Origin of the sequence: Parafilimonas sp., assembly GCF_051953455.1 — a bacterium.
In the GTDB taxonomy this organism is placed as follows: Bacteria; Bacteroidota; Bacteroidia; order Chitinophagales; family Chitinophagaceae; genus Parafilimonas.
This window is the reverse complement of sequence record NZ_JBQCIT010000008.1, coordinates 57,672-115,342: the sequence shown is the minus strand read 5'-3', so window position 1 is coordinate 115,342 and position 57,671 is coordinate 57,672. Positions and strand designations below refer to the sequence as shown.

The following is a 57,671-nucleotide window of genomic DNA, read 5'->3' as shown; positions in this document are numbered from 1 at the left end:
GTGGCCATTTTACGCGGCATGCCACCGGCAGAAATAACAAACATTGCAAACGCCTTATATAATGGTGGTATCCGCCTGCTGGAAATTACTTTAAATTCAGAAAATACTTTGCCTGCCATTGAACAGTTAAACCATGAATTCAAAAACAAAATGCTTATTGGCGCAGGCACTGTAATTGATGAAAAGGATGCGAACAATGCTATTGCGGCAGGCGCTGCATTTCTTATTTCGCCATCACTTGATACGCAGGTAATTAAAGCAGCAAAAGATGCAGGCATCGTAAGCATTCCCGGTGCATTTACTCCCACAGAAATTGTGGCTGCACATAAAAACGGTGCAGATATCATTAAAATATTTCCCTGTCTTAATGCAGATTATGTGAAGAATATTTTAGCGCCGCTCAATTTTATAAAGGTTATGCCAACCGGCGGCATTGATGCATCAAACATTCAAACGTTTGCTAAAACCGGCGCGGTGGCTTTTGGTATAGGAAGCGCTTTGGTGAGCAGTAAAGCCACGGTTAATAAAGCATATCTTGAAACGATAATGGCAAAAGCAAAACAACTGGTTGCAGCATTGCAGGCTTAAATGTGCTGTTATGCTTTGCATAACATGATTGTTTATTTGGTTACCGGCAGTTGTATTTTCATTTAGCTGCCGTTGCGTCGCAACACTTGTACAGTTAAAACATTATTCAGCAATAAATCAGGTTCAAATAAATATGCAAATTTTCTTAAGCTGCGATTGGGGAACAAGTTCATTCCGGCTGCGTTTAATTGATGCAGCAACAAAAACAGTATTGGCTGAAACGCTTACGCAGCAAGGCATTTCAGCGACTTACGATGCATGGAAAGCGCAACAAAGAACCGACAGACTTTCGTTTTACAGCAACTATATAAATGAGCAAATTCAACAGCTCGCTCAACAAGCAGGCAAATCTTTAAGCAATATACCTTTAATAATTGCAGGCATGGCATCTTCTGCTATCGGCATGAAAGAATTGCCTTATAAAAAGATTCCGTTCGTTATTCATCCGCAAAATTTATTAACTGATATTATTGCAGGCTCACCATCTTTTCCGCATAAAACAATACTGGTTTCAGGCGCCTGCTCTTCAGCAGATGTAATGCGCGGCGAAGAAACAATCCTTGCAGGCTGCTCCATAAATTCATCATTCAATAAACAATTATTTATATTACCAGGCACACACTCCAAACATATACTGGTAGAAAATAAAATGCTGGCGGAAATTAAAACCTATATGACCGGCGAGTTGTTTCAACTGCTTTCCACAAAAAGTATTTTATCAAATTCGGTTGAACAGGAAAATACAAATACAAAGGCCAATGATATTTTTTTAAAGGGCGTTAGCGATGCAACTGCATCATCTTTCTTAAATAATATTTTTCATGTCCGCATCAATACTTTGTTCAATACAATGGACAAAAAAGAAAACTATTATTATTTAAGCGGCTTGCTTATAGGCGAGGAATTAAAACAGGTTTTAAACGAAAATGTGGAATTAGTAACCATTGTTTCATCGGGAAATTTATTACAGTTATACCATGCAGCCCTATCAGCATTAAATAAAAATTTCACGCTATTAACGGAAGATGCTGACAAGGCATTAATAAATGCGCAAACGGTTTTATTTAATCACTATCAATAAATTTAAAGTTGAAATTGCTATTATGAAAAGATTTATACCTGCATTGCTGCTGTATATTTTAATTAACGCATGCAGCGAAAACACACGTCAGTCATCTGCCCAAAATCCGGATATGGCAATTGGAAAAATAGAAATTTACGATGCGGCTGCCCTGCAGGCAATTGACAGCAATGCGGCCATTGAAATAATTGCCAAAGGTTATACCTGGAGCGAAGGCCCTGTTTGGGTTCCGGCTAAACAAATGCTGCTGTTTTCCGATGTGATTGAGAATAAAATTTATCAATGGAAAGAAGGCGATACGGCAACATTATATTTAACACCTTCTGGTTATACGGGTTCTGTAAAACGCATTGGCGGAGAAGATGGTTCAAATGGTTTAACCCTGGATAAAAATGGCAATTTATTATTATGCCAGTCGGGCAACCGGCAGGTTGTGAAATTGAATTCAGGCTTAGATGCGCCGCAGCCTGCATTTACCGTGCTTGCAGCCGGCTATAACGGCAAAAAATTCAACAGCCCGAATGATCTTGTTACAGACAGCCATAACAATATTTATTTTACCGACCCGGTTTATGGTTTGCCACAACGTGATAATGACTCAACAAGAGAATTAAATTTTGAAGGCGTTTACAAAATTATGGCTGATGGCAAATTATCTTTATTAATTGATACCATTAAAAAACCAAACGGCATTGCATTATCCAACGATGAGAAAACTTTATACGTTGCCAGCAGTGATGATGAACACCCGCGATGGTACGCATACGATCTTGATGAAAATGGAGACATTAAAAACGGCCGTATTTTACTGGATGCGACTGTAATGAAAGCAAAGGCAACCGTAAAACAAGGCTCAGATGGTTTCAAAATAGATAAATATGGAAATATTTTCAGTGCGGGGCCGGATGGCATTAATATTATTTCCCCCCGAGGGAAATTGATTGGTTTAATTAAAGTATATAGCAGGCAAACATCCAATTGCGCTTTCAATGAAACAAAGGATATTTTATTTGTAACCGCTGACGATGTGGTAATGAAAATAAAATTGCACGATTAAAAGCGTTCGAACCTAGAGCGAAAAAATTTGATTCCTGGACTTGGCAGATTATATAGCTGCGAATCCCGAAGCCAATAAGCCTTTACTTTTTATATCGGTTGCATATTTCCGCGTCTGTTAAACAGCATGCCAAAGCAGTCAAAAACTTTAATTTTTCTTGTGATAAAGGCGTAAATTTGCGGTCTCAAAAAATAAAATAGTTATGAGTACAGTTAAAGTTGCCATAAATGGATTTGGCAGAATTGGCCGTCTGGTTTATCGCCAGATTTACAATATGGATGGAATAGATGTAGTTGCAATCAACGATCTTACAAGCCCGAAAGTATTGGCTCATTTATTAAAATACGACAGTGCACAGGGTGGTTTTGGTAAAGAAGTGAAGGCGACCGACAATTCAATTATAGTGGAAGGTGATGAAATTAAAATATATGCACAAAAAGACCCTTCACAAATTCCCTGGGGCGATCATGATGTAGATGTAGTATTGGAATGCACCGGCTTTTTTGCTGATAAAACAAAAGCAGAAGCCCATTTGAAAGCAGGTGCAAAACGCGTTGTAATTTCTGCGCCTGCTACAGGCGATCTTAAAACAATTGTATTTAATGTTAACCACGATATTCTCGATGGTTCTGAAAAAATTATAAGCTGTGCATCCTGCACCACCAACTGCCTTGCGCCAATGGCAAAAGTGCTTGATGATACTTACGGCATTGTAATGGGCTTAATGACAACCATTCACGCTTATACAAATGACCAGAATACACAAGATGCTCCCCATGCTAAAGGCGATTTGAGAAGGGCAAGGGCTGCTGCACATAATATTGTTCCCAACAGCACCGGCGCTGCAAAAGCCATCGGCCTGGTTTTACCCAACTTAAAAGGCAAACTTGACGGAACTGCACAGCGTGTACCGGTTCTTACAGGATCAGTAACCGAGCTTACAACAATTCTTGGTAAAAAAGTTACCGTAGAAGAAGTTAACGCTGCCATGCAAGCTGCAGCCAATGAAAGTTATGGCTATACGGAAGATGAAATTGTAAGCAGCGATATTATTGGCATGCATTATGGTTCTTTGTTTGACGCAACACAAACAAAAGTGTTAACTATAGGCGATCAGCAGTTAGTAAAAACTGTAAGCTGGTATGATAATGAAATGAGTTATGTAAGCCAGTTAGTGCGCACCGTAAAATATTTTGCAGGATTAATTTCCAAATAACTGCAGAAACAAAATATAAAAAAGCCATCGTTTTTCTTCGGTGGCTTTTTTATGCAGTTAATACAAATTTTGTGTTGGGAGATTAATGTTATAAGAATATTTTTGCCGTCCATTTTCGGGATGTAGCGCAGCCCGGTAGCGCGCTTCGTTCGGGACGAAGAGGCCGCTGGTTCGAATCCAGTCATCCCGACGAACCATTTTATTAACTTTTAATTAAAGCCCGCAAAATCAATAAGTTGCGGGCTTTATATTTTTTACGATTTACCCCATTTTAGCCCATTTCTCATCATTTTAGTCATAGGTTTTATGAGTGAAACAATGAGAAATTTTTGCGCTTTTTGAACGCTATTTTTGAAGGGTGAACATCTTTTTGACACATTTCACATTGTTTTTCCAGGTAGTACTGAGGAGTAAGAAAACTTTTTAAACCTAAAAATTGTGTTGTATGAAGACTACCCAAACATTTTGCGTGCGTTTTATCGCCATCTGGAAAAAAGGTAATACTGAAGAAGCCTTTATTGTGGCAAGAATTACTATTTCCAAAAAAGTAATGGATATTTCTTTAAAGAAAACAATATCTGTTGCTTTATGGGATTCAAAAAGGGAATGTATTATTAGCAGAACACCCGAAGCCAAACAAATCAATAAGTTTATTGACGATACCCGTTACCGGTTGATGAAATGTTACCAGCAACTATTGTTGGAACATAAAGTTGTGTCCCCTGCCATTAGGGAACTTTATCGCGGCGAAACAAAAGTTGAAAACACCTTGCTCGGACTGATTAGCTCAGGCATATAAACCCTAAAGCAATAAGCGTTAATAATTGCCTGTCTTCGTATCAGAACAGTAGATGCAAAAAATACCTGCAGGGTTGGGTTGTAAAACGGTCAAAACAAACATTTAACCAAGAATGAAAACTTCAAATTATCAACAGAATTCAAAGTTATCGTTGCCGCAAAATTTTGCATGGCAAAATACCTGGTATTAATTGCTGTTCTTTTTTCTTTTACAGAAAGCTATGGCCAAACAAATACCATCATCTCAACACATTTGGATACGCTGCCGGACTCGGCCTGTTTAAAGAAAAACAAGACTTTTAAAATAACCGGCTATACTGCTGCTTATGCTGCCGGCACTTTTCTTTGCTATAAGTACCTGGACACCGACATCAGGAAGCTGGCACAATCCAACCAAAACAAAACGGTGACTTCGGTTGCAACAGCCTACCAGCGGCTCGGAACCGGTGCTTCCAATATCATAATCACTGCAGCAACGGGTATTACTTCAGTAATTATTAAAAATAAAAAACTCGAAAAGACAACTATATTACTTATTGGCGGGCATGTAATAAATGACCTGCTAACCAACCAGGCAAAAATCACCTTTCAAAGACATCGCCCGAATACCGGCGACCCTTATAATACATTTGACTGGCGTGGAAGCCCCAAAACAAATACATCGTTCTTTTCTGCACACACTTCTAACGCATTTGTAACCGCTACAGCTTTTGCAACTTGCTTTAAAGATACCAAATGGGTGCCGGTAGCTGCCTATTCCGCTGCTGGATTAGTTGGCCTGTGCAGGATATACAACAATGCCCATTGGGCATCGGATGTACTTGCTGGTGCAGCCTGCGGTTTCGCCAGTGTAAAGGCCATGAATGGAATATATAAGCTGGCATCAAAACATTTTTCTTTTATTCCTGAGGTTTATCATGGCCATTATAACATTACTGCTTTATACTGCCTGGAGTAACGGTTGAGTTACTCTTCAATATAAAATTATTGACTCCGCCACTGAAAAAGCCAATTTATTTGACGGGTACTTTATTTAGTCTGATCTTCTCTTTCAAAACCCTGGTTATAAAAAAATCTGCGAAAATACCAGACAGGCCTGCCATACCAAACTTTACTATTTTTTGTATTAAGATTTGAGATGTATTCATATCCTGGAGATAGATTCGGTAATTTATTTTGTTGCTTCCAATGTAAAAAAGGCTTTAGCAGAAAACCAAACCAGGTTGCTAATACAGCCATGCCAACCAGCCTTCGCCACGAGGTTTGTGTAGTGTTGATGCCTGCAGATGACTGTAATAAAGGCAATTCAGTATACCTGAAAACGGGGTTTAATAAAATCTGCGTTCCGTCCTTATAATTGGCGGTGATACGTGCATAAGGCTCACTTTTCCCAAGCGTAAATAACACCGTATTGGTGTTGCAGGCCCTATACAGCAAATGTCCGTTTTTGCCGGATACTGTTATTTCATTCGCAGCCATACTGAAACGGGCCTGTATAGAATTTCCCTTCAGCATGAACTGTTGCAATGAAGGCATCTTACTATCATCACCTTTTCTTTCGTTTCTCATCACATCTTTACCAACGGCTACTGCATAGCAATTACCTTTGCGTAAAGATTGCAGCACATTGCTTTCGCTTAACGCGGGCACATTTACCCACGTACATATTCTCCCAACCTTAGCGCTGTCAAAAATGTTATGACAATCATCATCACCTACTATAAATACTGGCCTGCCGGCAGATAATGCAGCATCCCATAAAGCAGAAGCATTACCAGAAGGATGAAGCACCTCCATGCATGAATAGCCTGTGAGATATTTGAAATCTGTCAGGCTGTAATTTCCTCTTAACAGTGGATGGTTAATAATCAGTAATCCATTGGGTGATGTGTTATGCAGGCAATAAATTATATGCTGCTTATTATTTAAGGTTTGCGGGAAGAAATAATCTTTCCAGCAAACAGTATTTGCACCAAGAACAAGCTGGTGACTTTTTAATATATTATAACCATGTTCATAACTGCTGATATAATTAGGCAGGTACTGATGCGTTGTATCAATACGTTGATAGTTGGAAATAGCATGAATGATATAGTGAAGATTATTGTATTTGTTATAAATGTCGTTGGATGATCCTTTGCCGTTTGTAATGCCATCCCAGCAATTATCGTGTGCATGAAAATTGCATTTTATCCACTTGTTTCCAATAGCACCAGCATAAGGATTGTAAATCGAATCACCGCTAAACGGCGTTATACTATTGAAAGTATATGCCGGGCAAAAAAGGTATTGATCAATGATCAAAAAAATAATAACCGAAAGCAAACCCAGCCATATAATTTTGAAAGCTTTCATCCTTAAAACATGTTACTGCCTCGTGACAGGTTTAACCATAATAAGGCAGTATTAAATCAATTACTTAAAATGTAGTATTACATCAATTCCGGTTATATTAAGGTGATTGCAGTACAGGTTTATGATAAGATGCTACTTTCAAAAAAAAGGTTGGGTGTCGTGTTAATTTTATTACACCTGTTGTTTATAGACAGTTTTAAATAAGTAAAACAGGAAAATAATAGCCGTACTAACGCAATGTCATATGGATATGTTCGGCAGAACCTCTTTGGCTTCTTCCAATGCAGGCGGCAGTTATGGCTGTAGATAGATGTGTTGTACAAATCTTTATAAGCTCATTGAATATCTTTCCCCTTATATATTATTCTTATAGAGGTTGGCAATACAATTAACAACAATGGCAAGGCAATAATGAAACCGCCAATGACGGCAATTGCCAATGGCTGATGCATTTGCGCACCTGTGCCAATACCCAATGCTATCGGCATTAATGCAATGATGGCGCCCAGCGCTGTCATCAGTTTGGGGCGAAGCCGCGTTGATACGGCATAAATAACAGCCTGATCAATATTTTTATTTTCAGCATAGCTTTCCCTGAACTGTAAAAAGGTAAATATGGCGTTTTCACCAATAATGCCAACAATCATAATCAACCCTGTATAGCTACCCACATTCAGTGGCGTGCCTGTACAGTACAAACCCATAAAGCTTCCGGCAATACCCAATACAGCAATTAACAAAATAGCCAGTGCAATGCGATAATCCCTAAACATAAACAGTATTACGCCAAACACCAGCAGGCTCGATGTGATAAGAATAATGAGCAGTTCGTGAAAAGATTGCTGCTGATTGGCGTAGGCGCCTCCAAATTCAATACTGTAGCCTTGTGGCAATGCCACCTGCTGTGAAACCTTCTGCTGTATTTCTTTAATGGCGCTTCCGAGATCGCGATTATCAAGCCTTGCTTCAACAACGCCCATGTTCTGCAAATCCTCCCTTTGTATTTCTGCCTGTCCTTGTAATAACTGAACATTTACCAGCGATGAAACAGGTTTTAGCTGGCCACCCGGTAAAAATATCTGGGTTTGTTTTAAATCATCAACCGTTCTTGTCCTGCTGCCGGGATACATAATGCGCACATTGGTTTGCTGGTTTTTATCATATACACTGCCTGCAATATTTCCTTCGAGTGCGGTTTGTAGCTGTGATTGCAAATCCTGTGCAGTAATGCCATACTGAGCAAGATTGATATAATCCGGAACGACGTTAATAGACGGGCCGGCTATGGTAATACCATCAAATACATCTGCCGTGCCCTGCACACTCTCAACTATAGAAGCTACCTGTTTAGAAAGCTGATGCAACCTGCTTTCATCATTGCCAAAAATTTTTATTTCTATTGGCTGAACAGATGTCATTAAATCGCCCAGCATATCACCAATCACCTGCCCAAAGTCCACACGCAAGGCCGGTTGGGTGCTTTCAATACGCTGGCGTATTTCTGCAGAAACTTCATCGGTACTTCTTGTTCTGTCCTTTTTTAACTGGATTAAATAATCGCCGGTATTGGGTTCTGTAATAAAAAAACCCATCTGCGTTCCTGTTCGCCTGGAATAAGCCTGCACTTCGGGTATTTTTACGATCTCTCTTTCTATGGCCCGGAGCATACGGTCTGTTTCTTCCAATGATGTGCCGGGTGGCGATGTATAATCCAATACAATGCTCCCTTCATCCATATCCGGCAAAAAGCCCGTTTGAAGATTGGGATAAATAAGAATGATTCCCACGATCAATACAGCAACAAATGCAAAACTGATATAGGAATGGTGTATAAAGAAGCCGACCCATTTTTGTCTGTGAACTGTATGCTCTCTAACACTATGCTGTTTGCGTGGTTTATGCCTCGAAAGCAAAAGATAGATAACAGGCAATGCCAGCCAGGTTACAAAGAATGAGCACACCAGCGTGATGAGCATGGTGTTTGTGAGTACGGTAAAATAAGCGCCTGCAACGCCGCTCATTAATTTAAAGGGAAGAAAGATGACGATGGTGCTCAATGAAGAACCAATCATGGCCGGCAATAGATATTTTATGGCTTTTTGTACCAATACCAGCGATGATTCCGCAGGGTACTCTTCATGTGTGCGGTGTATTTGTTCTACCACTACAATGGCATCATCTATAATTAAGCCAATGGCGGCGGCAATTGCACCGAGCGTCATAATATTTAAAGTTTGCCCCGTTGCATACAGCACTATCATCGTTAGCAGTAGCGTAACAGGAATTGTAAGCAGAATAACACTGCTTGCTTTAAACGAGCGCAAAAAAATGATGGCAACAACCATAGCAAATGCAAGCCCGATCCATAAACTATCGGTAACGCTTTTAACAGCATTGTTTACAAAATCAGCCTGTATATAATAGGGCTTTATTGTAACATCTTTTGGTAAAATCTTTTGCAGCGTTGCTACCTGCTGCTTCATCTGGTCCGACACATCAATCAGGTTTGCGTTCGGTTGTTTAATAACTGCAAGCAACAGGCTTTCCTGCCCGTTGGCATTGATCTTTACATATTCTTTTGCCTCCCCGATGGTTATATCAGCAATATCTTTTAACAATGTGATGCGCTTGTTGTTATTGCTGACAACAATGTTTTGCAGTTGATCAAGTGAGCTTACTGAAGCATCAGTAACCGTGAGGTACATCTGCCTGTAGTCATCCAGGTAGCCATTGCTTTGTATAATATTGTTCTGCCCGATGGCAGCGCTTACAGAAGCCGGGGTAATACCCAACGCATTCATCTTTTGCTGGTTAAGCGTAACATCATATTCCTTGGTTTTACCGCCTATTACACGCACTTCCGAAACACCTTGCACCCTTGATAAATAGGGTTTGACAGTGTACATAGCCAGCATCTTCATTTCGATGGGCGTGCGGCTATGGCTTTCCAGTGAGTAACCCATTACCGGCAGAATGGAAGGGTTCATCCGCTCCACCTTAATATTTACGCCGGGCGGCAATGTATTTGTGATTTCACTGATCTTAGATTGGATGCGTTGTTGTGCCAGGTCGACATCAGCATTCCAGTTTAAAAATGCCGACAATTCACAACTGCCACGGCTGGTTGTGCTGCGGATGGTTTGCAGACCAGGCACCTGCTTGATAACATTTTCGAGCTGGCGTGTAACGGTGATCATCATCTTATCTACAGGCTGCTGTCCTGCATCTGCAATGATCTTTATTTTGGGAAAGGTGATTTCAGGAAACAAAGCGGTTTGCATTTTTGAATAGGCAAACACGCCACCCAGTAAAATAATTACAATAATTACTGTAACCGGGTTTTTGTATGTAACGAAAAAATTTTTCATTATTAAACTCGTAACACCTTGTTATGCTAATGTTCAATATGTTCTACCTTAACCTTTGCAGTATCGCCTAACCCGTAATTTCCTGTAAGCACGATCTTATCGCTGTCATTTAAAACAGGTTCAATAATTTGTATAGCATTACTACTTTCAATCCCTTTCTTAATAATTGTTTTAACTGCTATGCTATCATTCATCAATTTCATTATATAGAATTCAGTTTGCTCTTCATTGCTCAGTACAGCAGGTTTCTCCAGCAACACGGCATTGTTTGCCTGTTGTTTTATAATATGCACTTTGGCAACAAGGTTTTCCGGAATAAGTTGATTGGCTTTTGTTTTAATAATATATCGTTGTGTTTGTGCTACTGAATCCACGTAAGGCAATACCGAATGCACATAGCCATCAAGCACGGTACTGTCTGCAAGGTGTAATTGCAGATGTTTATTCTGTTGTATAAAACGTTTCAGCTCATAAGGCAGGTCGAGTAAAAACACAAAGCTTGACTGATCTGTTATTTCTGCGAGTTGTTCATCATCCTGTACATAATTCCCTTTGGTATAGCTCAATTGCGAGACATAACCATTTATAGGTGATCTCACATTTATAACGCCTTCAAAATGCAGGGATGAATCCAGGCTGTTGATGGTATTGCCCAGGGCAACAGCTTCCTTTGTTTTAATAGTGAATAATGTTTGCCCTCTTGTTACATAATCACCAAGCTTTATGTTTGATGTTTGAAGATATCCTACTGCATTCGACTTTATGAAGGTCTTTAATAAAAATGCAGCAGTAGCATTCAGTTCCACAGTTTGATTAATGCCGCCATGCGTTGGATGCGTAACGGTAACCGGCGTTACAACGGCATCCGGCATTATATTCTCTTCATCGGCATTGCTACCTTGATTGTTGCAGGAAGAAATAATTCCTGTAACAATGATGAGCCATAAAAAGATTGTATACTTATTCATTATCTGTTCCAGTAGTTTATTTGCGTGATAATTTGAAATTGCTGTATAATATTTTGCGTGATGGTGTTTTGCGCATTTAAATAATTGCTGATGGCAATAATATAGTCTGCAATGCGTGCATCTCCTGTTATTAAAAGCTTGCGGTTGGCATCAATCAAAGCGCGGGCATATTTCACCTGGTCATTCGTTTCGCTGATTATCTGGCTGATTGTTTGTAACTGCTGTGAAAGCTGCGCTACCTGCTGCCGGTATTGGGCAGAAAAGAAATCGCGGTTGGCAGCCCGTGTTTGCTCGCGAATATTTAAACGCTGGTATTCTAATTTTTTTTGATGGCCATCATAAATAGGAACAATAAGGTTAATGCCAGCACCAAAGCCAAAATTTTTATAGAGCAAATAAGTTAGTGATGAAACATATCCCGCATCGGCAGTAACAGAAAGCTTTGGCTTATAAGCAAGACCAACCTGCTGTTCTTCATTCTTCAGTAATAGACTGTCGGTTGTAAACTTCTGATAAAAAACGGATGTATTGTACTCCGGTAATTGCTGCAGCGTTATATGCGGGGAGTCTAAAGGCGTAAAGATTGTGTCAACACGGCCACACAAATAATTCAGCATCGCATAGTCGTTTTGATACAATTGCTTTGCCTGCATAATGGCCAGGTGTTGTTGCCGCAGCGTAACCAGGAAAGTAAGATAGTCTGTTTGTTTATATATGCCGGATTGTGTGAGCCTTTTCAGAATGGAATCTTCTGTTGAAAGTAAGCTGTACATCTCGTTATTAAAATTATACTGCCGCCAGCTTCCATACGCGGCAATATAGGCAGCGGTAACTGTTCGCCGCAGGTCCTGCTCCGTTATTTTGCCGGCAATAGATAAAGAATCGTTCAATAGCAGGATACCATTGAACTGTATCTTTAAATTTTTCTTACCTGCGAATGTTTTGGTGGCGCTGATCTGTTCATTAAAGCTCCGGATATTGGTGATAATTTCATCGTACCCGTATCCGTGCATAACAGGAGTGTAGTAATTATTGCTGATGCCGTTTACCTGTGGTTTGTACTGAGCAAGAATTTGCAGGCTGTCAATTTTGTTGAGCAGCATAATATTGCCAATTTCTTTTAACAGGGGGCTGTTGCGTACAGCCTCATGTATAAAAAAGTCAAGATTTTTTTGCTGCGCTTTTGAAAAAACGGGATATGAAAAAAGTAGAAGGAGGAGAAACCGTCGCAAGTATTTTTTTATCATTTCGATTGCCCTCAGATAATATATCTGCAACAACAAAAGAAACTATGGAATTTGAAGAAAAATTGAACTTTAAAAACTTATGCTGAATATATGCTGGTCTGGTTCCTTAAAATTATACGTACAGGTAAATCCTGAAGCCTGGCATATCTGGTAGATAATAGACAACCCCAGGCCGTGGCTTTCAGATGTGCTATTTTGCTTCGCAAATCTTTTAAACAGGGCATCCTTGTTCAAAGCATGGTTGGCGCCGGTATTTGTGATTGTAAGCCTGCTTTCTACTAGATAAATTAATATGGTTCCCTGTTGAATATTATACTTTGTGGCATTGCTCAAAAGGTTATTCAGTAAAATATCCAGTAAATAAAAATTACCATGGATCATGCAGTTTGAAATACCGCAGTCTATCACAATATTCCTCCCTTTCCACAATTCATCAAACTGGTTTATTTTGCTTTCGAGTAATTCCTTCAGGTCAAAGTCTGCTTTTTCATTGAACTGATTATTTTCAATTTTTGCCAGCAGCAATAAAGATTGACTAAGCTTGCTTAAACCCTGCAGTGCTGTATAGGCATTTTGTATATACTTACTGTCTGCCTCCGAAAAGTTTTCATTTTGAATAAGCATATCAAGCTTTGACCGGATTACTGCAATGGGCGTTTGCATTTCATGGGAAGCATTTTCCGTAAACTCTTTTAATGTTTGATAATCCCGCTGGGCTTTAGTCATCGCATTTGCGGATACCTTATTAAGGTAGTTAAATTCATCAATAGCAGTTTCTTTAAAATGTATTGCCTGTGTTTCACTTAAATTGAAGTTTTGCATGGATTGCAGTGTTTCATAAAAAGGTTGCCATAACCTTCGTAAGACAAACCTGTTTATAAAAAAGGTTGTTATAAGTATAAGCAGGATAAGTGTAATAGTGATAATAATGATGGAGTGGATCAGATCATCTGTACCCGCCAGTGACTTGCTTACACTTACCAGGAACCATCTGCCATTTACATTGACATTAAATTTTATAATCCGTTGAATTTCTTTTTCTTGTTCAGCAGTGCTATAAGCCTCTTTTGTATAAATACTTTTTCCAATAAAAACAGGAGAGGCCACCTGTTCATAGGTTGTATATTGATCCCGTACTTCGATGATGCCCGGCAAATGTTTGTTTCGGGCTACATAAGTAAGTATTTCATTTTTTTCAATCTTCAAATCCTCATCAATCTGGCTGATTACTACGTACCGCAGCAAAACAGCAAATGCAATGCAACCGATCAGAAAAATAATTACCGTAGAGATTACGTTAATGCGGTTATATTTTGTAAACAGCTTCATTGCAGTTTATTTAGACAGGCTGAATTTATACCCCATCCCATATACAGATTTAATATAATCCTGTGTTCCCCGCTGTAACATTTTTCTGCGCAGGTTTTTAATATGGGTATAAATGAAATCATAGTTGTCGGCAAGGTCCATATCGTCGCCCCATAAATGTTCGGCAATTGCGGATTTGCTGATCACTTTGTTTTTATTACTGATAAAATATAATAACAGGTCAAATTCCTTTTTGGTAAGTTCTAATACATTTCCTTCTATAAAAACCTGCCTTGCGTCCAGGTTTATGTTTACTGAATCAAAGCTGATGGTATTATTACCATAAAATGATTTTCTTCGAATGATGGCAGCTACCCTGGCAGCCAATTCCGGAAGATGGAAAGGTTTGGTTAAATAGTCGTCGGCGCCGGACTTCAATCCCAGGAGTTTATCATCCAGTGAATTTTTGGCTGAGATAATGATTACGCCGTCTGTTTTATTATTCGCTTTTAATTCTTTCAATATATCTATCCCGCTTCCACCCGGAATAGTTATATCGAGTATGATACAGGCATAATCATACAAAGAAATTTTTTCCATGGCGGTATTAAAATCGAAGGCGGCCTCGGTAACAAATTTTTCAGTGCCCAGGTAATCACACATACTTGCAGATAATTGCTGCTCATCTTCTATTATTAAAATTTTCATGTCACAGGCTTTTGAGATTACAAAAGTTCAAATCATTTTTAAGTCTTTTCTTAAAAAGCAGATAAAAAAAGCTCAATTGGCTAAGTTAACTTTCGTATCTCCTGCTGTTTGAATTTATTTAAAAATATTCAGGCTTTCATTATACACCGGGCTTTGCATACCCAGGAAATTTAAGACACTGTGAAATACATAATTTTGAGATACTGTTTTTAAAGGCTTGAGCTGTTTAGAATTATCGGACGTCCAAACTATAAAAGGGATCTCATATTGTTCCCTGGGCGCAATGCTTAAAGGCAATCCATGCATGTATAGATTTTTTTCTCCTAACGATTCTCCATGGTCTGACACAAAAATCATTGCACTTTTATACTCTTTTAACTGTTTTAAATCTTCAATTATATTGTGTAAAATATAATCAGTATAAATAATCGTATTGTCATAGGCATTGATCAGTTCCTGATGAGAACAATTTCCCAATTCAACACTATTACAAACGGGTTTAAAAGTCTCAAACGCCGGTGGGTATTTCTTGCTATAGGTGGGCCCATGGCTTGTGCTTGTGTGCAGCACAATTAATATTTTATTTTTTTTACTGGCTAATATTTGCTCCTTCAGGCCAGCCAAAAGAATTTCATCGTAATTACAGTTATCGCCTTTACATGCTGATCTTAAAAAATCTTTGTTTTGATAATTTTGAATGTGAACCGGAGGTTCTCCCCAGTTTGTAGTTCTCCAAACAACTGCTACATTATTTCTATATAAATAATTTGGCAAGATTTCATACAGATCATCGGTACGGGCATGCTCTAAAATACATTTTAGGCCTGCGGTGGTATATGTTGCACAGGAAGTAGCGTCAAAATGAAATACGTTTTGGGTTTTGGAAAGCAGCGGGTTTGTATTTCTGTCATAACCATACAAAGAAAAATTTTGTTTTCTTGCAGACTCTCCTATGACTAAAACAACAACCGATTTTGCGCTGTCTTTTATGGTGGCAGCCGGTAATAAGATTTCTTTTTTATTTTTCTGGTGTTTATGAATATAAAAGAGTGAAGTATTGACCGTATAAGACCAGGGCATTGCAAGACCGCCTAATTGTTTTGAATTTTTATCAATCCATAGCCAATTATCCGCATTGGCAAATACCATAATGATGATAAATAGTAAAGCCGGCAAAGAGGTGAATAAGAATTTTTTCAACGGTACGTTTATTATTTTCACTTTAATTATGTAAATGCCGGGAATGACCCCAAGCAGAATTGTATATATTATCAATTTAACAGAGAAAAAACTGCTGGCTTCTTCATATTTCGTATTAAGTACATTGCCAATCATACTTTCATCTATTATAACATTGTAGGTATTAATAAAGTAGACGGCAATTGCATTGATAATAAAGAATAAGACCAATAAAGATTTTCCAACAAAACGGGAGAGAAAAAATACCAGGTGAAAAGTAAATGCGTTTGCAACTATCATTAAGATAACCAAGCTGGCTATAATAATTACGCCATTCAAACTTTTATAATCAACATGATTAAAGACAAAAGTGTAAAATGGAAGATGAAAGAATAAAAAACTTAAAAAGCTCATCAATAAAGCAAACTGTGTTAAGTTTAAAGTATAAAGCCGCGTTAACTTCAAGCTATTTTTTAGCATACGTATTAATGATTTTATACAGCGAAACAACCAGGCTGGCAAATGATAAATCATAGGTTACCAGGTTTTCATTAAGTATTTTGTTGACTAATGCAATGCCACATACCAGGAGCAATAAAATAAATACCGGATAACTTTTCTTATTATTGACCCAGGTGAAAATTTTATACTGCCGGCTGATAAAGATGCCTGTAATACCCGCAATATATCCAACGATACAGCCTGTAATAACATCAACCGGATAATGTGCCCCTACAGCTACTCTGGTAAAGGCAACTATTAATCCCATAATAATTACGGAAAAGAACCAGATGAACTTATATTCCAACTTTCCGGGCATGAATGCAAACAGCAGGATGGTAAGTATAGTAAAGATTGTAATCGAGTGCCCCGAAGGCAAACTGTTGAACCCGGATAATTTTTTTCCGATGATAATAATACTATTATTATCAAACACTGCTGCAGGCCTTGGTACTACAAATATCGTTTTTAGTGTACTGGAGAGCAGGAAAGAAACCAGCAAACCTGGTATTAAAGATTCCCAGATTTTTGGAGCATACACAATGAGAATGCTTAAAAACGATAAAGAAATTAAAGCGTCTCCAAATTGGGTAAGATTAAACTGGAGGGTTGGATATTGCCCCAGATTATGGTTAATATAATAGAAGCTATCTTTTTGAACCTGTATATATCCATTAACACACAAAGCATCCCGGCTATACAGCAATAAAACAATTGCAGTTAACAAAAATATAGGTATAAAAAAAAGAGATGCGCTGAGCCTTGAATAATTATTAATAACGTTTTTGTTCATCACCTCTTTTTATTTATAGTTTATTATCCTCTTATCGGAAGCAGCAGGGGGTAAACCACATAGAGCAACGGGGATGGAAGCCTGGTGGTTATGTCAAAGCCAAACTGATGTAAGTGCCCTTAAAAGATAAATTGAATTGAAACCGGCATCTTTTTTTGCGCGCAGGGAAAGTAAAATAGCTCTCGTGGAAAATGAATGCTCTAAAGTTGTAAGTAGTGCAGAAATCCCACCTTTGGTAAATTTAGTTAATATCTTCCAGCTACCCATATTTTGCTCATTAAAAACCCGTAAAGTACAAGGGCAATTTTGGAGAAATTTTGAACTTCAAATTATACTATCGGCTGATGGAGGAAAATTGCCCTTCTTCCTGTATGAGCTTCATCGGTATGATTTTTCCGTTTCCTTTATTGCGATAGCTTTACCGTAAGTGCTGCTGAATTGCTTTTAAGGCAGTGTAAATTGATTACAAAAACTCCAAATTATGTTTGTTGCATTAATCGCAGTTGATGGGGTATCACCTCTTCTTCCCTGTACCGCATATGAAGGCCAGGCATGCCCGCCATCTTTTGTAAGGTAAAGTTGAACAAGGGTTTTGCCGTCGCTATCATTCCAACTGCTTACTTCATATTGCTCATACTGTATTTTCACGGGATCTTTCTTACAGTTGTTCCGGGTTACCCAATAGTTAATACCGTCCATTGCGGGTGGAAAATCATAGCCCCCAATACCTATACCTCCGGCGAAAGGCACTTTCGTATCCGGCATAGCGTGGATATGCAGGATGGGAACAATTCCTTGCTTAGACACATCTTTAGGCGCCACCATATCACCGCTTACAATACCCACCGCAGCTATTTTATCAGGCAGTTCAGAAGCAAGCCGGTAAGCCATCATACCCCCGTTCGACATACCGGTTACATACACTTTCTTTTTGTTCACCTTAAAGCGATTGCTAATGTTGTCAATAAGCGTACTGATAAATTTAACATCGTTCACATTGGTGTACATGGCATAATCGCAGCAGCTACCGGCATTCCATGTGCGTATTTGAAACAGGCCTATGCCATCTTGCTTTTCTACCCCATCCGGAAAAATAGTTATAAATCCTTCTTCGTTGCCTTTCTGTTCAAATCCGTATGCTTTCTCAAACTGTTCTGCATTACCGCCTGTACCATGCAACCCTATAACAAGTGGCCGGGCAGTATCCTTTTGGTAATAGTCCTCCGGGAGCTTTACAATGTATGTTCTGCGAATGCCGTCAATAACAACCTGCTCGGCAAAACGAAATTGAGCAGGCTGTGGCTGGGTACTGTCTTTGCCACAAGAGAGAAGCAGCAAGCAAAAAAATGTATTGATGAAATTGATCATAATCTTCATACTATTCTATTTATTGTTGATAAACAACACAAAGAAAATTACAGATGTAAAGACGCAGAAAGATAAACACAGCGAAGCAGGAAAATAAGGGATTGAGGCAGGTTGGTTAGTAATAACAGGAGTAAAAAGCCACTCTTCCCAACAAAAAAATTTAATTATTAATAGCTACAGCAACCTACATGGAATACTCCTTCATAAAGTACAGGAAGGTGGCAAAAATGAACAGTGAAACGGCGCGCCTGAATTACTATGTTGTTGTTGGATAAAAGACCAGTTGTGCTACCAATGTGGTTTTCCTGCCTGCCGCAGCCTGTTAAGGCTAGAAACTCCATTTTATTCTAACATACGCCTGGTGCGATATTGCCTGAAATGTATCTTGTACATCGGAGAAGAAAGATTGCCATATTAGGTCTATATCAAGATTAGTGGCAATATTGTATTGCAGCATAGGAAAGAGGATAAGCAGGTTGGTACCTGGCGCATACACTGTACTAAAAGTTGCGCTAAACAAAGGTGTAAACTGCTTTGAGGTAGTAATTATCACATTCCATTTAGTGGGCATCGGATGCTCAGGAGAAAATTTTAAATTTATTTCATTCCAGTTATTTACCGGTTTGTTTAAACCATGTCCTGCGATTAAGAATCCAACATTTACATACCACCCATTCTTAAACATATAATCCATTTGCGTAGAAATATTTGCAATGGAAGCCGTGTCTTTTGGTAAAATAAAGTATTGCATCTCACCTTTGAAACCTACATTGTTGATACTTCCGGCCCAACCTGCCCCTATTGTAGAATAGTCTCTGTACCATCCAGTAATTATTTGCATATCATAACCCCACTTATTAAGTGAATAGCGCAGCGCAGCAACAGAGCCATTGTTATTTCCTGTATAGGTATAAGCTGCTTCTATATTCGAGAAACTATTGAATAAATACTGCAGCTTTGCACCATCTGCACCGGGACGTTCCTCATAATCAAAATCGAGGAAGTTATAGGTATTGAAAATATCATTAGGGTTCCAGGTTGTTGTCACACCCCAGTTAATACGCTGCCGGCCTACACGCACATTCCATTTGGTGGTATAATAATTAACATACAAACGCTCCACATTGGTATGCATAACGAATGAGCGAGTGTTAATCCAGGCCCTTTGTAAATTCAACCATTCATTGCTATTCCTGAGTAAGGATGCATAGCTGGTAACAGACCTGACTTCACTGCCCCAGATCAGACGGTTACGAAGTTCTGCAACAGCAGTCAATTTATCAGAAGGCTTCCACTTTAAATTAAGCCGGTTATGGAATAGAACGCTGTAAGTATTTTCTTTAAAACTTTTATTGAATACGAATGTCTCCAGGTTCTTAATATAGCCATTCCATTCCAGTTTCTTTTCCGCTTCTTTCTTTTCTACCCCTACAGAATCTTGTGAAAAATTGAAACAGGGAATCAGCAAACATGATATAACCAGTAGTTTTTTTAACATGTTGGCGACATTTGGTTATGCGCTACATTAACATCAACGACTGCTGTATCAGACGCCACTTTTCCATCCACCAGCGTAATCACCCTTCTTGCCCGCTCAATCACTCTTGGATCATGCGTAGAGAACAAAAAGGTCATATTTTCTTCTGCATTCAGTTTAGCCATGATGTCTAATAAATTAGCGGCTGACTGGCTATCCAGGTTGGCGGTAGGTTCATCTGCCAGTACAAACTGTGGCATAGAAGCTAATGCCCGCGCTATTGCCACCCGCTGTTGCTGTCCACCTGATAGTTTTGCCGGCCGTACGTTCATCTTGTCTTCAAGCCCTATTTGCTTAAATAGCTGCGCCACTCTCTTCTCTCTTTCATCCTTTTTATCTCCCTGCAATTGCATAATGAATTCGGCGTTTTCTTTTGCGGTAAGCACTGGAATCAAATTGAACGACTGGAAAACAAAACCAATGTTCTTTAACCGGAAATTGATTAATCGGTTGGCCGAAAGCTTAGTTATATCTACATCATTGATAATGATATTTCCTTCAGTAGGTTTATCTAATCCGCCAATCATATTAAGAAGTGTAGTTTTTCCAGAACCAGAGGGCCCCACCAATGCTGTAAACTCACCCTTTTCTATATGCAGGTGCACATTGTTGACCGCATACACCGGTATAGCGTCCGGGTTATATACTTTGCTTACATTGTGTGCATCTATAACAGTGGCGTTCATAAATAAGTTTTTAATTTAAGTGATACAACAAACAGGTCATCTTCTCAAGGCGTCTGCGGGTTGTAGCCGCAATGCTTTGATAGTGGGGAACACAGCTGCCAGCAATGCGGTTAATATTACAATTATTAGTATAGTTAAAATCTTTTCAAAAGGAAACTCCGGATAAATCACACTCTCAAATCCGAAGCTGGACATAGCCTCCTTTGAATACCTGGATATATTAATTCCATTCTTAGAGAAATATTCGGTACCTACCCACGCCATTGCAAATCCAAGTGGTGTTCCCGCCAGGGTTAGAAAAATAGTTTCGCATAAGATCAGTGCCGTTAATTTCAACTTATTCATGCCGAGCGCTGTTATCATTCCTATTTCTCTGGTGCGCTCCAAAACTGCCATCAGCATAGTATTAATAATGCCAAAGGCGAGTGCCATCATGATAATTACTACTACGATATACATATATTGGTTGGAGGATACTACCATCAGTTCCGTTTCCGGAGAAATTTCACTCCAGCTTTCTATCAGTAATGAAGGGAATTGCTTTTGGAGCTTTTCCTTTACTGTCTGCAGCTGCTCATCCTGTTTTAAGATAATAGCAATTTCATGAAAACGATCATCTACCCCCAGCAATCCGTTTAGATCCTTCTGCTGCACAAATACATTACGTTCATCCAGCGGTGTATTAATTGTTTGATAAATGCCTGCAACCCGAAAAGCAGCGGAGCTAATAGCATTTTTTCTGTCAGTAAAAGTGAGTACCACCTTATTGTTTAATTTGATCTTTAGTTTATCTGATAGCTTTTTGCTTATCAATACCTGGTTATGTTTGCCGGTATCAAATGCATTGCCCTCTATTATTTTTTTGTCAAGTTGTGATACTGCATTTTCACTTAACGGGAATATGCCATTAATCTGTACGCCGGAACTGCCGGTGGCAGTTGCCAGCATGCCTTGTGTAATGCTCCTTGTAGTAAAGTATTTTATTTCGGGTAATTGATTTAAAAATCCCTGTAAGTGTTCTTTATCTGCAATAGTATAATCAGCATTGTAGTCCATTTTAAATGCCGGGTTATGAATTTGTAAATGGCCGATTTCGCGGTTTATTACGGTTTGCACTCTTGCACGCAGCATGCCTTTGTACAAGGCGAGTACCGCCACACCGGCAAAAAAGCCAATGGCTACTGATAACATGATTATCAGGCTCCGCATTTTATTGCGCCAAATGTTTCGCCATGCCATTATTAAAATCATAATAGTTTGTTTTATCTCCTCATAGCTGTTACAGGATCCAGGCGAATAGTGGTGTAAACAGGATATAGTGATAATACCAATCCTATGATTAAAACAATTATGCCTTGTGTTACAAATATGTTCGTGTCGGTAGAGGTTGGCCAGATGGCCTCGAAACCAAATCGCTCATATACCTTCGCTGTGTTTCCTGAAAATTTAATGGGATGCTTTTGCAAGTAATAAACAATAGGAACGCTGGTTAATAAACCCAGTATACAACCTGAGAGTACGGTAAGTAAAGACTCAATTAACAGCAAAAAGATGAGTTTTATTTTCTTCATCCCAATGGCAACAAGCATCCCCATTTCATATTTACGTTCCACCATCATCATGATAAATGTGCCAAAAATGCCAAACGAAACCAGTATATATAAGATGCCCTGAATGATCTTCATATTCGCAGTGTCTGTTTTCATGTGTTGCAATACTTCAGGCATAATCTCCTCCCACGTCATTACTTCATAACCATCGCCAACTGTTGATCTTAACCTGTTAGCGGTTGTATTTAATATGGACGGATTCTTCAAGGAGAGCACGCAGGTAGTTATCATGCTATCGGCACCATATAACTCCTGCGCCAGCAGTAATGGCATATATAATACTTTATCGTTCAGTTCAGGCGATCCAAATTTTAGAATACCACCTATTTGGTATTTACCGGCAGCGGTGGCGCCATGATAACCTTGCCCGATCAATACAATTGTATCGTTCAGCTGCAATTGCAGCCGCTGTGCTAAGCCACTACCTATCAGTACTGATTTATCTGAGGAATGGAAGTAACGCCCTTCTGTTACTTTATTTTTTAGTTGCGTAATGCTGTTTTCCCGCTCAGGATCAACGCCCATCACCATACAACCTTTGGTAATATCCCGGGAAGAGGCTAAAGCAAAAGACTCCAATCTTGGAGCAAACCCATTGATGTTACTGTCTTGTAACAGCTGCTGCTGGACTGTTTTTGTTAATTGAAAGCTGTTGTCTAATACCTGCTCATTCCAATAACCATTGCTGTGCACCTGGATATAACCACTATAAAAACTCACCATGTTTTTAATAAGGTTATCAAAAACCCCTTTCCATAAACTGCTGGTAAGCACGGACAGAATAACCGCAAAAAATATAGCAGCTATGGTAATGACTGTGCGGCTTTTATTTCGCCATATATTCTTCCAGGCAAGCGCAATTATCCACATAGTACATCAATTAACAGTTTTCATTTTATCAGCGGTAAAAAAAACATCTTCAATTGGCCGGTTATATAAAACGGATTTATAAACCATTTCAGTCTTCTGATGTTGCTTATCTGCTGGTATCATTTCAAAATGAGTAGGTATCAGTCGTTGATCCATCACTTTTACATCATAGGCATTCATAGTGTTGACGAGCTTTCCATCTTCATCGTAAAACCTTGTATGTAGTTCCAGGTAATCTACCTTATCAATGCAAACAATGAGCTTACCCCACACTACTGCCGCTTCAGGTTTAGGCAGAAGCTGCAGGATATAACAGCTCCTGTTATCTATAACCGTATCCCCGATAATACTATGGTTGTAATCATTCACTATCGAAGATTCTTTTACCAGGTCATCATTGGTAAAATCAGTACCCATCCATGACTGACTCATCATAGAGGGTGGCAGTTTGATTGTTCGTTCCAGACTCGGCATCCAGTTCCACACTTCTTTCTTTCGTTTTAAAAAAACAATGCCCTTGTCCTTAGCCGGAGCTTGTATGAGTATCATGGCAAGATCAGCACCTTTCATCCATGCCTTTACACTCATCTCTCTCGACCATGTTGGACGAACTGTTCTAATAGTCATCTCTACCTGCGAGGTATTGCCTCTGAACTTTTCATCTGCTTTTTTAATAATGGCCATTGCATCCTGCGCATGCAGGTTGAGTATGCAGCAAAAACTACAGGTGAATAACAGGAGAAGCAGCTTCATGCGTCTGAAGATTAGTCCTTCCCGAATGTAGTGACAGGAAGAACAAAAAAGGATGACGATAATTACTGAATAAAGTGACAGCGGTCAATTCAACCAACAAAACTTACAGCACATAAGATCCATTCAATAACCTAACAACTTTGAAATCCTAAACCATAAGCATGTAGCAGTACTGCAGCAAATTGTAGAATGGTTTGGGACAGCCATTAATCACCATCACAACTGATCGCTGTCATTGCCCTGCTTTAGTAAATATTATAATTTGAAAAGAAAATAAAACAATGAAAAAAATATTACTTCTCAGTGGAATTTGTTTGGCCATTGCTGTTTTTTCCTGTAATCAATCCGGCTCAAAAAACAAAGAAAAGTCAACAGCCGCCGCAGATAAATCACACGACTCGCTACTGGTACTTGCCCAGGCTTTCTTCAAACCATTGCCGGCGGTTGCTGAAAACAATGTAAACCCGCTAACAGTGGAAAAAGTGCACTTGGGAAAGGTGTTGTTTTATGATCCCCGCCTGTCGAAAGATGGTGATATAAGCTGTAATTCCTGTCACAACTTGTCCACCTCCGGCGTGGATAACGAACCCACTTCTACCGGCGAAAAGGGACAAAAAGGAACCCGCAACTCGCCCACTGTTTTTAATGCCGCTTTGCAAAATATGCAGTTTTGGGATGGAAGGGCAAAGGACGTGGAAGAACAGGCAGGCATGCCGATTTTGAATCCGGTTGAAATGGCCATTCCGCACAAAGACTTCCTGGTAAACAGACTGGCCGGAGTACCATTATACCAGGACCTGTTTAAAAGTGCATTCCCACAGGAGGCTCAACCAATCACTTACGACAACCTGCAAAAAGCAATTGGCGCCTTCGAACGCACCCTGCTCACTCCTTCCCGTTTTGACAAATACATGCAAGGCGACCAGCGTGCATTGACAGCGCAAGAGAAAGAAGGACTAAGCGTTTTTATAAATACAGGCTGTCCAACGTGCCACCACGGTGTAGCCATTGGTGGTGCCACGTTGCAACGGTTTGGTCTTGTAACAGATTATCGCACCCTCACTAAAAGCAGAATAGATGACGAAGGCAGAGAAGCAGTTACAAAGAACCCTGCGGATAAAGACGTTTTTAAAGTACCGACACTGCGCAATGTTACCGCCACCTTTCCTTACTTTCACAGTGGCAGTGTTTTCAACCTTGATTCAGCGGTTCGCATTATGGGAAAGGCACAGTTGAATAAAGACTTGTCGAAGCAACAGATTGAGCAGATCATTGCTTTTCTAAACACGTTAACAGGCGATATCAATCCTGCAGCTAAAACGGTTCCTGCAGAGCTTACAAAAAAATAGCGGATGAACCAATTCATGATATTTATTAATTGTTGCCTGCATCCTGTAATTGCAAATGGTTATTTTGTGCGTTATGCAATTCTTCAATCAATACGGGTAAAGGCCGGATGACTGCAGCAGCAATCTTGCCAGGCAATGCAATCTCGCTTTCGGCTTCTTCCATTGTTTTTGCTACAAGGCTTTCACTGAATGCAACTATCTCATCAGCTTTTTGCTCAATAAAATCCTTAAGCAATCTCCTCTTTGATTTCCCTTTTTGTTCAACGTATATTTCAATAAAGATGCTAAGCCTTTTCTGAATGCTTTTGCCTTTGCTTTTTCTTTTTCATAAAATGATTTTTCAAAACAAAGCTGCCTGTTTAAACAAATGAAGTCAATAGATAAACCACAACTTTAGTTGTATATATCAAATGATAATTCGCAGAAGATATTTCGTCGTGTTATGATTAATAAAATGATAACCGCTTTGTTCATTATTTCTGTTTTAATGGGTCATCATCGGCGTTTACATACGTTACGCCTGAAGCGCCATAGCCTGTTATTTCAACAATTACAGGTTCACGCTTCGTCATTGCAAAATGATTTTGATCGGGAATTTCGGAATACACGCTGCCGACAGGTAACTTTTTTAATTTACGCTCATCAAACTTATCGCCATAACCAAAATACCACGTGCCTGAAACCACGGTCCCTATCCTGTCATCAGGATGCAGGTGCGCAGGGATTTTTGTATTCGGCGCTACTTTTAATAAGATGGTATAAAGCCCGGGTTTCGAGGGATCGCCGTGAATAACAATCACCTGCACAGCACTTAAATTAGAAGACCCCGGAGCAGATGTGCCGCCGGATGATTTTGTATTAATAATCTCCTGCTGTGTCATTCTTAACTGCCCGCTGTCTGATTGTGCACTTGAATTAACTGAATTAATCACTAGAAGTGCAGCGCTTAACCTGAAATAAAATAAAATTGATTTCATAAATGTTTTATTGAAGGATTATAATGTGTTTATAGTAGATGTATATTTTAAAAATGCAAAAAAGCTCCAACTTCAGTAAGCGCATTAACCATGTTATTTACAGTATCCTGCCGGTTCCAGTCACGCTGCAGTTCACAGGCTAATTGTGCAACGCTTACGAGTTTTGCACCGGCCTGTTCAATTCTTCTTAAAGCTGTTTCATGGGCAATTAAAGAAGTGCCGCCAACTGCATCAACAACAGCATATACATCATAACCTTCTTGCAAAGCATCAAGTGCAGGAAAGGCAAGGCATACTTCTGTCCACAGTGCTGTTATAATTAATTTTTTTCTACCCGTAGCTTTTACCGCTTCATTAAATTCTTCGTCTTCCCATGCATTTATTGTTGTTCTGTCATAAGAAGGCACATCTTTTAAAACCTGCCGAAGCTGCGGAATTGTTTCGCTGTTAATACCTGTTTTTACATTTACAGTTGAAAGCACTAAAGGCATATTATAGCTTACAGCTAACCGCGCCACAATGGAAATATTTCTAACCAATTCGGCTCTGTTCATAGAGTTAATCGAATAAACCTGTATTGGTTGAAAATCTATAATTAAAACTGCGGCATTTTGTGGCGTAAGCAAATGATCATTTAACTGGTCGCGAATAGAGAGGCTGCTCATTTTTTAAAATGATTTAATTGATGAATATTTTTTTAAACTTATTTAGCAAGCAGGAATGCCAGCATATCATGCTGCACCTGTTCCGTATTTTCCTGCACCATCCAATGCCCGGAACCTTTAATGACTGATGCTGTTACATTATCTGCAACCAGCCTGCAATGATCCGGTAAAAAACTACCGCTGTATTCACCGCCCATTGCCAGTAAAGGCATTTTTAATTTATGCTGCATGAGTTGTTTGTTATCTAAAGCATCCTGCGGAAATGCAGCAAACCAGTGAAAAGCGCCATAGGTTGATTTAGGTGTTGAATATGCCCTTACAAATTCATTGATTTCATCTTGTGTAAAAGCATTTTCTTTATGGCCCACAACCGGCCAGAAGCCCGTTAAAAACTCTTTTTCTTTACCTTCAACAATGCTGGCTGATGTATTCCATCCAAAAAAGCCAAACCACCATGCCTGTGCTTTTACCTGGCTCCAAACAGGTTCTACTCCCGGCAATAAAGCATCAAGCAAAGCCACTTTTTTTACTTCCTCACCAAACTGAGCCGCATAAGCATACGCCACCATTAAACCAATATCATGGCCAACCACATATTCGCTTTTAAAACCAAGCTGCTGCATTAATGCGTGGAGATCTTGCGCTAATTGTTTTTTTGTATAACCGCTGTCGGGTTTATCGCTTTCGCCAAGCCCGGGTAAATCAGGCGCAATAACAGTGAAATGTTTTGAAAGCTCCGGCAGCAAACGGTTCCACATATACCAGTTTTGTCCAAAGCCGTGAATTAATAATAACGGTTCGCCACTTCCGCCAACCACATAATGAATGTTGATGCCATTTACATTAGCCATTGTGCTTTTAAAGTTTGATGGCGGCATTGCAGGCTGAATTTCAACAGCGTTATTACTATTTATTGCAGTTGTATCATTTATTGCTTCAGGTTTTTTCTCATTAGTATTACATGCAATTGCAAACATTGCAACCGTAATAACAGTAAGCATTTTAAACTTATACATAAATAAATTTTGTTTAAGTGAATGGTTTGTGATTTGATTTTATTTATTTACTTTTGCAGCAGCATCAATAACGGCAGCAACTTCTTTGGCTTTGCTAATAAATAGTACATGACTGCCGCTAAGCTCCGTTACAACAGCGTCGGCCCTTTTATACATCATTCGTTCAAGTGATGGGTTTATGCTCTTATCTTCTGTGGCAACTATAGCATAAGAAGGCTTCGTTTTCCATGCTGCCTGTGTAAGCGGCGTAGTAAATGCTTTAGCAGCAATAGGCCCTTGTGAAGCATACATAAAATCTGCTTTTTCACTATTAACATCAGCCGCAAAACCTGCATGAAATTTTGCTTTATCATAGTAAATAAATCCATTATCATCCGGTGGAAGAATGCCATTTTCAGGTGCAGGCGCTTCAGATGTTGCAAGCCCTAAGGTTGACTCGCCGATTTCTGGAACAAATGCAGCAACATACACAAGCACTGCAACTTTATCAGAAACACCGGCTTGTGTTATTACAGACCCGCCCCATGAGTGGCCTACCAAAACAACAGGTCCATCTTGCTTTTCAAGCGCTCGTTCTGTTGCTGCCACATCATCTTCAAGTGAGGTAAGAGGATTTTGTACCAGCGTTACATTATAGCCATCGTTTTTTAGAATGTTGAAAACGGCTTCCCATCCTGAAGCATCGGCAAAAGCGCCGTGCACAATCACAATATTTTTTTTGATCCGGTTGTTGCTTTTCATTGTTGTGTTTTTAGTTAGATATGAAGAAGAATTTAATTACAGTTGATTAAGCCAATTCAGTATATAATCCGCATCTTCTTTCCAGGTAGCCTGCCCTAAAACAAAATGATTACGCCCGTCAAATTCTTTATATTCCGTAATTGAATTGCTGCGCTTATATTTTTTATAATTAGCGTAGTTAAGTGATGCAGGAATAGTGTGGTCGTCGCTGCCTGACGTAAGCAGCAATGGTGCATGTGGATTTTCAAAATTTACTTTTGCAGCACTTGTTATAGTATCTCTTACAATCAGTTTTGATTCGGGTATAAGAAACTTGTAGTAAGCGTCTTTCTGTTCATCGCAATCCATTCCATTTGTAAAAGCGTATTGCCATTGTTTATAAGACATCAAAAATGATTTTTTGACTGAAGTAAAAAAACCAAGCGGCCCCCAGCCTGCTTTTAAAAATGAAAATTTAAAAGTGAAAATGCCCTGCGGCGGAACCGAATGAATGGCAACGCCCGCAGCGCCTAATCCTCTTTGCAATAAAAGCTGCACAATAAGCCCGCCGATTGAGTGACCGATCAATATGGGCTTTTCGGGCAATGCTTTTACAATGGCTGCGTAATGATCGGTTAAAGCCGGTAACCTGTTAGCGGCAATCTCTGCATTGGGATGGCTGTTGCGCAACGTTTCAGCAGGTGCGTTTTTATGAGGCCATGGCTGGGCAACTGTATTGTAGCCTTTACTTTCAAAATATTTCTTCCACTCATCCCAGCAACTGTGGTGCACAAAAGCGCCTGTGATAAAAACGACTGTTTTTGGAGAATCATTTTTCATGAATGATTTTTTATTGATATTGGATATCGTAATGCCAAACAGAATGCCATCAGCTTAAATAGATGCCAATCAAACACTTAATAAAATGCGGTTATAAATACACCGTGAGATATCGCGGTAATGAAATGAATACCACGAAATAAAGTGGCTTGGATGGTTTTTAGAAAAAATGCAATTTCAAAAGCAAAGAATGATTAATTTATGCCATTGTTACGAGTACAGTGAGCGAAAAGATTATAACTGAAAAGTTTTTTTGTACTTATCTATCAACTATAAAATACCAGGCACCTTGTATGCATTTGATTTGTAACACATGCGAAGATTAATTATTTATCTCATAATAACAGCCGTATTTATGCCTTCTGCAGCTGTTGCGCAGCAACCGCATTATAATGTTGCTGACCTGTTATTGCAATTACAAAAAAGTAAAGAAGATACAGCGAAGGCAAACCTGCTGCTGCAATTAAGCGAACACTATTTTTTTTACCCATCCGATAAAAATTTTGACAGCGCTTTGTTGTATGGACACGCCATGGAAAGGCTTAGTAAAAAACTGAATTATCAAAAAGGTTTAGGAAACAGTTATGAACAGATTGCCAAAATTCTTCATGCGCAAGACAAAGCTGCTGAAGGCAGGCAATTTGCCGACAAAGCAATTGACATCTTTAAAGCAAACAGTTGTTATCTTGAATTAGGTTTTGCCTATTATGATGTTTCAGGTTATTATTCAATCAATAACAGCAATGAATTGGCAGAAAGGATACGCATTGTAGAACAGCTTGCTTTGCCGGCATTTCAAAAATCCGGAAGTAAATTAAAAGAAGCTGATATTTTAAAAGAGCTGGGAGATTTGTTGCAATTAGAAGGACAGTATGTAAAGGCTTTATCAGTCCTGCATCGTTCCTTACAGCTATACCAGGCTATTAAGCATCCTAATCTTGAAGGTATCTACGACCTTTTAGGCGTTGTATATGGTATAACCGGCAATAACGAACAGGCCTTAAAATATGGTTTGCTCGCAGTAAAAGCTGCATCAACCGTTAATGATACTACCATTCAATTAGCAACTATTTACAATCGTATAGGTTCAACCTACAGCGCTATGAAAAAATATGATGCTGCTTATGATTATTTTCAAAAAGCATTATACGTTGCAAAAAAATACGACAACACAGAAACGATTGACCTGCTGCTATCGAAGATTTCAAGAACATTAATAGCATTAAACAAACCGCAGGATGCGCTTGCCATTTTAAAGCAGGCGCAACAAAAATATCCGTCAGAAGACATCTATTCGAATTTATATATAACGGCAAGTTTTTTAATTACCTACAATGCTTTAAAGCAATACAGCCAAGCTGAAAAATATTGCAATCAGTTACTGGCAATTTCGAAAAAGCTTGATAAGTATGAACCAGACCAAAGTGAGGCGCAATATCCTGTAACAGAATTTTACCTGGCAACACACCAATATGAACTTGCCCGTAAGCATCTTGCCGAAACCGATAGCCTTTATAAAAAAATTGAAAGCCCGCTGGAATTATATAAAAATCATTTGTTATGGTTTAAGCTGGATTCTATACAAGGGAATTATATTTCTGCCATATCGCATTACCAGCAATACAAGGCTTTAAGTGATTCGTTGTTGAATGAAACAACAAATAAGCATATTGCGCAATTGCAGATAGAATTTGAATCTGAAAAAAAGAACCAGGACATTAAACTGCTTGAGAATGAAAGTAAATCGCAGCACGACAAACTAACACAGGCAAATATAACCCGCAACTGGGTTTTTGGTTTTGCCGGATTGCTGCTGATAATAATGGGTTTGCTCATTAATAATTCCTATATAAAACAGCGCACAAACAAGACATTAAAAGTGCAGCAAAAAGAAATTGAAAAGAATAATATTGCGCTGCAGCACCTGGTTACAGAAAAAGAATGGCTGGTAAAAGAAATACACCACCGTGTAAAAAATAATTTTCATACAGTTTCCGGTTTGCTGGCAGCACAAGCCGAGTATTTAAAAACCAATGAAGCAATCAAAGCAATGAATGAAAGCCGTAACCGCGTTCATGCCATGTCGCTTATTCATCAAAAATTATATCAGTCAGAAAATTTATCAGCTATCAATATGCCGGGTTATATTCATGAGCTTACAGATTATTTACGTGATTGTTTTAATACACCAAAATCTCTCCTGTTTAATTTGCAGGTTGAACCGGTTGAATTAAACCTTTCGTATTGCATGCCGCTGGGATTGATATTGAATGAAGCTATCACCAACGCCATTAAATATGCTTTCCCCGGTAATAAGAACGGTATTATCAATATTGCATTGAAACATATACAGGGAAATAATTTACTCTTAAGTATTAGTGATAACGGCATTGGATTGCCGCAAAATTTTGATAATGTAAATGCGCGGTCAATGGGTATGAAACTGATGCGTGGATTGAGTGAAGATATTGATGGAAAATTTACAGTAACCGGTAATAACGGAACAACAATAGTTGTTGAATTTATATACGACGGCTAACCATTTAAACTGTTTGTAATGGCTGAATAGAATTACTAAAAGTACAAGGGAGTGACACAACAAAGCTTAATAGCTGCAATGCAGCCAGGTACATAAAAAATGTTTAAATAATAAGCAATATGAAAGAAAAAATATTGATTGTTGAAGATCAGTTTGTAGAAGCCGATTATTTGCGGCTTATGCTTACACAGGCGGGCTATAATGTTACAGGCATAGCACGTTCCGTGGTGCAGGCAGTGGAAATGATGCGGAAAGAAAAGCCCGATTTTGTGTTGCTTGATATTTTTTTAAAGGGCAAGCAAACAGGTATAGACCTGGCTAAGCAGTTATCAGCCGTTAATATTCCTTTCGTGTATTTATCAGCTAATTCAAATGAAGATATTTTGAATGAAGCTAAGACTACCGAACCTTATGGTTTTTTAGTGAAACCCTTTAGGGAAAAAGATTTGCTTGTTACGCTTGAAATTGCACGCTACCGTTACAAGCATAGCCTGGAATCAAAATATAAACAGGAAGTTGAGTTGAAAAAAGAAATCAAAAATATTGCAGGTACGTCAACAAACCTGAACGAGGCGCTCTTAAAAATTGCAACAACTTTACAGAAGTATATTCCCTTTGATTACATGGCAGCGGGCTTTGATAATATTGGGCAGCCTTCTTTTCACGGCACTTGCTTTTTGAGAATTGGGTTTAATGAATATCAGCAAATTGGTTTAAATGAATTGATGGCTATCACCGGAAAAAATTTACAGGAGCTTATCGCATTACAATCAGATAGCCCAAAGGAAAGTATTGCAACGGTGTATAACAATAACGATTTTAATAATATTTGCCGGCAGCCTTCGTTAAGAAAATTATTTGCTGAAACTTTCCAGTTAAAGTCGCACCTTGAAATGCCGATGTTTATTTTACAAGGCAAGCCTTTCAGCTTTTGTTTATACAGCAAAATACCTGACGCCTACAATGCCAGCCATATTAATTTATTTGAGAATGCACAAATGCTGCTCATAAACAGCATTGAAATAATGTTGAATAACAAAAACAACATTCAACATAAGGTGAATAAAATAGAGAAAGATGAATTTATAAAAGGATGTGAAGGCATTATCGGCAAAAGCCCGCTGCTTTTAAATGTACTGGACCATATTGCGCAGGTTGCGCCTTCCGATACTTCAGTTTTAATATTGGGTGAAAGCGGTACGGGCAAAGAAAAAATTGCTGATTGTATCCATAATTTATCAAACAGAAAAAGCAAACCTTTTATAAAAGTGAATTGTGCGGCATTGCCTGCAACACTGATTGAATCTGAATTATTTGGCCATGAAAAAGGCGCTTTTACAGGAGCGCTTGATAAGCGCATCGGCAAGTTTGAAAAGGCTAACGGAGGAACTATCTTATTGGACGAGATTGGTGAAATGCCGCTTGAATTGCAGGTGAAATTATTAAGGGTTCTGCAGGAAAAAGAAATAGAAAGGATCGGCGGAAAGGATACGATAAAAATTGATGTACGCATTATTGCAGCTACCAATAAAAACCTGGAGAAAGAAGTGGCTGAAGCACGCTTTCGCCTGGATCTTTATTATCGTCTGAATGTTTTTCCCATCGAGTTGCCGCCTTTGCGGGAACGCAAAGAAGATATTCCTGCACTCGCTTATCATTTCATGAATTATTATAACAATAAAACCGGCAAAAAAATACATGGTATTGCAGATAATGTTTTAAAAAACATGATGGCTTATAGCTGGCGTGGTAATATTCGGGAACTTGAACATTTAATGGAAAGAAGTGTATTGCTTGCAAAAGGAAATATGATCGAAGAAATGCCTTTGCCTTTTACCGCAGAAAATTTGCAGTACGATACACAGAAAGCTTATACAAAAACTATTCATGAGAATGAACGGGATTATATTATCTCCATATTAAAAAAATGCAATGGCAGAATTTGGGGTGCAGGGGCAGCAGCAGAAATTTTAAATATCCCCCCTTCAACTTTAAAATCTAAAATGAAAAAGCTGGGGATAAAGAAAGAGTTTATTCAATAGCAAATAAAACTTCATTTTTTTCAAAACATGTACAATTCTTATGCAGTAGCGAATCGGTTGCACATCAGCACCTGCTTCCTTCATCTTTTCAGCATAAAGACTTTAGTCTAAGTGTCACCAGATTCACTTTGGTTAAAACTAATTGAAACAGGTTTCATTCATCTCAATGCTAAAAGCATTGGATTAATTGAATTTCTGATTATGAATAAGTTTAATCAATAATTATACTGCAACAAAAGTTTTCTCCATCTGTTTATTAAGATCATACTGAACGTCTTCATGCAGTACACTAATGGCGGCTTTAATTTTCTTCACCTGTTGTGTAAGCATATTAACCAGCGCCGTACTCTTGCGCATATCAATTCCTGATTCTTTCAGCAGCCAACAAAAATGTATAAGCACCTCTGCTTCAGTTTGCTTATTGCCCGTGAATTTTATATACTTATTTACCTGCCGTAAAATTTTGCGCAAGTTCTTTTTTGCGAAATATAGCTTTACCGTGTTTACTTCTTTAAACGATTCATTCATGAAAGTTTTTATAGTATTGGTATAGGCCTCTATATCACCAGCCTCAAAAAGCAGGTAAGTAAGCAATTCTTTATTGTCTTTTTTAAATCTTGCCAGCTTTAAGCACAACTCTGTTATTTCTTTTACAGATGCCTGCTGTAATTGCTGTTTCAGCTCCTGTATGCTTGCCGATTTCATGGCGATAAAAATACTTATTGTTTGTACACCAGGCAATGCGGCTGATGGCATTATCTTTACCAACAATATTATTGCCTTATGGTACAGGTGGGTATGTATAATACGCTTAAAGTTTCCCGCAAAGTAGAATTTGGGTTTTATCTTGATGATGGCAGCGATGGCCTGTTACTGCCCAAAAGGTTTGCACCCAAAGGCTTGCGTATTGGCGATGAAATAAAAGTATTTGTGTATCATGATTCGGACAACCGTTTAATTGCTACTACACAAAAACCTGCAGGTGTTGTTGGTGATGTTGTGCAACTGAAATGTGTGGACACCACGGCGCACGGTGCTTTTCTTGACTGGGGTTTGATGAAAGATATTTTCGTTGCCAAATCCCAGCAGCTTACGCACATGCATAAAGGAGGTGAATACCTGGTAAAAATTTATATTGATGAACAAACCGGCCGCATTGCCGCTACTGAAAAAGTGGAGAAGCAATTGAGCAATGATGTGCTTACCGTAAAGGAAGCGGAAGAAGTGAATTTATATGTTCAGCGTGAATCTGACCTGGGTTATGTGATGATCATTAACGGCAAACATATCGGGCTGCTGCATGCCAACGAAGTATATAGAAATTTAGAGGTGGGCGATAAGCTGAAAGGATATATTAAAACCATACGCGCCGATAATAAAATAGACCTTGTGCTCGACAAACCGGGTTATGAACGGGTGAGCCAGGAAGAAGAAAAAATACTCAGTTTATTAAAAACGCATAAAGGCTTTTTACCTTATCACGATAAAAGCAGCCCTGAAGTTATTTATGACTTCTTCGGCATGAGCAAAAAAACTTTTAAAATGGCGCTTGGCGCTTTATACAAACAACGTAAAATAGAATTGACAGAGAAAGGAATAAAGGCAGTGGTAAAGTAATATAAAAATTAAGGCACGATATAGTTACATATAAAGTTTCCTGCCATTTTACTTTTTCTTTAAGAAGCATTTAAAACTTACCTGAATCAGCCGCCGGTTATAATTTAGCAGCAATCTTATAATTGTCAAAATTTATCGTTTAGCATGCATACTTTTCTTTTCTCAAGCATAATGGGCTGGGTTGGCGCTGTGGCATATCTTGTTGCCTATCTTTTATTGAGCATTGGAAAACTAAAATCAGACAAGCCTTTTTATCACGTGCTTAATGTTATTGGAGCGGCGGGTTTAATTACTGATGCTATCAGCCTTAATGATTATCCCAATCTCGTGGTAAATTCTCTCTGGGCGCTTATTGCTGGTTTTGCCATTGCAGTTATTTACCGGAAAAGAAATTCAAAGCCCTAAAATTTTAATTACATGCGATTTGTACAGGTTAAGCTTATGCTGGTATTCGGTTTTATCATCTGTGAGCGATAAATAATAATAAGCTCCATCCACCAATGTAAAAATCCAGTCGGCTGTTTTTGCAGTATCTTCTATTTTTAAAGTGCTTGCATTGTTGCATTCTATAATAATCTGTTCCAGGTTGCTTCGTAAAGTATCCAGCAACGATTTATATTTTTTCCTGATTAAATCATTCCGAAATGTTAACGCATAACAACTGTATGATACACTGTCATCAAATAAAACATTCCATTTATTCGAAAACAGGTTATCCAATACAATTTTTAATTTCTTTGCAGGATCTTTCTGATAACGCACAGGAATTTTAAAAATCAATAAATATTTAGCCAGGATATATTCCACCAATCCATACACCAAATGTTCTTTGGTTTTGAAATAATGAATTACCAGGCTCGGGTTAATATTGATGGCTTCAGCAGTTTTTGCAATAGATACATTTTCCAATCCTTCAGTTTTGGCAAGATTATAAAAGGCTTCTATAATTTCTTTTTGCCGGGGTTCTTTTAAACTTTTTCTTCCCATTGGCTTATCTTTTAAGATTAACAATAGCGGGCATTAAAGGCCTGTTTACTTTTAAATATTTTTTGAGTTGAAAAATTAATGCATTTCCATTTGTGCAAGATTCGTTTATATCTGCAATTTGTTTTGAAAATGTGTAAAGATATCTTTAGCCTTTTTATAAATGATGGGCTGTATATTCATTCCTCACACTTCCATCCTCATATAAGTTTAGTATAGCATAGCCTGGCGGTGTTTCAAGATAATATCCTTCTCCCGCAGATTCTTTATCGCCCTTTCCCCACCAATAGCCGCTCATAGCGCCATTACAACAATACAATACTTTATTATACAAGGTTTCATCATATAAATGATTATGCCCGCTCAGAAACACTTTTACCTTATCGCGATGTTTATAAAAAAGGTCTTTTAATTTTTTATTGTCTGAATGATTGCCGCCTACGAGAACAGGAGTTGCACCAAAAACCGGGTAATGCGACATTAAAAGTACAGGTGTGTTTGCCGGTAAACTATCCAGTTCTTTCACCAGCCAGTTAAATTGTTCATCGTCTAAAGCAATATTTTTATTGTTGCCATCCAGTATTATAAAATGCCAGTTTTTTTTTGAGAAACTATAATAACGTTTGGGAATTTTAAGCCGCTTTACCACGTAATCTTTACCATACATATCATCTGTGGTTGATGGCGCAGCCCACCAGGGGTCGTGGTTACCAACACAGGCATATATTTCATAAGAAGCAATCGTTTTTAAACAATCATCCCATATCTGCCATTGATTTAAAACGGCTTCTCTTTTTACGTTATCATAAGAAGCATCATGTATAGAATCGCCGCCATTCAGAAAAAAATCAACGTCCTGTTTTTTTATTTTTTCAAGACAGGCTTTGAATCTTTGCGGGGCATTATCGCCTTCCCGGATATGTACATCGGTTATATGAGCAATACGCAGTGCTGGTTTTTTGTTTTGATGATTTTCTTTAACCGGCATTGCCATGGCTGCATTACCTGTTAATGCAGCCATGCTTCCTAATGCGGTTATTTTTTTTATAAGCGATCGTCTTCTCATCTTTAAATATGTAAAAGCGATAAGGCAAATTCCTTATCGCTTAAATATGTTATAAAATTATTGCCATCCAAATGGCTGAACCAGGTTTGGGTTCAATGCTATTTGTGTGTATGGAACGGGCCTGTAATAATATTGCGGGTCAATAAATTGCCGTGGCGCCGTTTCGGTAACCATTGTGCCGCCGTTATTGCCATTGCGTAAATACACCGTTACACTTTCTCCGTAACTACCGGCTTTATAATAAATCAAAACCTCGCCAAGCCCGTTTTTTTCCTTTTGATCTTCAGAAGGAATATCGCTGTTTTTATCGATGAGGATAATGTCATCATAACCATCTCCTGTAAGATCATATTTACCCAATCCCGGAAAGTACATACCCTCGGGTATATTGGTTAAAAGATTCCCGGCATGCCAGCGCATGAGGTCATCGTAACGATATCCTTCCATAGCAAATTCTATTCTTCTTTCCCTTCTTATTTCTAATAATACGCCTTTGTTATTGCCTGAAACATCAGGATATTTTGCTTCCAGCACAGGATCCGGGTTCGCATTGGCAGCAGAAAGATTTATACCAGGCAGGCCTGCACGTTGTCTTACCAGGTTAATGCTTTTATCAAGATCTTCCTGTGTTATAGAACCAAGTTCTGCAAGCGCTTCTGCATAAATTAACAGTACTTCTGCATACCGGTAAGCAGGAAAATCGAAGCTGCCGAGTATAGTTCCATCGGTTGATGAATTATAGTAACCTTTTATCTGGTGATAGCCTGTAAAATTCTTATTCAATCTTTGTACGTAAGGCTTGTTATCCGTTATTCTTTGAAAGCCGGGATAAGCAAGCGTTTGCTTCATGCGCGGGTCGCGGTTCTCAAATTCTTTTACAAAACCAAATGTTTTATACCCGGGAACATCAGTAAATCTCGACCCGTCGCTCATGAGGTAAGATTGCACCAAATCCCGCGAAGGCGATTGTTCATAATCACCAAATACGGTGCTGTTATTATTGCTGCCGGATGCGCCTTCCTTGCTTGCATCGTAGGGCGTATTTAATATAACTTCTTTGTTTCCGGATAAATCCTGCGAAGTAAACAGCGTAGCATAATCGCCTGCCGGGTTACCGGTATTATACAGTGCGAAATTTCCGGATTCCATAATTTCCTGGGCAACGCTTTTTGCCGTTTCAAGGAATGATGATGCCGTGCTTTCCAGCTTTAATTCCGTGTGGTATTTACGGTAAGTGCCTTCATACAAAGCTGTTCTTGCATAAAATACTTTTACAGCCCAAACATCCGGCGTACCGGTTGGAACAGATTCCCTTACATGCGCTGCTGCAAAAGCAAGGTCTGCCATCACGCTGTCTATTACCTGCGCCCTTGGTGTTTGTGTCATATATAAAGAAGAAGAGTCAGCAGGATCAATGGCGGAAGAATACCAGGGTACATCATTGTATCTTTTAACCATGCCCATATAAAACATCGCCCTGTAATATCTCGCCAGTCCTGAATAATGATCTTTAACTTCCTGGTCAACATCCGCATTATTATAATTATCCAAAAAATAATTGATATTACGCAACCGCGTCCAGCTCCAGCCAGATGTTATGGTTTGAGAACTTGGGCTACCGGTCATGATGTTTTTAATTTCAATAGAACCCGTTGTGGCCATGTTATCGCTGCTTTGATCGGCCAGGAAGTTACCGGTACCCGGAAGGGTTAGCAGCCCATCCACGTATAATTTAAGGTCTTCCTCAGATTTAAAAAAGAGCTCCGGCGATATGGTTGTTTGCGGATAGCGGTCTAAAAAGTCTTTCTTACAAGACGCAGCAATCACCGTTATAAGAAGTATATAATATGATAATTTTTTCATGTCAGAAATTTTAATAAATGAATAAATCCCGGCGGTTATAAATCCACATTTACACCAAATGAGTATTTACGCTGATAAGGATATTCCCATCCATAACCATCGGTTATAGATTCCGGATCTAAATACTTTTTAATGGGAGACATTTCATAAAGATTTTCACCGCTAAAGAAAACCCGCAGCCTGTTTAAACCAAATCTTTTGGTTACCGATACAGGCAATGTGTAGCCTATGGTAATATTTTTAATACGCACATACGCCGCACTTAACAGGTACTTGGTTTGCGGAACATCTAAACCGCTTCCGTAATTATTATCAGCCAGCCACGATTGCAGCACCGGGAAATAGGAATTGGTATTGGCATCTGCCAAACCTGCTGCTATATAAGATTTTGAATCGCCTGCCCTTTGCGCTTCGCTTTCTCCTGAAGCCCTGTAAAAATCAAGGTTCCAGGGATAAATGTTGGCATAAGGCTGCTGATAAGGCCCCCAGAAAAGATAATGATGCGGATAATAATCCTGCTTTGCCACACCCTGTAGAAAAATGCTGAAATCAAAATTTTTCCAACTGGCATCCAGGTTAAAACCAAAACGGTAGCGCGGGCTGGTATTACCGATGATCTTAAGGTCTTTCGGGTCTAATGCAGAAGTGCCCAATTCAATTTTACCATCGCCGTCAAGGTCTTTGTATTTAGGCCATCCTTCCACTATACTTAAAGCGCCCCAGGGAATGATCGCCGTTTCATCAAGTTTGGCAATTTCTTCTTCATCTTTAAAAAAGCCATCATTTGTCAAACCCCATAATTCACCAATCTCTTGCCCGGGCCTGTAAGCGGCAGAAAATGTTTGCAGGGCGTTGTTATATTTTGTGATATGGCTCCTCGAATCAGACAAGATAAATTTTGCATTGAAAGATAACGGGCTGCTGCCGGCAGTAAAAGAGTTGTGATAACTGAGCGAAAGCTCCCAGCCTTTGGTTTGCAGGTCGGCAGCGTTCTGGCTGGGCGCAGAGGTACCTAACACAGCAGGCAATTCCTGGCTCGGCGCAAGCATGCCTTTTGTGTTACGGATATAGTAATCAAAAGAAGCCATCAGCTTATCATTAAACAATCCTACATCTGCACCTATATTGCTTGTGGTTACTTTTTCCCAAGTATAATTATTAGGATCAACTGCAAGAGAAGGCGCAGAACCTAAAACAGTTTGGCGGTTGCCATCTATTAAATAAGTAGAAAGATAAGTGGGCAATGATTGCACATAACCATAGTAACTTACACTCTGGTTGCCCAGATCGCCATAAGAAAGACGCAATTTAAAGGTTGATAAAGCGGGTGCAAGCGGTTCAAAAAAAGATTCTTTGCTGGCTACCCACGCAGCTGAAACGGAAGGAAAGAAACCCCAGCGGTTATTGGACGGGAAGCGGGATGAACCATCGTAACGGCCATTACCTTCTATGATGTATCTATCTTTATATGTATAATTTATACGGCCAAACCAGCTGCGGATGGCATAAGCATAATAATCAGAACCACCGCCAGTTGCACTAATTACCGCATCTCCCGTTGTTAACCCGATGTAAGGAACTGATGCTGATATCAATCCTGTTTTAGATGCTGTAACCGGAGACCACTCATAACTTTCCTGGTTATAACCTGCCAGCAATTTAATAGCATGATCGCCAAAACTCTTGTTATAGTTCACATATACGTCAAATACATCCTGGACAACAGTGCCATTCGTTTCTGAAATGGAACCAATGCTGTTTTCCTGCCTTATATCATCCGGCCCATAACCAATAAGATAAGGAAGGCTTTCAATGTGGTATTTCCATAGCTCCCGTTTAAAACTTGCATCGGCAGTTATTTGTAATTCATTATTCAGAAAAGATGCTGTTGCTCTTGCAATATCCTGGAACCCAAAACGGGTTTGCTGATTGCGGCCACCATCGGTTAACTGTGCAGCCAGCCTGCCGGCTGAATTATTACCCCACGTACCATCTGGGTTTTTCACAACATTGGTTGGCTGTAAATAATATACATCGGTAACACTATAAGTTGGCGCATCTCTTTTCAACTGATAAACAGAAAGATTATTATCCACTTTCAGCCAGCGCAAAGGCGTAAGGCTTAAATTACCCCTTAAGCCATACCGCGTCCAGTCATCTTTGGTAATTTTAATCAAGCCGTTTTCATTGGTATAATCGGCAGATAACAAATAATTAACCGGCAGCTTTGCATTGTCTGCAGAAGAGCCATTGAGAGAAATTGTATGATACTGCGAAAAGCTTGCTTTGTTAAAGAAATAATTATTCCAGTTGGTGTTGCCCATATAAGCCCACCTGGTAGGGTCATCGGGGTCAACCCTTACATTTTCAATGGAAGGATCATCAGAACGTGCTTTAGCCCATTTATAATATTCATCGGAGAAATTTACATAATCCCATGGTGTATTATCAGTGGAGGTTTCCAATACCCTTGAATAAATATAAGGATCGGTTACCGCATCGGGCAACACGGTTCTTTTTGAAAAAGCGAAATAATTATTGTAGCTGATGTTTTGTCTGCCCCCGCTTGCTCCTTTTTTTGTAGTTACGATTAATACGCCATAAGCAGCCCTGGCGCCATAGATAGCTGCCGAAGCAGCATCTCTCAATACGGTAATGGATGCAATGTCTGACGGATTAATTCTCAAAAGATCATCTGTTGCAGATGCAATACCATCAATTACTATCAATGGCGAGCCACCATTAATTGAAGTAAATCCGCGCACATTGATAGTAGGTGTTGCGCCCGGCTGGCCGCCGCCGTAAGTTATATTTAAACCGGGGCTTAAGCCTTGCAAACCTTGGAACACATTGGCTATTGGCCGTGCCGCCAGCTGCTTTCCTGAAATCTGGTCAACAGCGCCTGTTACTGTTACTTTTTTTGCGGTGCCATATCCAACCACCACTACATCATCCAGGTTTTTTGATGTTGATTTTAAACTGATAACTATTGGCGATGTTCCGGCCCTCGCAGTGTAATCATTTACAAGAGCAGGTTCATACCCAACGCTTGAAAAAGACAAAGCATATTTTAATCCATTTAACAGTCCCGAAAAATCAAATCTTCCTGAACTGTCTGTAACTACGGATCTGGTGTAATGAAGCGAATCGCTTTTCAATGTTACGGATACACCTGTCAGCGCTTCCTTATTTTCATTTTGCACAATGCCATTGATTGATCCGGCATCCTGCGCACTTACACTTGTTCCTGGCAAAGAACAAAGCGCACCTGCAATAAGCAGCATTATAAGCAGCTTGTTTTGCAGTTGAATAGCTCTTCTCATAATTGTTTTTTTGTTTTTGAATTTTGTTTTATATGAAATACCTGTTTGCTTAACCGGGATAAATATTTTAGGTTTCGTGGCGATGCTTAGTGTTCCGTTGTTATCAAAAAGATTACAGCCTGTATTATTAATTCCTATATTATTTTTCAGTTGATAGATAAGTTGCCCGCCCGCAATGCGTTGCATTCAGATTTGTTTGGTAAAATTCCTGATAAGCCTGTCTTAGTAATTTTTTAATTGCTGAAGCAGCGTCTTGCTTTGTTCTGTTTGTGATTGTTTGTATTGATAATTTAATAAAGCCCCCATCCATTCTCCATACATAGCATTGGGCAATACAATAAAGTGGCTGCCAAAGCCTGATGCATTGGTTTGTACCAAAGCATCTCTTTTTTCGTATGATTGATGATCATAAATACCGGAAAAATCGCCCAGGTTATCGCCTAAAAAAAGTAATACGGAATAACGTTGTGCAACAAGTGCACGCCTCGCATCTTTACCAGAAGTTCCGCTCTTAAGCAGTATGTGTTCAGCATCAGCATTTGGAAAATTCCATTTTTTAAGGTTGGCAATAGTAGCCTCCAGTTCAGCTTCAAGCCTGTTGCTCACATAAAAAACCTGTATGTTTTTGGCAGTGGCATATTTTAAAAAAGAAGGAGCGCCGGGCACGGTATCACAGTCTTTTTTAGCAGTCCATTCCATCCAGGAACTGTCATCATAGCCTAATCCCTTTAACCCCTGGTGCACAGAATAAGGGCTGTTATCCAAAACGGTTTCATCAATATCTGTTACAACAGCAAATGGCTTATCATGGCTGGCTGATGCATATTCATCCAGGCGTAATGTTGCAAGATTATAAGCCTGAAAACATAAAGCTTTATACTCTGCAGTTTTCTGTTGCCATAACGCTGCCCAAACCGGTCCATACGTAGCAAGTTGCGGAGCGGCTGTATTTAATGTTGCTGCATGTTTCGTATTGCTGCAGGCGGCCATACTTAAAAAACAAACGCAGACAATTGAATATCTTGCAATATTTATAAGTTTCATTTTAATTCGTTTTATCAGCAGTTTTATTATTCAGGATTACCCAGTGGTTAAGGTTATTATCGGGGCCTTGCAGAAATAATTTATAAAAGGCAGAAGGCATGTCTTTTACATTCAATGTTGCCTTTTTATCTGCCAGTGGAACAGTTTTTAACAGCTCAAATTTATCTTCGCCGCCTTCTTTATAGTTGTTGGTTGCTGACGCCCATATTTTTACTGATCCTGCTTTTGCTTTTGCCTGCCACCCAATTGTTATTATACCATCTTTATATTGTGCAGCAGCATTGGTTAATGATAATGCACCGATAAGCGGCACACCATCAACTTCCCTTGCTGTTTCCAATGGAATTTGCAGGTTCATAAAGCGGGCAATGGTTGGAAAAATATCTACGATTGAAGCCTGGTTGTTTTTAAAATATCCGTTCAGGTTTTTTGCATTGGTAAATATCCAGCCTGCACGTTCCCTGTCTGATTGCCCGCCATGCCCTTTGCCTGTTTCAGCTGTGCGGCCATGATCTGTTGTTATTATAATAAGCCAGTCTTCATTAAAATTCTTTTCCCTGTATTGAATGGCTTGCCATATCTGTCCAACATAATCATCTGCATATTTAATAGCCTTATAAAATTGCGGGCTGTCGCCATATTTATGGCCCATATCATCTGTATATTCCAGGTAAACCCAGGAAAGATCGGGCGCATTGGTTTTAATAGATGAAGCGGCAACTTCTGCAACTTTAGTATCTATATTATGCATGTAAGCACTTTCCTTATCATGTGGATAATTAACCGTATCCAACTCCAAACCATCAAACTTATAATCAAAATGTATGTTGCCGGTTGCAGCCAAATCATCGCCAACAAGCCTGGTGCGGTTATCAGTCCATGAAGAAAATATACCTATCTTTTTTTCGGGGTTATTTTCCTTTAATATCCTGAAAATGCTTTTATAATTATAGTTGGGATCCTGTATATCATTATCCCAGACATTATGTTTATTCACCCATGTTCCGGTTAATATACTGTTATAGCCCACTGCAGAAATGGTAGGCGTTTGAGAATAACCGTTTTTTTCACCACCAACCATAGCATGGGCGTATCCACCAGCCTTTGCAATTTCATTCATGTGTACCGGGTTAACTTTTTCAATCACATCTGCCGGGATACCGTCAATAATTATATATACTGTCTTCTTTGTTTTGGGTTGGGCAAATAATACGCTGGCTGCAAACAGGGATAAACAAAAAATAATTAAATGCTTCATTTTAAATTATTATAAAAATTGAATAATAAATGCCATCCGATCGTATGCCCCAGGAACAATGCCTCATTACATAATGAAGCAATATTATATATATGCCTATGATATTTTTAAAAGATCCCGGCCAGGTATATCAATCCTGGTTCCTTAGAAATTTCCGTACTATAAATTAAATTTTATTCAGATTATTCGGCAGCAAACTTATTTATTATCAATCTTATTCAAAATTAAATTTAAATGAACATTCAATCAATTTATTATTAATTTTTGCGCAAACGTTTGCGCGGATTCTCTATTTTCAGGCATTACCAAAAAGGCTTATAACAACAACATGTATTCATCAATATTGAGAAAAGTAAAAGATGCAACTATAAATATTGCTTAATACCAAATATTATTTCTATTTTTCCGGCGACTAAGTTTGCTTGAAGAAGATTATTACCATATTACTGATTGCTATTCATTTCTTTTATGCTTTCGGATACACGCTGTTTTTTTCCGTAATGGAAACCGCTGCCGACGAGCGCATGATGGCATTATTGGATAATAACAGTTATGATGAAAACGACCTGGTGTTATTAAAATTTGCATTGTATGCCCCTTATATTCAAAGCAGTGGCGGTTACCAGCGTTGTGACGGGCAAATTGAATTAAACGGCACTCAATACAACTATGTAAAGCGGATGGTGCGCAATGATACTTTGTACTTGTATTGTATTGCCAACAAACAAAAAACAGACATCAATAACACTAAGAATTTATACGCTCAGCAACACAGCGATAATTCATTAGACAAAAAAGCTGATCAGCCTTCTTTAAAACAATTCAGCTTAATACAGGAATATAATATTGCATTTACTGAAGTTACATTCAATACCTATAATACTTCGCTGAACAAAACCCGGTCAGTTAATAATCTCCATACGGAAAAAGGTTTTATACTTAGAACCATACAACCTCCCGACCTGTTTATTTAAGCTTTTAAATTGTTTGGGTTCATAGTTTATGAAACGGCTTTGAACAGGAACCTGCGGCTGCGCAATGATGTGCAGATAACGGTAATGCGACGCAACTGTGATGCCATCCGTTCATAAGCTGGTAACAGAAATTATCCAAACAATTTATGTTCTGTTATTTACCGGCATGCATTTGTTGTGCATCATCAGCTTAAATAATTATTCCATGCCATATATTCCATTGGAAGAGCATTTGCCCGGCATTACGGGCCTGCTTGAATATGATAAAGTTGCCGCAGCTCCTATACGGGAACTTACGCAGATTTTGCTTCGCGGTGAAAGCACTTTAACCGAAGGCGAACGTGAACTCATTGCAACGGTTGTATCAAACGGCAACCAATGTAAATTCTGTACGGCGGCGCATACGGCTGCCGCTGATATTTTATTAGGTGAAAAGGAAACATCGCAAAAAGTAAAAGAGAATATTGTTACTGCGCCTGTAAGCAATAAAATGAAAGCGCTGTTAACAATTGCATTGATGGTTCGCGAAAACGGCAAAGCCGTAACACAAGCCGCCATTGATAAAGCAAAAGCGGAAGGGGCTACCGATATAGAAATTCACGACACGGTTTTAATTGCAGCATTATTCTGTTTGTACAACAGGTATGTTGACGGCCTTGCTACCATAACACCAGCCGGTAGTGAATTCTATAAAGGATTAGCAGAGCGTTTAAAAAATCATGGCTATAACCGTTTGCCGCAAGGCTACGATCATTTGAAAAAAAATAAAACAGTTGTGTCATGAAGCAGGTTGAAGTAAATATTGAAGAGCGTATTATAATTGCTGAAACTCTATACCAGCCTTCCGCCGCTACGAAACGAAGCCTGGCAATAGCATTTATTGTTTGCTATATCAGCATTATGTTCAGTGGCATTTCCTCCATGCTGATGTCAGTTTACCTGCCTGTGGCAGTAAAAGATTTGTTAGGCAGCATATCAGATGAACGAATGAATTATATAAGTGCTTATATAAATTCAATCTTCATATTCGGCAGTATGTTTGGCGGTTTTGCCTGGGGTTTTGTTTGTGATAAAATAGGCCGGTCAAAAGCCGTAATATTTTCAACAGCGTTATATGCATTATTCACGGCACTCACTGCTTTCTCCTCTTCGTGGCTTATCGTTGGCGTTTATCGCTTTATAACCGGTTTTGGCGTTGGCGGTGTAATTGTAACCACCAATATCCTGATCGCCGAAATATGGCCTGAAAAAAAACGTGCCATTGCATTGGGAATAGTATCCGCTGCCATGCCTGTTGGTTTTATTGTGGCCGGCGCATTAAATAACCTGGTACCGGAATGGCGCAACGCATTTCTTGCAGGCATCATTCCATTAATCACAGCCGTTATAGCCATGTTTATGCTGGCCGAACCTGAAAGCTGGAAGCAGGCAAATCATGCACAGGATAATAATAATGCGGGCAAACAAATTTTTTCAGGCGGTTACAGAAAAAATCTTGTCAGCGGCTCCATCATTTTTGGTGCTATGCTCATTGGATTGTGGGCCATTTTTTCATGGGCACCCACATGGGTGCAAAGCATCACGCCGGATAACAACAAAGCAGATGAACTGCGTGGCATAACGATGATGATACTGGCATTATCCGGTTTGATTGGAAGCGTTGTTTCCGGCTGGATAGTAAACAGGATCGGTATGCGTAAAACAATGATGTTGTGTTTTGCTGCAGGTTTTATAATGACTGCTGTTGTATTTAAACTGAATTCTTCCATAACCACTGTAACATTGATTGAAATGGGCATAATGGCTTTCTTCTTTGGAATAAGCCAGGGCGCATTATCGGTTTATATACCTGCGTTATTTCCAACGAAAGTAAGGGCATCTGCAACAGGGTTCTGTTTCAATATAGGCAGGTTATTTACAGCAACTGTTGTTTTCTTCATCGGTGCACTCGTATCATTTCTTGGCGGTTATGGCAATGCTATTTTTATTTTTTCATTCATTTTCATCATTGGATTGATAACAACATTCAGAGCCCCTGCCCTAAAGGGAGAAATGATTAAGTAATAAAATTTATAATCAAATTAAACTTGTTACCTCCGCAAGTTTTACTCTCCGCCATGGCGGAGATGGGGGCAAATAGTTATGGCATACATAAACGTACCAGAAGGAGTTCCCGGGATCAGAAGCCTGGTAATGTTTCGCCCGGAAACAGGCAAGCCATTATATGAACTGGCACAGGTATTATTAAGAGGCAATTCAACATTAACTGAAGCGGAAAGGGAATTGATAGCCGCTTATGTTTCTAAAAGAAATGATACCATGTTTTGCATGATGAGCCATGCCGCCGCGTCACGCGCATTATATGGAAATGATAAAAATATTGTGGATGATGTATTAAAAGACATGCAGCAGGCAAACATCAGCAGCAAAATGAAATCGTTATTAAATATTGCAGGCAAAGTGCAAATTCTTGGCAAAGAAGTAAAGCCTGGAGATATTGAGGCCGCAAGAAAAGAAGGCGCTACTGATAAAGAGATTCATGATACAGTTTTAATCGCTGCGGCATTCAGCATGTTTAACAGGTATGTTGATGGCCTGGCCAGCTTTACGCCAACCGATGAAAAAGAATATGAGGCAATGGGTAAACGCATGGCGGAGAAAGGATATGTGCAGCCAAAATAAAATTCCGGAATGTAAAATCTATAATGTTAAACTTATAACACACTATGGCATTTATCAATTTACAAAACGATTTGCCCGGTATCCGCGGGCCTATGCAATACAGCCCTGAAACAGGTGAGGCATTGAATGAACTGGCAGAAATTTTATTGCATGATGATAACAATACTTTATCACGCGGTGAACGTGAAATGATTGGTGCTTATGTATCCTCACAAAATGATTGTTTTTATTGTCAGAACGTGCATGGTGCATTGGCGCAATATTATTTTGAATGCGACATGCAGTTGATTGATGATATTAAAAAAGACTACGAGTCAACGTCCATCTCACCAAAATTAAAAGCATTATTAAGCATTGCGGGCAGTGTGCAAAAAGGCGGCAGGCATGTTACACCAGCGCAGATAGAACATGCTAAAAACCTTGGTGCAACTGATAAGGAAATACACGATACTGTTTTAATAGCGGCAGCTTTTTGCATGTTCAACCGTTATGTGGATGGATTAAACACATGGGCGCCGCAGGACAGGAATGTGTATGTAGAACGCGCTGCAATGCGTGCAAAAGAGGGCTATGCAAATATTAATTTGAATAAATAAAATTCCTTACAACGGTTTGACGCTCTAAAAGCGTCTGACCCGATAAAAATAAAAACTACAACTATGAAAATAAGAACATACCCTGTTGGCAGCGTTCCCCGGCCAAAATATTTAGTGGAGGCGTTAGGTGGATTTGCACAACAACAAATAAATGAAAACGAATTACAGCAACTTTTTGATAAAGCTTTAAAAGAAACTATACAACGTTTTGAAGAAACGGGCTCGCCGGTTATAACAGATGGTGAACAAACAAAACCAAGCTTTGCAACTTATCCAATCAGTGGTATAAAAAACCTTTCACCAAATGGCGTGGTAATTCCTTTTGCAGACGGGCATACAAGGCAATTGCCGACCATAACATCAGGCCCGTTTCATTATACAAATTATGCAGATGCTTATTTAAAGAAAGCAAAGCAGTTAACAGGTTTGCCGGTTAAACAGGCGGTGATAGCTGTATCTGCCATCAGTTTATTATACCCGCAGGAAGGCATTGAAAATTATTCGCAGGAGCAGTTTATAAATGACCTGGTGAATGAAGCCGAAGCCGATATAAGAAGCTGTTTAAACGCCGGCGCTCATCTTGTGCAGGTGGATTTTACGGAAGGCAGGCTTGCTTTAAAACTCGATCCTTCAAAAAGTTTATTGAGATCATTCATTGATTTAAACAATAAAGTACTGGCCCGTTTTTCTGAAGAAGAGAGAAAAAAGATCGGCGTTCATTCTTGTCCGGGCGGCGATCATGATTCTACGCACAGCGCAGATATTAGTTACAATGATTTATTGCCTTTATTGTTTGAATTGAACGCAGGCAATTTTTTCCTGGAATATGCAGGCGAAAAAAATAAAGAGGATGTTTTACAATGCATCAAAGAAAATCTTCGTCCCAATCAAACCGTATTTATCGGTGTAACAGATGTATTGAACCCACGCATTGAAACGCCGGAAGAAATACGCGATGTTATTATTGAAGCATCAGCAAAAATTCCTTTGCAACGGCTTGGCACAACAGACGATTGCGGCTTCTCTCCTTTTGCCGATGATGTTTCAACTTCAAGAGATACAGCGTTTGCAAAAATTAAAGCGCGTGTGGAAGGAACGAAACTCGCTGAAGAAAAACTTTTTAAATAAGCATTGTAAAAACCGGTCAGACGTTGTTGAAGCCCTGGCCGAACAAACTATCTGCAATGAATAAGTATAAAAAATGCTGTCTTTTAATTGCCATCACCATAAGCGTTTTACATGTTTATGGCCAAAAGTTCAGCGTAAGCTTTACACCAGCCGCATCTGATGAAAACTTTTCAGGCAAGGTGCTTTTGTTTCTTTCGAAGGAGTCCAAATCACCAAAAGACCAAATGGTTGGCGTTGAAAGGTTTCCCTGTTTTGCCATCACGGTAAATAACATACAACCAGGCAGTAAAATTTTGTTTGATGATAATGCAGTTTCATATCCTGTTAAACTATCGGATATAGAAAGGGGCGAATATAACGCACAGGTGGTGTGGGATAAGAATGAAGGCGGGCGCTCAATTGCTGAAAGCCCCGGCAATATGTATAACGATGCAATAACGGTGCAGCTCACAAAGCATACGGGTGCAGTTTTTAATATTGCCTGCAATAATGTAATCAAAGAAAAAAGCTTTGCTGAAACACAATTTGTAAAGGAGTTGAAAGTGCCGTCGGCATTACTTTCTGCATCTTACAAAAGACCAACAACTATTAACGCAGCCATATTGCTGCCCAAAGAATATTATGAGGAGCCCGATAGAAAATTCCCGGTGTTGTACTGGATTTCAGGCTATGGCGGCGACTATCATAATTATTCCGGCAAAAACGATCCCTCCATGCCGGTAGACACAACGCCATGCATAAGGGTTTTTCTTGATGGTAATTGTTCCCTTGGCCATTGCGTGTATGCCAACAGTGATAATAACGGGCCATGGGGCGATGCGCTTACGCAGGAACTTATCCCGCAGGTTGAGAAAACATATAGGACTGATAAAGCAAGATTGCTGACGGGCCACAGCAGCGGAGGCTGGACGGTTTTATGGTTGCAGACACATTATCCAAAAGTGTTTGATGCATGCTGGTCAAGTTCTCCCGACCCGGTTGATTTCAGAAATTTCCAGCAGGTGAATTTGTATGAAGACAAAAATATTTTTTATGCAAAGGATAGTTCATTAAGGGCGGCAGGCACTATTGCAGGCCGCTTTCCATGGATCACCATGAAAAACATGTTGCAGATGGAACATGTAATATACCGCGGCGAACAGATGCATTCTTTTGATGCGGTGTTCAGTATAAAAAATAATGACGGCTCTCCGCGAAGACTATGTAACGAATTAACAGGTGAAATTGACCCGGTAACAGTTGAGCATTGGAAGAATTACGACATCTCATTGTATGTAAGAAAAAACTGGCAGCAGCTTGAACCTGATCTTAAAGAAAAGATAAGGGTGTCTGTGGGCGAACAGGATAATTTTTTATTGAATTATGCAGTGCATTTATTCGACAATGAAATGAAAAAGATCAATGCAGATTTTGTGTTTGCCTATTATCCCGGCGATCATTTCACCGTATCAACGCCGGAATATAAAACGGCGGGCTATCAATTCCTGCAGCAGCAGTATAATAAACTAAAAGACAAATAATATCACTCACGGTCTGACGCTTTTAAAGCGTCAGACCAATATGCAAAACATCAAAAATTTCTAATTAAAATAAAACCAAACTATGCCGTACATAAATGTAGATCCCAACCTGCCGGGCATTAGAAGCCTGATGGCTTTCAGCCCGCAAACAGCAGAGCCCATGGGAAAACTTGCCAACTTAATGCTGCGTACTAATGAAGGCTTAACCATGGCCGAAAGGGAAATGATCGCCACATATGTTTCTTATCTCAATGATTGTTTTTATTGCCAGCAATCGCATGGCGCCATTGTGAGCTGTTATTTGAATGATGACAATAAGCTCATCCATCAAATAAAAAATGATTATGAACAAGCTGAAATTCCCGATAAGCTGAAAACATTATTAAGCATTGCAGGCAGCGTACAAAAAGGCGGCAGGCATGTAACGGAAGATCAGATTAAAAAAGCAAAAGAAGCAGGCGCAACAGACAAAGACATTCATGACACAGTTTTAATCGCGGCTTTGTTCTGCATGTTTAACCGCTATGTTGACGGGCTTGCCACCAATACACCGGCTGATCTTTCCACCTATCCGCCCAGGGCCAAACAAATTGCCGAACATGGCTATGGCAATTATATTTTTTCAACACCTCAACCTGCATAAAACCAACTAACAATTTTTACAACAAACATCAAAACACAAAATGGAACCACGCTGCTAATTTTTTTCACACAGGGATTATACATAGCGGGGTTCCATGAGGCTATTGAAAAAATAAAAAATATACGAATGAAAAAGAGGCTATCAATTAACGTAATGTTATGTGTGCTGTTCTTTCCGTTGTTATTATCCGCACAGGATAATGCGGTGAGTTTAAAAGTGCAGGAGTCAAATGGCCAACCTATCGCCGGTGTAACCATTTCGATTGATAAAAAAAGAACGATGGTTACAGATGCACAGGGCGCTGTTACCATACCCAATGCAAACAATTCAATCATTGTGCTTAGTGCAACAGGTTTCAAATCCAGGACAATAAAAACGGATACGTTAACACAATCAGTTATTATCCTTGAACAGGATGTTGCCAACCTGGATGAAGTAATTGTAACCGGTTTATCCACCAATGTAAAAAGAAGAAATCTTGCCAATGCTGTAGCCACCATTTCTTCAAGGGAGTTAAGCAGCACAGCGCCTGCACAAACATTAGACGGCGCATTGGAAGGTAAAATTCCGGGCGCTTATATCAACGCCAATTCTGGTGCACCCGGCGGCGGCATTACGGTTAAGCTGCGCGGCGTAACATCGGTATATGGCAACACACAGCCCTTATATGTGGTGGATGGTGTGTTTGTTGATAACAGCGCTACTTCTGCCGGTTTAAATGCCGTTACATCTGCGGCCAGTGGCGGTGCCGCCACTTCAACACAGGATAACCCATCAAACCGTATTGCTGATATTAACCCGCAGGATATTCAAAACATTGAAATATTAAAGGGCGCTTCTGCAGCAGCTATATATGGTTCAAAAGCCGCCGCCGGTGTTATCCTCATCACCACCAAAAAAGGCAGGCAGGGAAAAACAGCTATAAATGTTTCGCAGGACCTTGGGCTGATAAACGTAAGAAAATTATTGGGTGTAAGGGAATTCACTGCCGACCGCGCCGCAAGCTTATCAAGCGATTCCGCTACAAGCGAAGCTTTGAGGCAACAATTTCTGGATGCACAGGCCGCAGGCCATATTTATGATTATGAAAAAGAAATGTATGACAACACCGGCTTTGCACGCAATACAGAATTAAGCTTAACCGGCGGTGGAGAACAAACATCTTTCTTCTTTTCTGCATCACAAAAAGATGAAGGCGGTATTGTGAAGCATACGGGCTATCGCAATACCGGTTTAAGGCTTAATGTTGACCATCGTATTTCGGATAACATAAAGATTGGTATAACGACAAATTATATCAACTCCTCTTCAGACAGGGGTTTGTTTGGCAACGATAACGTTGGTGCAACCATTGGCGTAGTGCTTTCCTCAACTCCCTCATTTGCAGAGCTGCATCCTGATGCAAACGGTAATTATCCTGCAAACACTTTTGCAGCTTCCAATCCTTTGCAAACAATTGCATTGATGAAGAACAATGAATCTGTAAACCGCTTTATTACAGGCCTGAACCTTGAAGCCACACTGCAAAACAGCGGCAAAAGCACCACGAAATTTATTGCAAGGGGCGGCGTTGATTTCTATAACCTTCAGACGTCGGCGCTATTCCCCGGCACCCTGCAGTGGCAGGCCGTAAATAAAGGCACATCTATACAGGGCTTTACAAAAAATGTAAGCACAAATTACATTGCTTCACTGGTGAACACATTCACGCCTTCTGATAATTTATCGCTTACAACATCGGCTGGCTTTACGCAGGAAACAGGCGATTACAACAACCTGCTGAATGTGGCAACACAGGTGATAGCAGGCCAGGAAAATGTAAGCCAGGCCGGTGCTTTAAATGCAACACAGCTTCGCACCAAATATCTTAACTCGGGCGTTTTTATACAGGAGGAAGCCAGCATTATTGATGCCGTTACACTAACAGCCGGTGTGCGTTTCGACAGGAGCAGCAATAATGGCGATGCCGCAAAGTTTTATACGTATCCTAAAGCAGGTTTGTCATGGAACCTTACAAGATCGGGTATTGTTGATGAAGGTTTTTTCAACAATATAAAACTGCGTGCAGCTTACGGGCAGGCTAATAATGTGCCCGCTTATGGCAGCAAGTTTACAGGTATGGCCATATCAAATATTGCGGGCAACCCGGGCGTAATTGTGAATATACAGCAGGGCGATGCCAACATTAAACCGGAACGGCAGAAAGAGCTGGAAGCAGGTATTGACTTTAGCGTTTTAAACAACAGGCTAAGTTTTGAACTGACTTATTATAATAAAAGCATCAGCGATTTTCTCATGCTGCAAAGCCTGCCGTCTTCATCGGGTTTTTCAAGCAAATGGCTGAATGCAGGTGACCTGCGCAATCATGGTGTTGAACTGGGCCTGAATGCCATCCCTGTTCAGTCAAAATCTGTAACATGGAATACATCGGTTAATTTCTGGCTCAACAGGTCGAAGGTTACAAGGCTTATTATTCCGCCGATACCGCAGGGTTCTTTTGGTTATGTGTTAGGTTCGTTCCAGGTAGAAGAAGGAAAATCTGCTACGCAAATTGTGGGCCTGGATGGCGATAATGGTGTTGGTGTTTTAGGGGATGCTGAGCCAACCTTCCAGATGAATACCTATAATGAAGTTACTTTCTTTGGCAAGCTGAGCCTGCGTTTCTTATTGCATTGGAAAAATGGCGGCGATAATATTAACCTCACTTCACTGCAAAGTGATTTTGGCGGCACCAGTGCCGACTATGATAAGGTAACGAATAAGATGGGTGTACCTGATGCTGTTTATCGCATTATGCAGATAGGCACAACGGCACGCATATTTGTGGAAGATGCAAGCTACCTGCGTTTGCGTGAAGCCGGCTTGTATTATACGTTCACCGAATTTCCTAACAGCTTTATCAAAAGCATTAATGTTGGCGTATCGTTCAATAATTATTTAACGATCACGAAGTACAGGTCTTACGATCCTGAAGTATCCAATTTCGGTACAGGTTTCTCTACCGGTGTGGATGTACTGCCTTATCCTGCCAGCAAACGTGCAGCATTTCATATTTCATTCAGCTTTTAATTCCAACATATACTATCATGAAAAAATATAATCGTATACAAACATTATTTTTTGCAGGAACTATCTTATTCTTTTCTGCCTGCAAAAAAGATTATGGCAATTTAAACGGCCCCACTGTGGAAGCCTATCAAAATAATGCCACTGCAGCAGAACTTAACAATCTCGTAAGCGGCACAGAATCGGGCATGCGCAATTCCATTGCTTTTTATTTGGATGATGTGGGAACGATAGGCAGGGAGATATACCGCTTCTCTCCTTCCGAGCCGCGTTATGTAACAGATTTGCTTGGCGCCAACGATGCAGAATTAAGCGGCAGCAACTTTTATATTGCCACGCCCTGGGCTTCACGTTACAGGGTTATTAAAAACTGCAATGTGCTGATTGATGCTGCTAACAATACCACGCTGATTACCGATGCCCAGAAAAAGGGCTATACGGGTTTTGCAAAAACCATAAAAGCCCACCAGCTTTTAATGAACCTGAACCTTACTTATTCAAATGGCATTCGTGTTGATGTTGCTGACCCGGATAACCTCGGGCCTGTTGTGGATTATAATGCCGGGCTGGCTGCAATTTCATCTTTATTAGATGAAGCCAAAACAGATCTCGCAGGTGCAGATGTTCAATTTCCCCTGGCTGGATTTGGCGCATTTGGCAGTGCTGCCGGTTTATTAAAATTCAACCGTGCACTGGCTGCAAGGGTTAATATATATGAAGAAAAATGGAGCGATGCTTTAACGGCACTCAATGAATCTTTCTTTGATTTGAACGGCGATTTCTATACAGGCATAAATAATGTGTTTGGTACAGGATCGGGCGACCAGCTGAACCCTGCATTTATTCCGCAAAATCAAAATGGGGAAGTACGTGTGGCGCATCCTTCTTTTACCGCAGACATTGCTGCAAATGATGACCGCATTAATAAAACAGCCTTGCGTAATACAACGGCATCCATACCTGCCGGCTTAAGCAGTAACCGTGATGTGTGGGTTTATACTTCAAGCACTGCACCTATGCCAGTTATAAGGAATGAAGAATTAATACTAATTTATGCTGAAGCAAATATTCAACTGAATAATTTCAACGAAGCAATAAAGGCATTGAATGTAATTCGCTCAAAACATGGCCTTGGAAATTACAGCGGTCCCCAAACACAGGCGGCATTGATTAATGAAATGCTGTATGAACGCCGCTATTCATTATACTTTGAAGGGCATAGATGGATTGATATGCGCCGCTATAATAAGTTAGATGAGCTGCCAACAGACAGGCCGGGCGACGATGTGTGGGCGGAGTTTCCTTTACCGGTAACAGAATAATTAACAGAAAAGGCTTTCTGTGAATATTAGTTATGAGTGCTTGCCTTCCGGCAGGCACTCATGTTTTAGCGGAAAACAAATCCCCGTTATATTTGGCCTGATAAACCACTAACTGTGGCTATGAAATCCGCAGGTTAGTTATTAAGACGATACATTTGACACCTTGCCATCACAACTATTATCCATGAATCAATATTATTTTAAAAGAATCATCAGCCTTATTTTACTCGTAGCATTTGCATCTGCAACAAATGCCCAACAGGTAACAGAGCCAAAGATTGATCCGGAATGGATAAAACCTTACCCGCCTTTTAAAATTGCCGGTAATTTATATTATGTCGGCACGTATGACCTGGCCTGTTATCTTATCACAACATCAAAAGGTAATATGCTTATCAATACCGGAACAGCCGTTTCGGCATCACAAATAAAAAAGAATATTGAAA

General features: G+C 39.5%; 50 protein-coding genes and 1 tRNA gene (2 of these 51 cut by a window edge). 24 read left to right on the top strand and 27 right to left on the bottom strand.

Annotated elements, in window-relative coordinates; translation table 11 throughout:
• The 7 genes from ACTHN6_RS02615 to ACTHN6_RS02585 all read left to right on the top strand — a co-directional run.
• Positions 1-588: the 3' portion of a bifunctional 4-hydroxy-2-oxoglutarate aldolase/2-dehydro-3-deoxy-phosphogluconate aldolase gene (locus tag ACTHN6_RS02615; protein WP_440434154.1), read on the top strand. 36 nt of this gene lie to the left of the window's left edge; only the last 588 of its 624 coding nucleotides appear in the window; its start codon lies off the left edge, out of view; its stop codon occupies positions 586-588.
• A gap of 133 nt (positions 589-721) precedes the next feature.
• Positions 722-1,669 carry a 2-dehydro-3-deoxygalactonokinase gene (locus tag ACTHN6_RS02610; RefSeq protein WP_440434153.1) on the top strand — a complete coding sequence of 316 codons (948 nt, stop codon included), beginning with the start codon at positions 722-724 and terminating at the stop codon, positions 1,667-1,669.
• Positions 1,670-1,691: 22 nt separating this feature from the next.
• Positions 1,692-2,726, top strand: a complete 1,035-nt coding sequence (locus tag ACTHN6_RS02605) for an SMP-30/gluconolactonase/LRE family protein (protein ID WP_440434152.1) — start codon at positions 1,692-1,694, stop codon at positions 2,724-2,726.
• A 202-nt stretch (positions 2,727-2,928) separates the two neighbouring features.
• Positions 2,929-3,942, top strand: a complete 1,014-nt coding sequence (gap, locus tag ACTHN6_RS02600; protein ID WP_440434151.1) for a type I glyceraldehyde-3-phosphate dehydrogenase — start codon at positions 2,929-2,931, stop codon at positions 3,940-3,942.
• 116 nt (positions 3,943-4,058) lie between these two features.
• A tRNA-Pro gene (locus tag ACTHN6_RS02595) sits at positions 4,059-4,132 on the top strand.
• 255 nt (positions 4,133-4,387) lie between these two features.
• Positions 4,388-4,741: an Arm DNA-binding domain-containing protein gene (locus ACTHN6_RS02590; protein ID WP_440434150.1), complete on the top strand. Its 354-nt coding sequence runs from the start codon at positions 4,388-4,390 to the stop codon at positions 4,739-4,741.
• A gap of 168 nt (positions 4,742-4,909) precedes the next feature.
• The gene (locus ACTHN6_RS02585) at positions 4,910-5,698 is read left to right on the top strand and encodes a phosphatase PAP2 family protein (protein WP_440434149.1); all 789 of its coding nucleotides are present in this window, start codon (positions 4,910-4,912) and stop codon (positions 5,696-5,698) included.
• A gap of 71 nt (positions 5,699-5,769) precedes the next feature.
• Here the strand turns inward: ACTHN6_RS02585 and ACTHN6_RS02580 are convergent, their stop codons facing one another.
• The 4 genes from ACTHN6_RS02580 to ACTHN6_RS02565 form a co-directional block, all read right to left on the bottom strand.
• Positions 5,770-7,095, bottom strand: coding sequence for a hypothetical protein (locus tag ACTHN6_RS02580; RefSeq protein WP_440434148.1), 1,326 nt, complete (start codon positions 7,093-7,095; stop codon positions 5,770-5,772).
• Between the two features lie 335 nt (positions 7,096-7,430).
• The gene (locus ACTHN6_RS02575) at positions 7,431-10,463 is read right to left on the bottom strand and encodes an efflux RND transporter permease subunit (protein WP_440434147.1); all 3,033 of its coding nucleotides are present in this window, start codon (positions 10,461-10,463) and stop codon (positions 7,431-7,433) included.
• A 26-nt stretch (positions 10,464-10,489) separates the two neighbouring features.
• Positions 10,490-11,431 (bottom strand): efflux RND transporter periplasmic adaptor subunit, encoded by a 942-nt coding sequence (locus ACTHN6_RS02570; protein WP_440434146.1) that lies wholly within the window; start codon positions 11,429-11,431, stop codon positions 10,490-10,492.
• The gene (locus tag ACTHN6_RS02565) at positions 11,431-12,534 is read right to left on the bottom strand and encodes a TolC family protein (protein ID WP_440434145.1); all 1,104 of its coding nucleotides are present in this window, start codon (positions 12,532-12,534) and stop codon (positions 11,431-11,433) included. Before ACTHN6_RS02565 ends, ACTHN6_RS02570 begins: the two co-directional genes overlap by 1 nt.
• A 95-nt stretch (positions 12,535-12,629) precedes the next feature.
• Here ACTHN6_RS02565 and ACTHN6_RS02560 point away from each other — a divergent pair, with 95 nt between their 5' ends.
• The gene (locus ACTHN6_RS02560; protein WP_440434144.1) at positions 12,630-12,764 is read left to right on the top strand and encodes a hypothetical protein; all 135 of its coding nucleotides are present in this window, start codon (positions 12,630-12,632) and stop codon (positions 12,762-12,764) included.
• Here ACTHN6_RS02560 and ACTHN6_RS02555 read toward each other — a convergent pair.
• The 10 genes from ACTHN6_RS02555 to ACTHN6_RS02510 form a co-directional block, all read right to left on the bottom strand.
• Entirely contained in the window at positions 12,748-14,007 is a 1,260-nt protein-coding gene (locus ACTHN6_RS02555; protein WP_440434143.1) for a type IX secretion system histidine kinase PorY, read from the bottom strand. The genes ACTHN6_RS02560 and ACTHN6_RS02555 overlap by 17 nt on opposite strands.
• A 6-nt stretch (positions 14,008-14,013) precedes the next feature.
• Positions 14,014-14,694, bottom strand: coding sequence for a response regulator transcription factor (locus ACTHN6_RS02550; protein ID WP_440434142.1), 681 nt, complete (start codon positions 14,692-14,694; stop codon positions 14,014-14,016).
• Positions 14,695-14,808: 114 nt separating this feature from the next.
• Complete coding sequence (gene eptA, locus ACTHN6_RS02545; protein ID WP_440434141.1) at positions 14,809-16,338, bottom strand: phosphoethanolamine--lipid A transferase EptA; 1,530 nt, start codon at positions 16,336-16,338, stop codon at positions 14,809-14,811.
• Position 16,339: 1 nt separating this feature from the next.
• On the bottom strand, positions 16,340-17,167 hold the full coding sequence (locus ACTHN6_RS02540; RefSeq protein WP_440434140.1) for a phosphatase PAP2 family protein: 828 nt from the start codon (positions 17,165-17,167) through the stop codon (positions 16,340-16,342).
• Positions 17,168-17,611: 444 nt separating this feature from the next.
• On the bottom strand, positions 17,612-18,544 hold the full coding sequence (locus tag ACTHN6_RS02535; protein ID WP_440434139.1) for an alpha/beta hydrolase family esterase: 933 nt from the start codon (positions 18,542-18,544) through the stop codon (positions 17,612-17,614).
• A 319-nt stretch (positions 18,545-18,863) separates the two neighbouring features.
• A complete protein-coding gene (locus tag ACTHN6_RS02530) occupies positions 18,864-20,033 on the bottom strand; it encodes a hypothetical protein (RefSeq protein ID WP_440434138.1) in 1,170 nt (389 codons plus the stop codon).
• Positions 20,027-20,758: an ABC transporter ATP-binding protein gene (locus ACTHN6_RS02525; protein WP_440434137.1), complete on the bottom strand. Its 732-nt coding sequence runs from the start codon at positions 20,756-20,758 to the stop codon at positions 20,027-20,029. The genes ACTHN6_RS02530 and ACTHN6_RS02525 overlap by 7 nt, the downstream gene beginning before the upstream one ends.
• Before the next feature lie 36 nt (positions 20,759-20,794).
• Positions 20,795-22,009: an ABC transporter permease gene (locus ACTHN6_RS02520; RefSeq protein ID WP_440434136.1), complete on the bottom strand. Its 1,215-nt coding sequence runs from the start codon at positions 22,007-22,009 to the stop codon at positions 20,795-20,797.
• Positions 22,010-22,020: 11 nt separating this feature from the next.
• On the bottom strand, positions 22,021-23,238 hold the full coding sequence (locus ACTHN6_RS02515; protein ID WP_440434135.1) for an ABC transporter permease: 1,218 nt from the start codon (positions 23,236-23,238) through the stop codon (positions 22,021-22,023).
• 6 nt (positions 23,239-23,244) lie between these two features.
• Positions 23,245-23,991: an outer membrane lipoprotein-sorting protein gene (locus ACTHN6_RS02510; RefSeq protein WP_440434134.1), complete on the bottom strand. Its 747-nt coding sequence runs from the start codon at positions 23,989-23,991 to the stop codon at positions 23,245-23,247.
• 281 nt (positions 23,992-24,272) lie between these two features.
• Between ACTHN6_RS02510 and ACTHN6_RS02505 the strand changes: the two genes are divergently transcribed.
• A complete protein-coding gene (locus ACTHN6_RS02505; protein WP_440434133.1) occupies positions 24,273-25,340 on the top strand; it encodes a cytochrome-c peroxidase in 1,068 nt (355 codons plus the stop codon).
• Positions 25,341-25,365: 25 nt separating this feature from the next.
• Here the strand turns inward: ACTHN6_RS02505 and ACTHN6_RS02500 are convergent, their stop codons facing one another.
• The 6 genes from ACTHN6_RS02500 to ACTHN6_RS02475 all read right to left on the bottom strand — a co-directional run bounded on the left by ACTHN6_RS02500 (position 25,366) and on the right by ACTHN6_RS02475 (position 29,558).
• Positions 25,366-25,575 carry a hypothetical protein gene (locus tag ACTHN6_RS02500; RefSeq protein ID WP_440434132.1) on the bottom strand — a complete coding sequence of 70 codons (210 nt, stop codon included), beginning with the start codon at positions 25,573-25,575 and terminating at the stop codon, positions 25,366-25,368.
• A 238-nt stretch (positions 25,576-25,813) separates the two neighbouring features.
• Positions 25,814-26,317 (bottom strand): cupin domain-containing protein, encoded by a 504-nt coding sequence (locus ACTHN6_RS02495; protein WP_440434131.1) that lies wholly within the window; start codon positions 26,315-26,317, stop codon positions 25,814-25,816.
• Between the two features lie 47 nt (positions 26,318-26,364).
• Positions 26,365-26,982 carry a hydrolase gene (locus ACTHN6_RS02490; RefSeq protein WP_440434130.1) on the bottom strand — a complete coding sequence of 206 codons (618 nt, stop codon included), beginning with the start codon at positions 26,980-26,982 and terminating at the stop codon, positions 26,365-26,367.
• A 38-nt stretch (positions 26,983-27,020) separates the two neighbouring features.
• On the bottom strand, positions 27,021-27,998 hold the full coding sequence (locus ACTHN6_RS02485) for an alpha/beta fold hydrolase (protein ID WP_440434129.1): 978 nt from the start codon (positions 27,996-27,998) through the stop codon (positions 27,021-27,023).
• Between the two features lie 39 nt (positions 27,999-28,037).
• Positions 28,038-28,739: an alpha/beta hydrolase gene (locus tag ACTHN6_RS02480; protein ID WP_440434128.1), complete on the bottom strand. Its 702-nt coding sequence runs from the start codon at positions 28,737-28,739 to the stop codon at positions 28,038-28,040.
• 36 nt (positions 28,740-28,775) lie between these two features.
• Positions 28,776-29,558: an alpha/beta hydrolase gene (locus ACTHN6_RS02475; protein WP_440434127.1), complete on the bottom strand. Its 783-nt coding sequence runs from the start codon at positions 29,556-29,558 to the stop codon at positions 28,776-28,778.
• A 313-nt stretch (positions 29,559-29,871) separates the two neighbouring features.
• Here ACTHN6_RS02475 and ACTHN6_RS02470 point away from each other — a divergent pair, with 313 nt between their 5' ends.
• A complete protein-coding gene (locus ACTHN6_RS02470) occupies positions 29,872-32,097 on the top strand; it encodes a histidine kinase dimerization/phosphoacceptor domain -containing protein (RefSeq protein ID WP_440434126.1) in 2,226 nt (741 codons plus the stop codon).
• A gap of 119 nt (positions 32,098-32,216) precedes the next feature.
• The gene (locus ACTHN6_RS02465; RefSeq protein WP_440434125.1) at positions 32,217-34,139 is read left to right on the top strand and encodes a sigma 54-interacting transcriptional regulator; all 1,923 of its coding nucleotides are present in this window, start codon (positions 32,217-32,219) and stop codon (positions 34,137-34,139) included.
• Between the two features lie 222 nt (positions 34,140-34,361).
• Here the strand turns inward: ACTHN6_RS02465 and ACTHN6_RS02460 are convergent, their stop codons facing one another.
• Complete coding sequence (locus ACTHN6_RS02460; protein WP_440434124.1) at positions 34,362-34,895, bottom strand: hypothetical protein; 534 nt, start codon at positions 34,893-34,895, stop codon at positions 34,362-34,364.
• 27 nt (positions 34,896-34,922) lie between these two features.
• On the opposite strand from ACTHN6_RS02460, the gene ACTHN6_RS02455 reads away from it, so the two are divergent.
• Both ACTHN6_RS02455 and ACTHN6_RS02450 read left to right on the top strand, forming a co-directional pair.
• Complete coding sequence (locus tag ACTHN6_RS02455; protein WP_440434123.1) at positions 34,923-35,756, top strand: CvfB family protein; 834 nt, start codon at positions 34,923-34,925, stop codon at positions 35,754-35,756.
• 144 nt (positions 35,757-35,900) lie between these two features.
• Positions 35,901-36,161 (top strand): CBU_0592 family membrane protein, encoded by a 261-nt coding sequence (locus tag ACTHN6_RS02450; protein WP_440434122.1) that lies wholly within the window; start codon positions 35,901-35,903, stop codon positions 36,159-36,161.
• Here the strand turns inward: ACTHN6_RS02450 and ACTHN6_RS02445 are convergent.
• From ACTHN6_RS02445 to ACTHN6_RS02420, 6 genes are all read right to left on the bottom strand, one after another.
• Positions 36,150-36,743: a TetR family transcriptional regulator gene (locus tag ACTHN6_RS02445; RefSeq protein ID WP_440434121.1), complete on the bottom strand. Its 594-nt coding sequence runs from the start codon at positions 36,741-36,743 to the stop codon at positions 36,150-36,152. The genes ACTHN6_RS02450 and ACTHN6_RS02445 overlap by 12 nt on opposite strands.
• Positions 36,744-36,897: 154 nt before the next feature.
• Positions 36,898-37,806, bottom strand: a complete 909-nt coding sequence (locus ACTHN6_RS02440; RefSeq protein WP_440434120.1) for a metallophosphoesterase family protein — start codon at positions 37,804-37,806, stop codon at positions 36,898-36,900.
• Positions 37,807-37,863: 57 nt separating this feature from the next.
• Positions 37,864-39,669 (bottom strand): RagB/SusD family nutrient uptake outer membrane protein, encoded by a 1,806-nt coding sequence (locus ACTHN6_RS02435; RefSeq protein ID WP_440434119.1) that lies wholly within the window; start codon positions 39,667-39,669, stop codon positions 37,864-37,866.
• A gap of 35 nt (positions 39,670-39,704) precedes the next feature.
• Positions 39,705-43,178, bottom strand: coding sequence for a SusC/RagA family TonB-linked outer membrane protein (locus ACTHN6_RS02430; RefSeq protein WP_440434118.1), 3,474 nt, complete (start codon positions 43,176-43,178; stop codon positions 39,705-39,707).
• A gap of 36 nt (positions 43,179-43,214) precedes the next feature.
• On the bottom strand, positions 43,215-44,036 hold the full coding sequence (locus tag ACTHN6_RS02425) for a 5'-nucleotidase, lipoprotein e(P4) family (protein WP_440434117.1): 822 nt from the start codon (positions 44,034-44,036) through the stop codon (positions 43,215-43,217).
• Position 44,037: 1 nt separating this feature from the next.
• Positions 44,038-45,294 carry an alkaline phosphatase family protein gene (locus ACTHN6_RS02420; protein WP_440434116.1) on the bottom strand — a complete coding sequence of 419 codons (1,257 nt, stop codon included), beginning with the start codon at positions 45,292-45,294 and terminating at the stop codon, positions 44,038-44,040.
• A gap of 422 nt (positions 45,295-45,716) precedes the next feature.
• Between ACTHN6_RS02420 and ACTHN6_RS02415 the strand changes: the two genes are divergently transcribed.
• The 11 genes from ACTHN6_RS02415 to bla all read left to right on the top strand — a co-directional run.
• Positions 45,717-46,268, top strand: a complete 552-nt coding sequence (locus ACTHN6_RS02415) for a hypothetical protein (protein WP_440434115.1) — start codon at positions 45,717-45,719, stop codon at positions 46,266-46,268.
• Positions 46,269-46,473: 205 nt separating this feature from the next.
• Entirely contained in the window at positions 46,474-47,052 is a 579-nt protein-coding gene (locus ACTHN6_RS02410; protein WP_440434114.1) for a carboxymuconolactone decarboxylase family protein, read from the top strand.
• Complete coding sequence (locus ACTHN6_RS02405; protein WP_440434113.1) at positions 47,049-48,332, top strand: MFS transporter; 1,284 nt, start codon at positions 47,049-47,051, stop codon at positions 48,330-48,332. The genes ACTHN6_RS02410 and ACTHN6_RS02405 overlap by 4 nt, the downstream gene beginning before the upstream one ends.
• A 78-nt stretch (positions 48,333-48,410) precedes the next feature.
• Entirely contained in the window at positions 48,411-48,950 is a 540-nt protein-coding gene (locus tag ACTHN6_RS02400) for a carboxymuconolactone decarboxylase family protein (protein WP_440434112.1), read from the top strand.
• A 44-nt stretch (positions 48,951-48,994) separates the two neighbouring features.
• Positions 48,995-49,546: a carboxymuconolactone decarboxylase family protein gene (locus tag ACTHN6_RS02395; RefSeq protein ID WP_440434111.1), complete on the top strand. Its 552-nt coding sequence runs from the start codon at positions 48,995-48,997 to the stop codon at positions 49,544-49,546.
• A gap of 63 nt (positions 49,547-49,609) precedes the next feature.
• Positions 49,610-50,674 (top strand): cobalamin-independent methionine synthase II family protein, encoded by a 1,065-nt coding sequence (locus tag ACTHN6_RS02390; protein WP_440434110.1) that lies wholly within the window; start codon positions 49,610-49,612, stop codon positions 50,672-50,674.
• Positions 50,675-50,730: 56 nt separating this feature from the next.
• Entirely contained in the window at positions 50,731-52,194 is a 1,464-nt protein-coding gene (locus ACTHN6_RS02385; RefSeq protein ID WP_440434109.1) for an alpha/beta hydrolase-fold protein, read from the top strand.
• Between the two features lie 82 nt (positions 52,195-52,276).
• Entirely contained in the window at positions 52,277-52,837 is a 561-nt protein-coding gene (locus tag ACTHN6_RS02380; protein WP_440434108.1) for a carboxymuconolactone decarboxylase family protein, read from the top strand.
• Between the two features lie 126 nt (positions 52,838-52,963).
• Positions 52,964-55,906, top strand: coding sequence for a SusC/RagA family TonB-linked outer membrane protein (locus ACTHN6_RS02375; protein WP_440434107.1), 2,943 nt, complete (start codon positions 52,964-52,966; stop codon positions 55,904-55,906).
• A gap of 17 nt (positions 55,907-55,923) precedes the next feature.
• Positions 55,924-57,225 carry a RagB/SusD family nutrient uptake outer membrane protein gene (locus ACTHN6_RS02370; RefSeq protein WP_440434106.1) on the top strand — a complete coding sequence of 434 codons (1,302 nt, stop codon included), beginning with the start codon at positions 55,924-55,926 and terminating at the stop codon, positions 57,223-57,225.
• A gap of 184 nt (positions 57,226-57,409) precedes the next feature.
• Positions 57,410-57,671, top strand: the start of a protein-coding gene (gene bla / locus ACTHN6_RS02365; RefSeq protein WP_440434105.1) for a subclass B3 metallo-beta-lactamase. Its footprint extends 623 nt past the window's final position; 262 of the gene's 885 nt are visible here — the first part of the coding sequence; it begins with the start codon at positions 57,410-57,412; the stop codon falls past the right edge of the window.

Excerpts from the sequence above, each read along its gene's own strand:
- ACTHN6_RS02610 (WP_440434153.1), top strand. The coding sequence starts at position 722 with ATGCAAATTTTCTTAAGCTGCGATTGGGGAACAAGTTCATTCCGGCTG.
- ACTHN6_RS02605 (WP_440434152.1), top strand. The coding sequence starts at position 1,692 with ATGAAAAGATTTATACCTGCATTGCTGCTGTATATTTTAATTAACGCA.
- gap (WP_440434151.1), top strand. The coding sequence starts at position 2,929 with ATGAGTACAGTTAAAGTTGCCATAAATGGATTTGGCAGAATTGGCCGT.
- ACTHN6_RS02590 (WP_440434150.1), top strand. The coding sequence starts at position 4,388 with ATGAAGACTACCCAAACATTTTGCGTGCGTTTTATCGCCATCTGGAAA.
- ACTHN6_RS02585 (WP_440434149.1), top strand. The coding sequence starts at position 4,910 with ATGGCAAAATACCTGGTATTAATTGCTGTTCTTTTTTCTTTTACAGAA.
- ACTHN6_RS02580 (WP_440434148.1), bottom strand. The coding sequence starts at position 7,095 with ATGAAAGCTTTCAAAATTATATGGCTGGGTTTGCTTTCGGTTATTATT.
- ACTHN6_RS02575 (WP_440434147.1), bottom strand. The coding sequence starts at position 10,463 with ATGAAAAATTTTTTCGTTACATACAAAAACCCGGTTACAGTAATTATT.
- ACTHN6_RS02570 (WP_440434146.1), bottom strand. The coding sequence starts at position 11,431 with ATGAATAAGTATACAATCTTTTTATGGCTCATCATTGTTACAGGAATT.
- ACTHN6_RS02565 (WP_440434145.1), bottom strand. The coding sequence starts at position 12,534 with ATGCTGCTCAACAAAATTGACAGCCTGCAAATTCTTGCTCAGTACAAA.
- ACTHN6_RS02560 (WP_440434144.1), top strand. The coding sequence starts at position 12,630 with ATGAAAAAAGTAGAAGGAGGAGAAACCGTCGCAAGTATTTTTTTATCA.
- ACTHN6_RS02555 (WP_440434143.1), bottom strand. The coding sequence starts at position 14,007 with ATGAAGCTGTTTACAAAATATAACCGCATTAACGTAATCTCTACGGTA.
- ACTHN6_RS02550 (WP_440434142.1), bottom strand. The coding sequence starts at position 14,694 with ATGAAAATTTTAATAATAGAAGATGAGCAGCAATTATCTGCAAGTATG.
- ACTHN6_RS02540 (WP_440434140.1), bottom strand. The coding sequence starts at position 17,167 with ATGAACAAAAACGTTATTAATAATTATTCAAGGCTCAGCGCATCTCTT.
- ACTHN6_RS02535 (WP_440434139.1), bottom strand. The coding sequence starts at position 18,544 with ATGAAGATTATGATCAATTTCATCAATACATTTTTTTGCTTGCTGCTT.
- ACTHN6_RS02530 (WP_440434138.1), bottom strand. The coding sequence starts at position 20,033 with ATGTTAAAAAAACTACTGGTTATATCATGTTTGCTGATTCCCTGTTTC.
- ACTHN6_RS02525 (WP_440434137.1), bottom strand. The coding sequence starts at position 20,758 with ATGAACGCCACTGTTATAGATGCACACAATGTAAGCAAAGTATATAAC.
- ACTHN6_RS02520 (WP_440434136.1), bottom strand. The coding sequence starts at position 22,009 with ATGATTTTAATAATGGCATGGCGAAACATTTGGCGCAATAAAATGCGG.
- ACTHN6_RS02515 (WP_440434135.1), bottom strand. The coding sequence starts at position 23,238 with ATGTGGATAATTGCGCTTGCCTGGAAGAATATATGGCGAAATAAAAGC.
- ACTHN6_RS02510 (WP_440434134.1), bottom strand. The coding sequence starts at position 23,991 with ATGAAGCTGCTTCTCCTGTTATTCACCTGTAGTTTTTGCTGCATACTC.
- ACTHN6_RS02505 (WP_440434133.1), top strand. The coding sequence starts at position 24,273 with ATGAAAAAAATATTACTTCTCAGTGGAATTTGTTTGGCCATTGCTGTT.
- ACTHN6_RS02495 (WP_440434131.1), bottom strand. The coding sequence starts at position 26,317 with ATGAAATCAATTTTATTTTATTTCAGGTTAAGCGCTGCACTTCTAGTG.
- ACTHN6_RS02490 (WP_440434130.1), bottom strand. The coding sequence starts at position 26,982 with ATGAGCAGCCTCTCTATTCGCGACCAGTTAAATGATCATTTGCTTACG.
- ACTHN6_RS02485 (WP_440434129.1), bottom strand. The coding sequence starts at position 27,998 with ATGTATAAGTTTAAAATGCTTACTGTTATTACGGTTGCAATGTTTGCA.
- ACTHN6_RS02480 (WP_440434128.1), bottom strand. The coding sequence starts at position 28,739 with ATGAAAAGCAACAACCGGATCAAAAAAAATATTGTGATTGTGCACGGC.
- ACTHN6_RS02475 (WP_440434127.1), bottom strand. The coding sequence starts at position 29,558 with ATGAAAAATGATTCTCCAAAAACAGTCGTTTTTATCACAGGCGCTTTT.
- ACTHN6_RS02470 (WP_440434126.1), top strand. The coding sequence starts at position 29,872 with ATGCGAAGATTAATTATTTATCTCATAATAACAGCCGTATTTATGCCT.
- ACTHN6_RS02465 (WP_440434125.1), top strand. The coding sequence starts at position 32,217 with ATGAAAGAAAAAATATTGATTGTTGAAGATCAGTTTGTAGAAGCCGAT.
- ACTHN6_RS02460 (WP_440434124.1), bottom strand. The coding sequence starts at position 34,895 with ATGCCATCAGCCGCATTGCCTGGTGTACAAACAATAAGTATTTTTATC.
- ACTHN6_RS02455 (WP_440434123.1), top strand. The coding sequence starts at position 34,923 with ATGGTACAGGTGGGTATGTATAATACGCTTAAAGTTTCCCGCAAAGTA.
- ACTHN6_RS02450 (WP_440434122.1), top strand. The coding sequence starts at position 35,901 with ATGCATACTTTTCTTTTCTCAAGCATAATGGGCTGGGTTGGCGCTGTG.
- ACTHN6_RS02445 (WP_440434121.1), bottom strand. The coding sequence starts at position 36,743 with ATGGGAAGAAAAAGTTTAAAAGAACCCCGGCAAAAAGAAATTATAGAA.
- ACTHN6_RS02440 (WP_440434120.1), bottom strand. The coding sequence starts at position 37,806 with ATGAGAAGACGATCGCTTATAAAAAAAATAACCGCATTAGGAAGCATG.
- ACTHN6_RS02435 (WP_440434119.1), bottom strand. The coding sequence starts at position 39,669 with ATGAAAAAATTATCATATTATATACTTCTTATAACGGTGATTGCTGCG.
- ACTHN6_RS02430 (WP_440434118.1), bottom strand. The coding sequence starts at position 43,178 with ATGCAACGCATTGCGGGCGGGCAACTTATCTATCAACTGAAAAATAAT.
- ACTHN6_RS02425 (WP_440434117.1), bottom strand. The coding sequence starts at position 44,036 with ATGAAACTTATAAATATTGCAAGATATTCAATTGTCTGCGTTTGTTTT.
- ACTHN6_RS02420 (WP_440434116.1), bottom strand. The coding sequence starts at position 45,294 with ATGAAGCATTTAATTATTTTTTGTTTATCCCTGTTTGCAGCCAGCGTA.
- ACTHN6_RS02410 (WP_440434114.1), top strand. The coding sequence starts at position 46,474 with ATGCCATATATTCCATTGGAAGAGCATTTGCCCGGCATTACGGGCCTG.
- ACTHN6_RS02405 (WP_440434113.1), top strand. The coding sequence starts at position 47,049 with ATGAAGCAGGTTGAAGTAAATATTGAAGAGCGTATTATAATTGCTGAA.
- ACTHN6_RS02400 (WP_440434112.1), top strand. The coding sequence starts at position 48,411 with ATGGCATACATAAACGTACCAGAAGGAGTTCCCGGGATCAGAAGCCTG.
- ACTHN6_RS02395 (WP_440434111.1), top strand. The coding sequence starts at position 48,995 with ATGGCATTTATCAATTTACAAAACGATTTGCCCGGTATCCGCGGGCCT.
- ACTHN6_RS02390 (WP_440434110.1), top strand. The coding sequence starts at position 49,610 with ATGAAAATAAGAACATACCCTGTTGGCAGCGTTCCCCGGCCAAAATAT.
- ACTHN6_RS02385 (WP_440434109.1), top strand. The coding sequence starts at position 50,731 with ATGAATAAGTATAAAAAATGCTGTCTTTTAATTGCCATCACCATAAGC.
- ACTHN6_RS02380 (WP_440434108.1), top strand. The coding sequence starts at position 52,277 with ATGCCGTACATAAATGTAGATCCCAACCTGCCGGGCATTAGAAGCCTG.
- ACTHN6_RS02375 (WP_440434107.1), top strand. The coding sequence starts at position 52,964 with ATGAAAAAGAGGCTATCAATTAACGTAATGTTATGTGTGCTGTTCTTT.
- ACTHN6_RS02370 (WP_440434106.1), top strand. The coding sequence starts at position 55,924 with ATGAAAAAATATAATCGTATACAAACATTATTTTTTGCAGGAACTATC.